56 protein-coding genes, 1 tRNA gene and 1 riboswitch (1 of these 58 running past the window's edge) are annotated in these 55,391 nt (G+C 72.1%); of the genes, 31 read left to right on the top strand and 26 right to left on the bottom strand.

Annotated elements, in window-relative coordinates; all coding sequences use genetic code 11:
* Both purU and EDF21_RS09785 read right to left on the bottom strand, forming a co-directional pair.
* Window positions 1–819, bottom strand: the 5' portion of a protein-coding gene (gene purU, locus EDF21_RS09790; RefSeq protein ID WP_123571467.1) for a formyltetrahydrofolate deformylase. The gene continues 12 nt to the left of window position 1, outside the view; 819 of the gene's 831 nt are visible here — the first part of the coding sequence; its start codon is at window positions 817–819; its stop codon lies beyond the left edge, outside the window.
* A 133-nt stretch (window positions 820–952) separates the two neighbouring features.
* The gene (locus tag EDF21_RS09785; protein WP_123571229.1) at window positions 953–1,369 is read right to left on the bottom strand and encodes a DUF1304 domain-containing protein; all 417 of its coding nucleotides are present in this window, start codon (window positions 1,367–1,369) and stop codon (window positions 953–955) included.
* A 120-nt stretch (window positions 1,370–1,489) separates the two neighbouring features.
* On the opposite strand from EDF21_RS09785, the gene EDF21_RS09780 reads away from it, so the two are divergent.
* The 10 genes from EDF21_RS09780 (at window position 1,490) to EDF21_RS09735 (ending at window position 12,056) form a co-directional block, all read left to right on the top strand.
* Window positions 1,490–2,518, top strand: coding sequence for a LacI family DNA-binding transcriptional regulator (locus EDF21_RS09780; protein WP_056043320.1), 1,029 nt, complete (start codon window positions 1,490–1,492; stop codon window positions 2,516–2,518).
* Window positions 2,519–2,803: 285 nt separating this feature from the next.
* Window positions 2,804–4,117 carry a hypothetical protein gene (locus EDF21_RS09775; RefSeq protein WP_123571466.1) on the top strand — a complete coding sequence of 438 codons (1,314 nt, stop codon included), beginning with the start codon at window positions 2,804–2,806 and terminating at the stop codon, window positions 4,115–4,117.
* Window positions 4,118–4,153: 36 nt separating this feature from the next.
* Window positions 4,154–5,455 carry a sugar ABC transporter substrate-binding protein gene (locus EDF21_RS09770; RefSeq protein ID WP_369794350.1) on the top strand — a complete coding sequence of 434 codons (1,302 nt, stop codon included), beginning with the start codon at window positions 4,154–4,156 and terminating at the stop codon, window positions 5,453–5,455.
* An 11-nt stretch (window positions 5,456–5,466) separates the two neighbouring features.
* Complete coding sequence (locus EDF21_RS09765) at window positions 5,467–6,477, top strand: carbohydrate ABC transporter permease (protein ID WP_056044485.1); 1,011 nt, start codon at window positions 5,467–5,469, stop codon at window positions 6,475–6,477.
* A 136-nt stretch (window positions 6,478–6,613) separates the two neighbouring features.
* Window positions 6,614–7,369 carry a carbohydrate ABC transporter permease gene (locus EDF21_RS09760; protein WP_218141852.1) on the top strand — a complete coding sequence of 252 codons (756 nt, stop codon included), beginning with the start codon at window positions 6,614–6,616 and terminating at the stop codon, window positions 7,367–7,369.
* Between the two features lie 195 nt (window positions 7,370–7,564).
* Window positions 7,565–8,620, top strand: coding sequence for a glycosidase (locus EDF21_RS09755; RefSeq protein ID WP_123571228.1), 1,056 nt, complete (start codon window positions 7,565–7,567; stop codon window positions 8,618–8,620).
* Window positions 8,621–8,711: 91 nt separating this feature from the next.
* Entirely contained in the window at window positions 8,712–10,808 is a 2,097-nt protein-coding gene (locus EDF21_RS09750) for a hypothetical protein (RefSeq protein ID WP_123571227.1), read from the top strand.
* Between the two features lie 111 nt (window positions 10,809–10,919).
* The gene (locus tag EDF21_RS09745; protein ID WP_199736324.1) at window positions 10,920–11,450 is read left to right on the top strand and encodes a helix-turn-helix domain-containing protein; all 531 of its coding nucleotides are present in this window, start codon (window positions 10,920–10,922) and stop codon (window positions 11,448–11,450) included.
* A gap of 20 nt (window positions 11,451–11,470) precedes the next feature.
* Window positions 11,471–11,770, top strand: a complete 300-nt coding sequence (locus EDF21_RS09740; protein WP_233568451.1) for a DUF86 domain-containing protein — start codon at window positions 11,471–11,473, stop codon at window positions 11,768–11,770.
* A 40-nt stretch (window positions 11,771–11,810) separates the two neighbouring features.
* Window positions 11,811–12,056, top strand: coding sequence for a hypothetical protein (locus EDF21_RS09735; protein ID WP_123571225.1), 246 nt, complete (start codon window positions 11,811–11,813; stop codon window positions 12,054–12,056).
* Between the two features lie 74 nt (window positions 12,057–12,130).
* On the opposite strand, the gene EDF21_RS09730 is transcribed toward EDF21_RS09735, so the two are convergent.
* On the bottom strand, window positions 12,131–13,105 hold the full coding sequence (locus tag EDF21_RS09730) for an XdhC family protein (protein ID WP_123571224.1): 975 nt from the start codon (window positions 13,103–13,105) through the stop codon (window positions 12,131–12,133).
* Between the two features lie 147 nt (window positions 13,106–13,252).
* On the opposite strand from EDF21_RS09730, the gene EDF21_RS09725 reads away from it, so the two are divergent.
* Entirely contained in the window at window positions 13,253–13,945 is a 693-nt protein-coding gene (locus EDF21_RS09725; protein ID WP_123571223.1) for an NTP transferase domain-containing protein, read from the top strand.
* A gap of 19 nt (window positions 13,946–13,964) precedes the next feature.
* Here the strand turns inward: EDF21_RS09725 and EDF21_RS09720 are convergent, their stop codons facing one another.
* A complete protein-coding gene (locus EDF21_RS09720) occupies window positions 13,965–14,936 on the bottom strand; it encodes a hypothetical protein (protein ID WP_123571222.1) in 972 nt (323 codons plus the stop codon).
* Window positions 14,937–15,206: 270 nt separating this feature from the next.
* On the opposite strand from EDF21_RS09720, the gene EDF21_RS09715 reads away from it, so the two are divergent.
* The 3 genes from EDF21_RS09715 (at window position 15,207) to EDF21_RS09705 (ending at window position 16,951) form a co-directional block, all read left to right on the top strand.
* The gene (locus tag EDF21_RS09715) at window positions 15,207–15,725 is read left to right on the top strand and encodes a DinB family protein (RefSeq protein ID WP_123571221.1); all 519 of its coding nucleotides are present in this window, start codon (window positions 15,207–15,209) and stop codon (window positions 15,723–15,725) included.
* 69 nt (window positions 15,726–15,794) lie between these two features.
* On the top strand, window positions 15,795–16,298 hold the full coding sequence (locus tag EDF21_RS09710; RefSeq protein WP_123571220.1) for a hypothetical protein: 504 nt from the start codon (window positions 15,795–15,797) through the stop codon (window positions 16,296–16,298).
* Window positions 16,299–16,405: 107 nt separating this feature from the next.
* Window positions 16,406–16,951: an MOSC domain-containing protein gene (locus EDF21_RS09705; RefSeq protein WP_123571219.1), complete on the top strand. Its 546-nt coding sequence runs from the start codon at window positions 16,406–16,408 to the stop codon at window positions 16,949–16,951.
* A 75-nt stretch (window positions 16,952–17,026) separates the two neighbouring features.
* Here EDF21_RS09705 and EDF21_RS09700 read toward each other — a convergent pair whose 3' ends face one another.
* The gene (locus EDF21_RS09700; RefSeq protein WP_054147090.1) at window positions 17,027–17,416 is read right to left on the bottom strand and encodes a DUF2256 and DUF3253 domain-containing protein; all 390 of its coding nucleotides are present in this window, start codon (window positions 17,414–17,416) and stop codon (window positions 17,027–17,029) included.
* 226 nt (window positions 17,417–17,642) lie between these two features.
* Between EDF21_RS09700 and EDF21_RS09695 the strand changes: the two genes are divergently transcribed.
* Together EDF21_RS09695 and EDF21_RS09690 are read left to right on the top strand one after the other, a co-directional pair.
* Window positions 17,643–18,380, top strand: a complete 738-nt coding sequence (locus EDF21_RS09695; RefSeq protein ID WP_123571218.1) for a DUF805 domain-containing protein — start codon at window positions 17,643–17,645, stop codon at window positions 18,378–18,380.
* Window positions 18,381–18,693: 313 nt separating this feature from the next.
* The gene (locus tag EDF21_RS09690) at window positions 18,694–19,989 is read left to right on the top strand and encodes an MFS transporter (protein ID WP_123571217.1); all 1,296 of its coding nucleotides are present in this window, start codon (window positions 18,694–18,696) and stop codon (window positions 19,987–19,989) included.
* Window positions 19,990–20,081: 92 nt separating this feature from the next.
* On the opposite strand, the gene EDF21_RS17150 is transcribed toward EDF21_RS09690, so the two are convergent.
* Window positions 20,082–20,207: a hypothetical protein gene (locus EDF21_RS17150; protein WP_255349713.1), complete on the bottom strand. Its 126-nt coding sequence runs from the start codon at window positions 20,205–20,207 to the stop codon at window positions 20,082–20,084.
* Between the two features lie 129 nt (window positions 20,208–20,336).
* Entirely contained in the window at window positions 20,337–20,822 is a 486-nt protein-coding gene (locus EDF21_RS09685; protein ID WP_123571216.1) for an Asp23/Gls24 family envelope stress response protein, read from the bottom strand.
* A 182-nt stretch (window positions 20,823–21,004) separates the two neighbouring features.
* Between EDF21_RS09685 and EDF21_RS09680 the strand changes: the two genes are divergently transcribed.
* Window positions 21,005–22,573 (top strand): cryptochrome/photolyase family protein, encoded by a 1,569-nt coding sequence (locus EDF21_RS09680; protein ID WP_123571215.1) that lies wholly within the window; start codon window positions 21,005–21,007, stop codon window positions 22,571–22,573.
* Window positions 22,574–22,740: 167 nt separating this feature from the next.
* Window positions 22,741–23,337 carry a hypothetical protein gene (locus tag EDF21_RS09675; protein WP_123571214.1) on the top strand — a complete coding sequence of 199 codons (597 nt, stop codon included), beginning with the start codon at window positions 22,741–22,743 and terminating at the stop codon, window positions 23,335–23,337.
* Window positions 23,338–23,470: 133 nt separating this feature from the next.
* Here EDF21_RS09675 and EDF21_RS09670 read toward each other — a convergent pair whose 3' ends face one another.
* Window positions 23,471–24,640, bottom strand: a complete 1,170-nt coding sequence (locus EDF21_RS09670; RefSeq protein WP_123571213.1) for an SGNH/GDSL hydrolase family protein — start codon at window positions 24,638–24,640, stop codon at window positions 23,471–23,473.
* Window positions 24,641–24,698: 58 nt separating this feature from the next.
* Window positions 24,699–26,390, bottom strand: coding sequence for an ABC-F family ATP-binding cassette domain-containing protein (locus tag EDF21_RS09665; protein ID WP_123571212.1), 1,692 nt, complete (start codon window positions 26,388–26,390; stop codon window positions 24,699–24,701).
* A gap of 79 nt (window positions 26,391–26,469) precedes the next feature.
* Between EDF21_RS09665 and EDF21_RS09660 the strand changes: the two genes are divergently transcribed.
* Window positions 26,470–26,655: a PspC domain-containing protein gene (locus tag EDF21_RS09660; protein ID WP_054147120.1), complete on the top strand. Its 186-nt coding sequence runs from the start codon at window positions 26,470–26,472 to the stop codon at window positions 26,653–26,655.
* Between the two features lie 114 nt (window positions 26,656–26,769).
* On the opposite strand, the gene EDF21_RS09655 is transcribed toward EDF21_RS09660, so the two are convergent.
* Entirely contained in the window at window positions 26,770–27,246 is a 477-nt protein-coding gene (locus EDF21_RS09655; protein ID WP_233568450.1) for a DUF2017 domain-containing protein, read from the bottom strand.
* Window positions 27,243–27,548, bottom strand: a complete 306-nt coding sequence (clpS, locus tag EDF21_RS09650) for an ATP-dependent Clp protease adapter ClpS (protein ID WP_123571211.1) — start codon at window positions 27,546–27,548, stop codon at window positions 27,243–27,245. Before clpS ends, EDF21_RS09655 begins: the two co-directional genes overlap by 4 nt.
* Window positions 27,549–27,608: 60 nt before the next feature.
* Window positions 27,609–27,692: riboswitch (ZMP/ZTP riboswitch) on the top strand.
* 44 nt (window positions 27,693–27,736) lie between these two features.
* On the opposite strand from clpS, the gene glyA reads away from it, so the two are divergent.
* On the top strand, window positions 27,737–29,053 hold the full coding sequence (gene glyA, locus EDF21_RS09645) for a serine hydroxymethyltransferase (RefSeq protein WP_082460133.1): 1,317 nt from the start codon (window positions 27,737–27,739) through the stop codon (window positions 29,051–29,053).
* A gap of 62 nt (window positions 29,054–29,115) precedes the next feature.
* Complete coding sequence (locus EDF21_RS09640) at window positions 29,116–30,033, top strand: bifunctional methylenetetrahydrofolate dehydrogenase/methenyltetrahydrofolate cyclohydrolase (protein WP_056044483.1); 918 nt, start codon at window positions 29,116–29,118, stop codon at window positions 30,031–30,033.
* A 366-nt stretch (window positions 30,034–30,399) separates the two neighbouring features.
* Here EDF21_RS09640 and galK read toward each other — a convergent pair whose 3' ends face one another.
* Together galK and galT are read right to left on the bottom strand one after the other, a co-directional pair.
* Window positions 30,400–31,605, bottom strand: a complete 1,206-nt coding sequence (gene galK, locus EDF21_RS09635) for a galactokinase (protein ID WP_123571210.1) — start codon at window positions 31,603–31,605, stop codon at window positions 30,400–30,402.
* Window positions 31,602–32,705 (bottom strand): galactose-1-phosphate uridylyltransferase, encoded by a 1,104-nt coding sequence (gene galT, locus EDF21_RS09630; protein WP_123571463.1) that lies wholly within the window; start codon window positions 32,703–32,705, stop codon window positions 31,602–31,604. Before galT ends, galK begins: the two co-directional genes overlap by 4 nt.
* Before the next feature lie 79 nt (window positions 32,706–32,784).
* Here galT and EDF21_RS09625 point away from each other — a divergent pair, with 79 nt between their 5' ends.
* Window positions 32,785–33,651: a DeoR/GlpR family DNA-binding transcription regulator gene (locus tag EDF21_RS09625; RefSeq protein ID WP_233568449.1), complete on the top strand. Its 867-nt coding sequence runs from the start codon at window positions 32,785–32,787 to the stop codon at window positions 33,649–33,651.
* Between the two features lie 70 nt (window positions 33,652–33,721).
* Window positions 33,722–34,663 carry an aldose 1-epimerase family protein gene (locus EDF21_RS09620; RefSeq protein ID WP_056043257.1) on the top strand — a complete coding sequence of 314 codons (942 nt, stop codon included), beginning with the start codon at window positions 33,722–33,724 and terminating at the stop codon, window positions 34,661–34,663.
* A 454-nt stretch (window positions 34,664–35,117) separates the two neighbouring features.
* Here EDF21_RS09620 and EDF21_RS09615 read toward each other — a convergent pair.
* Window positions 35,118–35,190: transfer RNA gene (locus tag EDF21_RS09615), tRNA-Lys, on the bottom strand.
* A 148-nt stretch (window positions 35,191–35,338) separates the two neighbouring features.
* Between EDF21_RS09615 and EDF21_RS09610 the strand changes: the two genes are divergently transcribed.
* The 3 genes from EDF21_RS09610 to EDF21_RS09595 all read left to right on the top strand — a co-directional run bounded on the left by EDF21_RS09610 (window position 35,339) and on the right by EDF21_RS09595 (window position 38,285).
* Entirely contained in the window at window positions 35,339–35,968 is a 630-nt protein-coding gene (locus EDF21_RS09610) for a hypothetical protein (RefSeq protein WP_055977451.1), read from the top strand.
* Between the two features lie 779 nt (window positions 35,969–36,747).
* Entirely contained in the window at window positions 36,748–37,344 is a 597-nt protein-coding gene (locus tag EDF21_RS09600) for a sigma-70 family RNA polymerase sigma factor (RefSeq protein ID WP_056043251.1), read from the top strand.
* Window positions 37,341–38,285, top strand: coding sequence for an anti-sigma factor domain-containing protein (locus tag EDF21_RS09595; protein ID WP_056043248.1), 945 nt, complete (start codon window positions 37,341–37,343; stop codon window positions 38,283–38,285). The genes EDF21_RS09600 and EDF21_RS09595 overlap by 4 nt, the downstream gene beginning before the upstream one ends.
* A gap of 115 nt (window positions 38,286–38,400) precedes the next feature.
* Here EDF21_RS09595 and pstB read toward each other — a convergent pair whose 3' ends face one another.
* The 10 genes from pstB to EDF21_RS09545 all read right to left on the bottom strand — a co-directional run bounded on the left by pstB (window position 38,401) and on the right by EDF21_RS09545 (window position 49,363).
* Complete coding sequence (gene pstB, locus EDF21_RS09590; protein WP_043597259.1) at window positions 38,401–39,180, bottom strand: phosphate ABC transporter ATP-binding protein PstB; 780 nt, start codon at window positions 39,178–39,180, stop codon at window positions 38,401–38,403.
* Between the two features lie 64 nt (window positions 39,181–39,244).
* A complete protein-coding gene (gene pstA, locus EDF21_RS09585) occupies window positions 39,245–40,339 on the bottom strand; it encodes a phosphate ABC transporter permease PstA (protein WP_123571209.1) in 1,095 nt (364 codons plus the stop codon).
* A complete protein-coding gene (gene pstC / locus EDF21_RS09580; RefSeq protein ID WP_056043239.1) occupies window positions 40,339–41,301 on the bottom strand; it encodes a phosphate ABC transporter permease subunit PstC in 963 nt (320 codons plus the stop codon). The genes pstA and pstC overlap by 1 nt, the downstream gene beginning before the upstream one ends.
* Window positions 41,302–41,455: 154 nt before the next feature.
* Window positions 41,456–42,556 carry a phosphate ABC transporter substrate-binding protein PstS gene (locus EDF21_RS09575; RefSeq protein WP_369700715.1) on the bottom strand — a complete coding sequence of 367 codons (1,101 nt, stop codon included), beginning with the start codon at window positions 42,554–42,556 and terminating at the stop codon, window positions 41,456–41,458.
* A 226-nt stretch (window positions 42,557–42,782) separates the two neighbouring features.
* The gene (locus EDF21_RS09570; RefSeq protein WP_056043236.1) at window positions 42,783–43,724 is read right to left on the bottom strand and encodes an NUDIX hydrolase; all 942 of its coding nucleotides are present in this window, start codon (window positions 43,722–43,724) and stop codon (window positions 42,783–42,785) included.
* Window positions 43,721–45,892: an RNA degradosome polyphosphate kinase gene (locus EDF21_RS09565; RefSeq protein ID WP_123571208.1), complete on the bottom strand. Its 2,172-nt coding sequence runs from the start codon at window positions 45,890–45,892 to the stop codon at window positions 43,721–43,723. Before EDF21_RS09565 ends, EDF21_RS09570 begins: the two co-directional genes overlap by 4 nt.
* A gap of 154 nt (window positions 45,893–46,046) precedes the next feature.
* Window positions 46,047–46,265 carry a hypothetical protein gene (locus EDF21_RS09560; RefSeq protein WP_054146872.1) on the bottom strand — a complete coding sequence of 73 codons (219 nt, stop codon included), beginning with the start codon at window positions 46,263–46,265 and terminating at the stop codon, window positions 46,047–46,049.
* Window positions 46,266–46,407: 142 nt separating this feature from the next.
* Window positions 46,408–47,745 carry a proline-rich domain-containing protein gene (locus EDF21_RS09555; RefSeq protein ID WP_123571207.1) on the bottom strand — a complete coding sequence of 446 codons (1,338 nt, stop codon included), beginning with the start codon at window positions 47,743–47,745 and terminating at the stop codon, window positions 46,408–46,410.
* 93 nt (window positions 47,746–47,838) lie between these two features.
* The gene (gene mshD / locus EDF21_RS09550; protein WP_123571206.1) at window positions 47,839–48,669 is read right to left on the bottom strand and encodes a mycothiol synthase; all 831 of its coding nucleotides are present in this window, start codon (window positions 48,667–48,669) and stop codon (window positions 47,839–47,841) included.
* Window positions 48,670–48,682: 13 nt separating this feature from the next.
* Window positions 48,683–49,363, bottom strand: a complete 681-nt coding sequence (locus EDF21_RS09545; RefSeq protein WP_056043227.1) for a winged helix-turn-helix domain-containing protein — start codon at window positions 49,361–49,363, stop codon at window positions 48,683–48,685.
* Window positions 49,364–49,476: 113 nt separating this feature from the next.
* Between EDF21_RS09545 and EDF21_RS09540 the strand changes: the two genes are divergently transcribed.
* The 4 genes from EDF21_RS09540 to EDF21_RS09525 all read left to right on the top strand — a co-directional run bounded on the left by EDF21_RS09540 (window position 49,477) and on the right by EDF21_RS09525 (window position 52,988).
* Window positions 49,477–49,767, top strand: coding sequence for a hypothetical protein (locus EDF21_RS09540; RefSeq protein ID WP_056043223.1), 291 nt, complete (start codon window positions 49,477–49,479; stop codon window positions 49,765–49,767).
* A gap of 202 nt (window positions 49,768–49,969) precedes the next feature.
* The gene (locus EDF21_RS09535) at window positions 49,970–50,593 is read left to right on the top strand and encodes an FABP family protein (protein WP_043597230.1); all 624 of its coding nucleotides are present in this window, start codon (window positions 49,970–49,972) and stop codon (window positions 50,591–50,593) included.
* 34 nt (window positions 50,594–50,627) lie between these two features.
* Window positions 50,628–51,839 carry a folate-binding protein YgfZ gene (locus tag EDF21_RS09530; RefSeq protein WP_123571205.1) on the top strand — a complete coding sequence of 404 codons (1,212 nt, stop codon included), beginning with the start codon at window positions 50,628–50,630 and terminating at the stop codon, window positions 51,837–51,839.
* A gap of 33 nt (window positions 51,840–51,872) precedes the next feature.
* Entirely contained in the window at window positions 51,873–52,988 is a 1,116-nt protein-coding gene (locus EDF21_RS09525) for an aromatic acid exporter family protein (RefSeq protein WP_158612901.1), read from the top strand.
* 70 nt (window positions 52,989–53,058) lie between these two features.
* Here the strand turns inward: EDF21_RS09525 and EDF21_RS09520 are convergent, their stop codons facing one another.
* Entirely contained in the window at window positions 53,059–53,835 is a 777-nt protein-coding gene (locus EDF21_RS09520) for a hypothetical protein (RefSeq protein ID WP_056043213.1), read from the bottom strand.
* A 41-nt stretch (window positions 53,836–53,876) separates the two neighbouring features.
* Between EDF21_RS09520 and EDF21_RS09515 the strand changes: the two genes are divergently transcribed.
* Entirely contained in the window at window positions 53,877–54,620 is a 744-nt protein-coding gene (locus EDF21_RS09515; RefSeq protein WP_123571203.1) for a phosphoglyceromutase, read from the top strand.
* Window positions 54,621–54,716: 96 nt separating this feature from the next.
* Here EDF21_RS09515 and EDF21_RS09510 read toward each other — a convergent pair whose 3' ends face one another.
* The gene (locus tag EDF21_RS09510) at window positions 54,717–55,250 is read right to left on the bottom strand and encodes an AAA family ATPase (RefSeq protein WP_123571202.1); all 534 of its coding nucleotides are present in this window, start codon (window positions 55,248–55,250) and stop codon (window positions 54,717–54,719) included.
* Window positions 55,251–55,391: the final 141 nt, after the last annotated feature.

Here is a 55,391-nt window from a genome sequence, read left to right as displayed (position 1 = left end):
GATGGTGCGGGCGCCGTCGAGCAGCACGCGGTCCTCGGCGAACCAGCGGACGGCCTGGGTCAGCGTGCGGCTCTCTTCGTCCTGGCCGATCGCCATCAGCTCGGGGGCGCTGCGGGTGTGGTCGACGCGGACCACGTTCTGCTCGATGATCGGCCCCTCGTCGAGGTCGCTCGTGACGAAGTGCGCCGTCGCGCCGATCAGCTTCACGCCGCGGGCGTGCGCCTGACGGTAGGGGTTCGCCCCCTTGAACCCGGGCAGGAACGAGTGGTGGATGTTGATCGCCCGCCCCTCGAGCGCGGCGCAGAGCTCGGGGCTGAGGATCTGCATGTAGCGGGCGAGCACGACCAGCTCGACGTCGTAGCGGTCGACGACCTGCAGCACGCGGGCCTCGAAGGCGGCCTTCGACTCGGGGTCGGTGACCGGGTGGTGCTCGAACCGCTTGCCGTAGAACTCGGCCAACCCCGACAGGTCGTCGTGGTTCGCCAGGATCAACGGCACCTCGATCGGCAGCTGTCCCGCCCGCTGCCGGAACAGCAGGTCGTTCACGCAGTGCGCCGCCTTGCTCGCGAGGACGAGGGTGCGGGTCGGGCGACCGACGACGTCGAGCTTCGCCCGGGCGTCGTAGTGCGCGAGCACGGGCGCCAGCGCCGCCTCGAACGCGTCGCGCTCGCCGGGGGCCTCGACCTGCAGGCGCATGAAGAACGTGCCGGTGTCGTGGCTCGAGAACTGCGCCGACTCGGTGATGTTGCCGCCCGCCTGCACCACGGCGCCGCTGATCGCGTGGACGATGCCGGGTCGGTCCTGGCAGACGAGCGTCAGCGTCCAGTGCGTCGTCGGGGCGGCCGGGGCAGCGGCCCGAGCGGCGTCGGCAGTCGCGGCGTCGGGGGCGGAGGAGGCGCGGGTGGCGTCGGTCACGTCGGTCACCCGCCCAGGGTAGTGCGGCCGAACCCGGTCACGCGGCGGCGATGAGCAGCGTGACGAGCGCGACGAGCGGGAGGAACCCCTGCGTGACCGCGGCGCGGGTCTTCGAGCGGTCCGAGAGCAGCAGGACGAGCGCGGCGGCGAGCATCGACCCCGTGCCCGCGACGAGCAGGGCGGTGCCCGAGGGGGATGCCTCGAAGGCGCTGCCCGCGCCTCCTGCCCCTCCTGCGGCGATCAGCACGACGCCCACGATCGTGACGATCGCGAGGAACAGGTTGTAGAAGCCCTGGTTGTAGGCGAGCGGCTTCGTGTGCTCGGCCTGGACGTCGTCGGTGATGCCGAAGGTCGCGCGGACGCGGGGGGTGGTCCAGAGGAAGGACTCCATCACGAAGATGTAGAGGTGCAGCAGGGCGGCGAGCGAGGCCGCGACGAGCGAGACGATGAGCATGCCCCGACCCTAGGGCCGGGCGGTCCACGCGAGGGTGGCGGCTGCGGCGGGTCAGTAGCATCGTGGGGGCGCAGCGGGCGCACACGGGCATCGGCACCGGCGAGGACGAGGAGGCGCGGCGTGGCAGAGCGGGTCACCATCGTCGAGGTCGCGGCCCGGGCCGGCGTCGCGATCAGTTCGGTCAGCAGCGCCCTCAACGGTCGCCCCGGCGTCTCGGAGCAGACCCGCGCGCGCATCCGCCAGGCCGCCGACGACCTCGGCTTCGTGCCGAGCGTCCGGGGCCGCAGCCTGAGCGCCAAGCGGGCCTTCACCGTCGGGCTCGTCGTGCACCGCGACCCGTTCGTGCTCGAGTCCGACCCGTTCTTCGGCAGCTTCATCGGCGGGCTCGAGTCGGTGCTCGACCCGCGCGGGTACGCGCTCATCCTGCAGATGGGGTCGGCGGCGGACGAACCGCTCGACCGCTATCGCCGGCTCGCGGCCGGACGTCGGGTCGACGGCGTCGTCCTGAACGAGCTGACGGTGGACGACCCGCGCGTCGAGCTGGTCCGCGAGCTCGACCTGCCCGCCGTCGGGGTCAACCCGGCCGGGGACTTCCCCCTGCCCGCCGTGCGCCAGGACGACTCGGCCGGCATCGGCGAGCTCGTCGAGCACCTCGTGTCGCTCGGTCATCGGCGGTTCGCCCACGTCGCCGGGCCCGGGCGCTTCGTCCACTCGCGGCGTCGCGGGGCCGCCTGGCGGGACGCCGTCGTCGGAGCCGGGCACGAGCCCGGGGCGGTCGTCGAGGCCGACTTCACCTACGACGGGGGCGCCCGGGCCGCCGCTCGCCTCTTCGGCCCGGACGCACCGGTCCACGACCGGCCCACCGCCGTCTTCTGCGCCAACGACCTGGCCGCCATCGGGTTCATGACCGAGCTCGACCGGCTCGGGGTCCGCGTGCCCGACGACGTCAGCGTGGCCGGGTTCGACGGCATCGATCTCGGGTCGTACGTGCGCCCCGGGCTGACCACGCTGACGACGGCTCCGCGGCTGATCGGGGCCGAGGCGGCGCGCCTCCTGCTCTCGGCCGTCGAGGGCGAGGCCGTCACCGACGCCGAGATCGAGCCCGCCCGGCTGCTGGTCCGCGCGTCGACGGGCCCCGCCGCCCGCTGACCCCGCGGCGCCCCGCGCTGCCTCAGAGATCGCTCGGCGCCCGGGCGTCGAGGACGCACCACGCTCGCGTCGTCGAACCACGTTCCGAGGTGGTTCGACGACGCGAGCGTGGTGCGCCCTGCGGCGGGAGCCCGATGGGTGCTCGTCGGGCGTCAGGTCAGGAGGCGCGGGTCGGGAGATCGCGCCGGGAGGGGTTCCGGCGCGGCGGCGGACGTGCTAGCTTCTCGATCTACCGAAACGTTTCGGTAGACGAGTGAGACCGCACACGACGAAGTGGGTGCCCCGATGACGACCGCCAGTGACACGACGAGCACCGAGGCGAGCGCCGACACCGGGCCCGACACGACGCGCGTCGACACCGGGCCCGACACGACGTGCGCCGACACCGGGCCCGACACGACGCGCGCCGACACCGGGCCCGACGCCGACGCGGCCCGCGCCGCCTCGAAGCCGTACCTCGTCCCGCTGACCCGGGAGCGCCTCCGGACGGTCCTCGACGAGGCCCTCGTCCACCGCAACGAGCTCACCGGCGCCCTCTCGCAGCTGACCTTCTCGAGCCCCGCCGCCTACGAGCCGGGCCGCCCCGACTGGGCGGTCGGCCCCTTCACCGCCGACCCGGCGTTCACCTTCACGCTGGACGGCCAGTGGCCCGACCCCGACGGACTCGGCTGGACGAGCGAGTCGCTCTACAACCCCAGCCTCATCGAGCACGACGGCACGCTGCACCTGTTCTACCGGGCCTCGCCCCGCAAGGAGAGCCTCGGCAGCCGCATCGGCCACGCCACCCTCGCCCTCACCCCCGACGGCGAACCAGCACCCGGCGCCGCCTGGGTCGACGACCCGGCCAACCCGGTCGTCCGTCCCACCCTCGACGACGAACTGCTCGGCACCGAGGACCCCAAGGTCTACCGCGCCGAGGGGCGCTTCTGGCTGTTCTACAACGGCGTCTTCCCGATCACCGAGGAGGCGCGGGTCGCGCACCCGAGCCCCGGTTACCCCGTCCAGGCGGTCGGCATCGACCTGCTGGTCGCCGTCAGCGACGACCTCGTCTCCTGGCAGAAGCTCGGCCCGATCGCCGACCACGAGCAGACGCGGCTCTGGGCCAAGGGCGCCGTGATCCCGCGCGACGAGCACGGGAACGCGGTCCGCCTCGGCGGCAACGGCAGCGGCAGCGGCAGCCACGACGACGGGGACTACCTCATGTTCGTCAGCGAGGGCTTCGACGGCGTGCTGCACGTCGGCCGCTCGGACGACCTGCGCCACTGGACCTTCGAGCCCGTGCCGTACCTCGACCTGTCGGGCGTCGGCGGCCACCTGCACGAGGTCGCCGCCGCGATCGTCACGGGCGACGGCCGACTCGTGCTGGACGTCTTCCACGACGTCGACGGGGTCTTCGCGGCGAGCCAGGCGCTCTACGACGTCGGGCGTCCGGTCGACCAGCTCGCCCTCACGTCCGGCGGGTCGCTCAGCTGGGGCGGCCTGCAGCAGATCGGCGGCCGCTGGACCTTCGCCCAGGGCTGGGACGCCCCCGCCGGCCACCGCGACCTGTACTTCTACCGCACCGACCCGCACGCCCCCGTGCCTCAGACCACCCCCTAGCCACACCCGCAGCACCACCCACCCAAGGAGAACACCGTGCAACGACGCACACGCTTCACCCGCCGCGCGACCCTCGGCGCGACCGTCCTGGTCGCCGCCCTCGGCCTGACCGCCTGCTCCGGCGGCGGCGGCGCCTCGAGCGACGCCCTCACCGCCAAGGGCCCCATCACCATCTGGTACTCGAACAACGAGCAGGAGGTGACCTGGGGCAAGGCCATGGTCGAGGCCTGGAACGCCGACCACCCCGACGAGCAGGTCAAGGGGCAGGAGATCCCCGCCGGCAAGTCGAGCGAAGAGGTCATCGGCGCCGCCATCACGGCCGGCAACGCCCCCTGCCTCGTCTACAACACGGCCCCCAGCGCGGTCGGGCAGTTCCAGAAGCAGGGCGGCCTGGTCGACCTGTCGAGCTTCGACGACGGCGCGAGCTACATCGAGGAGCGCAGTGGCGACCTCGCGAAGCAGTACCAGGACGCCGACGGCAAGTACTACCAGCTGCCCTGGAAGTCGAACCCGGTGATGATCTTCTACAACAAGGACCTCTTCACGAAGGCCGGCCTCGACGCCGAGAACCCCGACCTCTCCACCTACGACGACTTCCTCGCGACGTCGAAGACCCTGGTCGACGCCGGCGTCTCGAAGTACGCCATCCACCCGGCGCCGACGAGCGAGTTCTTCCAGTCGCAGTTCGACTTCATGCCGCTCTACGCGGCCGAGACCGGCGGCACCGGCCTCGTCGAGGACGGCAAGGCGACCTTCGCCGACACCGCCGGCGAGGACGTGGCGACCTTCTGGCGCTCGCTCTACGAGCAGGGGCTGGCCGGCCAGGAGCAGTACACGGGCGACTCGTTCGCCGACGGCGAGGCCGCGATGTCGATCGTCGGGCCGTGGGCCGTGTCGGTCTACGAGGACGTCAACTGGGGTGCCGTGCCCGTCCCGACCAAGGACGGCACGAGCGCCGACGAGACCTACACGTTCAGCGACGCGAAGAACGTCGGCATGTACACGGCCTGCGAGAACCAGGGCACGGCGTGGGACTTCCTGAAGTTCTCCACCAGCAGCGACCAGGACCGCGCCCTGCTCGAGACCACGGGCCAGATGCCGATCCGCACCGACCTGGCCTCGACCTACTCCGACTACTTCGACGCGAACCCCTCGTACGCGCTCTTCGGCGACCAGGCGGCCCGCACGGTCGAGGTGCCGGCCGGCCCGAACACCGTCGCCGAGTTGCAGGCCTTCCGCGACGCGTGGTCGAGCAGCGTGATCTTCGGCAAGGGTGACGTCGACTCGTCGCTGAAGGACGCCGCGGACAAGATCGACGAGCTCGCGGCGCAGGGCTGATCGTGTCCACCGTGCACGAGGCGGCGGCAGCGTCGCCGACCGCCGGACGAGCCGAGGAGGCGCACCGCGCCTCCTCGGGGGGTCCCGGCTCCGGGCACCGGGCGGGCCGTCGCCGCGACGGCGACCCGCGCGGGCGTCGGCGGGGCGGCCCCCTCGGCAAGCACCCGCTCGGCCTGCTGTTCAGCGCGCCCTACCTGGTGTTCGTGCTGGCGGTGTTCGCGTACCCGTTGGTCTACGCGGTCTACATCGCGTTCCACGACTACTTCTTCACGGCGCCCGGTGCCGTCGTCGCGCGGCCCTTCGTCGGCCTCGACAACTTCGTCACCGCGTTCACCGACCCGGCGGTCATCCGCTCGTTCGGCAACGTCGGCGTCTTCCTGGTGATCAACGTGCCGCTGACGGTCGTGCTGAGCATGGTGCTCGCCACGGCGCTCGACAAGGTCGCGCACTTCCGGGGGTTCCTGCGGGTGGCGTTCTACGTGCCGTACCTGACGGCGAGCGTCGCCGTCGTCGCGGTCTGGTTGTTCCTCTTCAACGGCGACGGTCTCGTGAACAACGTGCTCGGGCCGCTGGCCCCGACCCCGTCGTGGCTGATCAACTCCGCCTGGGCCATGCCCTCGATCGCGTTGTTCGTCACCTGGAAGCAGCTCGGCTTCTACATCCTGCTGTACCTCGCGGCTCTGCAGAACGTGCCCAAGGAGCTGTACGAGGCGGCCTCGAGCGACGGTGCCGGCCCGATCCGGTCGTTCTTCACCGTCACCGTCCCGGGCGTGCGTCCGGCCACCGTGCTCGTGCTGCTCGTCTCGACCGTCACGGGGGCGAACCTCTTCACCGAGCCGTACCTGCTGACCGGGGGAGGCGGGCCGAACGGCGCGTCGACCTCGCCCGTGCTGCTGATGTACCAGAAGGGCATCGAGCAGGGGAACCCCGACCAGGCCGCCGCGATCGGCGTCGTGCTCGTGATCCTCGTGCTGGTCATCGCCCTGCTGCAGAACCGGTTCGCCGGCGGAAAGGAGGACTGAGATGACCGTCTCCGACGAGACCACCGCCCGCCCCCTGCGGGTCGGCAAGAAGCCGCCGCTGACCCGGGCCCAGACCACGCTGCGCGGCGTCGTGCTGGCGATCGGCGCCCTGGCGTTCCTCTTCCCGTTCTACTACATGGTGATCGGGTCGCTGCAGACCAAGCCCGACCCGACCGTGGCCGGGGCGTTCCCGCACCCGTCGAACCTGACGGTCGAGAACTACGCCGCGATCGACAGCCGCATCGGGCTGCTCAGCGGCCTGCTCAACTCGGGCATCTTCACGGTGGGCGTGCTCGCCTGCACCCTCGTGTTCGGGGTGCTGGTCGGCTACGCGCTGGCCGTGCTGCAGTGGCGCGGTCGCGGGGTCACCTTCGCGCTGGCGCTGCTCGTGCAGGTGGTGCCCTTCCAGCTGCTGATCATCCCGCTGTACGTGCTCATCGCGCGCAACTACGGGCTGAGCGACAACTACCTGGGCATGATCCTGCCGTTCGCCATCAACTCGACGGCGGTGATCATCTTCCGGCAGTACTTCCTGCAGCTGCCGAAGGAGCTCTTCGAGGCCGCGCGCATCGACGGCACCGGCGAGTTCCGGCTGCTGTGGAACATCGCCTTGCCGCTCGTGCGCCCGGCGCTGGTCACGGCCCTGCTGCTGACCTTCATCGGTCCGTGGAACGAGTTCCTCTGGCCGTTCCTCATCACCAAGGAAGCGTCGATGCAGCCGCTCGCCGTGTCGCTGGCGAACTACATCAGCAACGTGGCGGCGACCGCGGCGAACCCGTTCGGTGCGACCCTCGCGGGCGCCGTCGTGCTGGCCGCTCCGGTCGTGCTGCTGTTCATCGTGTTCCAGCGCTACTTCATCTCGACCGACGTCGGCTCGAGCGTGAAGGGCTGACCGACCGCCTCCCGACCCGAGGAGGCGCGCTGCGCGACCGACGCGCCCCGCGCCTCCTCGGCTCCCCACCCCCAGACCGGGTCGTCGTGCCGACGGCCCCCACCGCAGGAGGCGCGGTGCATCCCCCCCTCGCATCGCGCCTCCGTCGCCTCCCGCTTCTCGCTTCTCGCTTCTCGCCTCTCGAAAGGGCCTCCCATGGCTGACTTCCCGTACCGACTGACCCGCCTGGGCGTCGTGATGACCCCCGACCCCGACTCGCCCGACGAGGCCGAGGGGGTGCTCAACCCCGGTTCGGGACGCGGGCCCGACGGCGAGCTCTACCTGCTGCCGCGGCTCGTCGCCACGGGCAACGTGTCGCGCGTCGGGCTGGCCCGGGTCGTCGTCGAGGACGGCGTGCCCGTGGGCGTGACCCGCGAGGGCGTCGTGCTCGCGCCCGACCGCGGGTGGGAACGCGGCGCGACCCACGCCGGCGTCGAGGACCCGCGCGTCACGTGGATCGAGGAGCTCGGGCTGCACGTGATGACCTACGTCGCCTACGGGCCGCTCGGGCCGCGCACCGCCGTCGCCGTGAGCGACGACCTGCGCGACTGGCGCCGACTCGGGCCCGCGACCTTCGAGTACGTCGACGAGCTCGACACCGACCTCGGGCTGTTCCACAACAAGGACACCGTGTTCTTCCCGTCGCCGGTCACCGCGCCGGACGGCGTGCGCAGCTTCGCCGTGCTGCACCGACCGATGTGGCACATCGGTGCGACGGTGCCGGGCGAGGGCAGTCCGCTGCCGGCCGGCGTCACCGACGGGCGGCACTCGATCTGGATCAGCTACGTGCCGGTCGATGCGGTCGCCGCCGACCCGCGGGCGTTGGCGCGGTGGGGGCAGCACCGGTTCGTCGCCGGCCCCGAGTTCCCGTTCGAGGAGCTGAAGATCGGCGGCGGCCCGCCCCCGCTGCGCGTCGACGAGGGCTGGCTGCTGCTGCACCACGGCGTCACCGGCGTGATCGACGACGCGTTCGCCCAGCAGCAGAACGTGAACTACGCGGCGGGCGGGATGATCCTCGACGCCGACGACCCGTCGCGCGTGGTCACCCGGTCGGAGGTGCCGCTGCTCGAGGCCGAGACCGCCGACGAGCGCGACGGCATCGTGCCGAACGTCGTGTTCCCGACCGCGATCGAACACGTCGACGGCGTCCCCTACGTGTTCTACGGCATGGCCGACTCGAAGATCGGCGTCGCCCGCCTCGACCGCGCCTGAGGTCGCGCACGGCCCGACGACACCCACGGACCGACGACACCCACGGCCCGACGACACCCACGGATCACCGACAAGAAGGAGGCGGTCGACGATGATCGCACGCAACTCACGATGGACGGGCGCGGCACTGGCCGCGGCCCTGGCGACCGTGCTGGGGGTGACGGGGGCGCTGCCGGCTGCCGCCGCGCCTCCTGGTCCGGCGGCCGCGCCGCCCGGCTCGGCCGCGCCGACCGCCCCGGCGGCCGCACCGGCCGTGGCACCGTTGACGAACCTCGCGCACCTGGACTTCCTGCTCGACCGGACGACGCCCGTGCCCGAGGCCGGGCACTCGACCTACCGGCAGAGCGCGGAGCCGACGCTCACCCTGCCGTGGACCTACGCCGACGCCCGCGACGGCGGCACCTTCGCCCGGGTGGGCGGCGGTCCGCTCGACCCCGCGACCGGGTACTGGGGGCAGGGCGCGTACAACAGCGACGACGTCTCACGGACGGCCGTCGTGTACCTGCGCGACTGGAAGCAGACCGGCTCGGAGTCGAGCCGGCAGAAGGCCTACGAGCTGCTGCGGGCGACCGCGTACTTCCAGACGACCACCGGTGACGCCGCCGGCAACGTCGTCCTCTGGATGCAGCCCGACGGCACCTTCAACCGCAGCCCGGTGCCGGTCGAACTGCCCGACCCGTCCGACAGCGGCAACAGCTACTGGCTGGCCCGCAGCATCTGGGCGTTCGGCGAGGGGTACGCCGCATTCGCGGACGACGACCCGGAGTTCGCCGCGTTCCTGCAGCAGCGGCTGCAGCTCGGCGTGACGGCGCTGAACCGCGAGACGCTCGCCCGCTACGGTCGGTACGACGTGGCCGACGGGGCGAAGGTGCCCGCCTGGCTGATCGGCTCCGGAGCCGACGCCTCGGCCGAGGCCGTCCTCGGGCTGAGCGCCTACTCGGCCGTCGTGCCGGGTGACGCGGCCTCGCGCACCGCGCTGACGCAGCTCGCCGAGGGCGTCGCCGCGATGTCGTCCGGCGACGGGCAGACCTGGCCGTACGGAGCCGTGCTGCCCTGGGCGAAGTCCCGCTCGATGTGGCACGCCTGGTCGTCGCAGATGCCCGTCGCCCTGGCCCGGGCGTCGACCGTGCTCGCCCGACCCGACCTGCTGAAGCCGGCCGTGCTCGACCAGACCTCGTTCATGACGACCCTGCTCACGGCGAGCGGGCCCGACAACGCCTGGTACCCGACGCCCGTCGACCAGACGCAGATCGCCTACGGAGCCGACTCGCGGCTGCAGTCGGCGCTCGCCGTGGCCGGTGCCGGCGCGGGGGCCCCGGGTCTGAAGCGCGTCGCGGCCGTGGCCGCGAGCTGGTACTTCGGCACGAACCGCTCGGGCACCCCCGTCTACGACCCGGCCACCGGGGTGACCTTCGACGGCGTGCAGGCCGACGGCACGGTGAACCGCAACAGCGGTGCCGAGAGCACGATCCACGGCCTGCTGTCGATGATCGCCCTCGACGGCGCCCCCGACGTCTCGGCCGAGGCTCGAGGGCTGACGAGCGTCACGTCGCGTGACGGCCTCACGGTGGTCGAGGCCGAGACGGCGTCGCCCACGACGGGCACGGTCGTCACCCCCGACTCGGCGTGGACGGGTGAGTCGCAGTACGGCGGTGGGTCGGCGCTGCGGCTCGAGCCCGGGCAGAGCGCGACGATCACGGTGCCCGCGGGCTCCGGGTTGCGGCACGTCGAGCCGGTCCTGCTCGCCGCCGAGGGAGTGCGGTCGACGTCGGTCTGGAAGGCGGGACGCGTGCCCCTGGGGACGCTGACGACGCAGGCCGGGGCGCAGGGCGTGACCGCCGCCTCCGGGGCTCTGCTGCCCCAGACGCTGCCGGTGCCGATCGGTGCCGGAGCGACGGCGATCACCGTGACCGCCGGCCGCGACGCGACCGTGGTCGACGGCCTGATCGTGCGGCCGCTCGTCCAGCGGCTCGTGCTCGCCGGGACGGCGGCCGACGGTCGCCCGACGACGACCGAGCTGCTGTCGTCGACCTCGCGGCTGCCGTTGCCGACCCCGGTCGGCGTGCGGGGCAGTCGGACGTCGGCGTCGTCGTACGACGCGCAGGGCCGCCTCGTGCAGCAGCGCGACGTGCAGGGCCGCAGCGTCGTGCTGGTCAAGCCCGGCGGCTTCGCCGTCCTCACCCGCTAGCCCGGCGCCAAGGCCCAGGAACCCGCTCGGACCCCATCAACCCATGTGAGGGTCTGGGCGGGTTCCCGGGGTCTCGTGCGCGGCGCATGCCCGATCGTATATAGTCCGGTCATGATCACCACGGACGTCGCCTCGCGTCTGCGGGAGGCGAGGGTCGCTGCGCGGCTCACCCAGGGCGAGGTGGGGCGGAGGGCAGGGCTGCCGCAGAGCGCCGTCTCGCGTTACGAGGGCGGCTCGAAGATCCCGTCCCTGCCCGTCCTCGAGCGGCTCTTCGAGGCGACGGGCCTCGACCTGGCGCTCACGCTCACGCCGTCACGATCTCGTGCGACCGCGACCGCGTCTCCGTTCGGCGGGCCGGTGGGGCGCATCGTGCATCCTCGCCGTGCCGAACTGCGGTCGTTCTTCGCGCGCGAAGGGTTCGGTCACCCCCAGGTCTTCGGCAGCGTCAGCCGAGGTGACGACCGCGTCGACAGCGACCTCGACGTCGTCGTCGACCTGCCCGACGGCCTCGGACTCTTCGGGCTGGCGGCGGCTGCCCGACGGGCGGGCGACATCGCCGGCGTCGTCGTCGACGTCGTGCCCCGCGACGGCCTGACCCCCGAGGTCGCCGAAGCGGTCTCGCGGGACGGGGTCGCCCTGTGAGTCGTCACGATCGGGCGCGGTTGGACGACATCGCGGCGGCTCTGAGCGCCATCGACGCCCATCGGCGACGGGGAGAACTGACCGACGGACTGGTCTTCGACGCCGTGCGCGTCCGCCTCATCGAGATCGGCGAAGCGGTGAAGGGGCTCTCGTCCGAGACGACGAGTGCCGCGCCCGAGATCCCATGGGCCGACGTCGCCCGCATGCGCGACTTCCTCGCCCACCGGTACTTCGACACCTCGCATTCCGTCGTGGCGCACACCGTCGACCACGACTTGCCGTTGCTGTCATCGGCAGTCGAGCGGCTGCGTCGTGGCTGACGCGCTTCGCGGACGAGGAGGCGCGGGTACGGTCGACCGCATGAGCGACGACACGCAGACCCCCGGTCCCGACGACGCCGGCCGCGACACCAGCCCGGGGCACGAGGTCGACCACGACCCGACCGGCATGACCGACGACGAGAAGCGGCACGACCAGCTGACCCGTGCCCCGAAGTCGGACGAGTCGGACGCCGCCCCGCGCATCACGACCGAGGACCGCGGCGACGGGGTCACCCGCATCGACGTCGCCGACACCGCCAAGGTCCGCCCGGGCGGGGCGGGCTGACGCCGACGCACCACGGGCTCGCCGAGACCCTCTGCACGCACGGGCGCCTCGGCCGAACCCTGGGGTCTCGCGCCTCAGCTGATCAGGTGGATGCTGCCGTCACGGTCGCGCAGCGGAGCCCGCGAGGCGCCCGACCGCACGGCGAGCACCTCTGCCAGGATCGACACGGCCGTCTCCTCGGGTGTGCTCGCCCCGAGGTCGAGCCCGATGGGGGAGTGCAGTCGACCGAGCGCCTCCGGCCCGACTCCGCGACCGGCCAGGGCGGAGACGCGACGGTCGTGCGTGACCCGTGATCCCATGGCCCCGACGTACGCCGCCGGGGACGCCAGGGCCGCCTCGACCAGGTCGGCGTCGAACCGCTCGTCGTGCGACAGCACCGCGATCACGGTGCGCTCGTCGACCCCGGTGCGCGCCAGGTAGTTCGGCGGCCACTCGACGACGACCTCGTCGGCCGACGGGAAACGCTCGCGGGTCATGAAGACCGGGCGCGGGTCGCACACCGTCACGCGGTAGCCCAGTACCGCCCCGGCGTTGCAGAGGGCGACGGCGAACTCGACCGCCCCGAAGACGAGGAGGCGCGGCGGCGGCACCGAGCGCTCGCTGAAGACCCGCAGACCCTCGCAGTCGTCGACGGTCGGCACGACCTCGCCGGTGCGGACCGGGCCGAGCACGACATGCGCCGACGCCTCACGCCCGGCGGCGGCATCGCGGAGGGCGGCGATCGTCTCGGCGTCGTCAGGGGTGACGAGCCGGGCGAACACCTCGATGCGCCCGCCGCAGCTGAGCCCGACCTCGAACGCCGTCTCGTCGCTGAACCCGAACGTCTCGAGCTGCGGCGTGCCGTCGTCGAGCACCTGCGTGCAGATCTCGTAGACCGCGCCCTCGACGCAGCCGCCCGAGATGCTGCCGATCACGGTGCCGTCGACGGTGACGGCCATCGACGTGCCGACGGTCCGGGGTGCGCTGCCCACGACCGACACGGCCGTCGCGACGGCGAGGCGCTCGCCGGCGTCGAGTCGCGCCAGCAGGCGGTCGGCGATCTCGAACACGGGGCTCCTCGGGTGCGACGGGCGAGCGGGTGGTCTCTGGTGGTGCCAGGTCTCGATGGTGTCACGGCCTCGGCCCCGCGACCTACCGCGACGTCGGACGTCGCCGGCCGGCGCGAGGTGCTCTCCGGGGCTGGCTAGCCTGACACCATGCCCGGTGACGACTCCTCGACGTCCGTCGGCCTGCTGCTCGCGGCCGGCGCCGGGACGCGCATGGGCCGTCCCAAGGCGCTCGTGGTCGACGAGCGCGGGCCGTGGCTGACCCGCGCCGTGACGACGCTGCTCGACGGGGGCTGTGACCGCGTCGTCGTCGTGCTCGGGGCGGGCGCGACCGAGGCGCGAGCGCTGCTGGCGGCCGACCCGCGCCTCCTGACGGTCGAGACACCGGTGCCGGGCGGGGCGACGGACGCGCCGCACGCCGACCCGTGCCTCCCGCCGGTCGACGGTCGCGCGAGGGTGGCGGTCGTCGTCGCGGACGACTGGGCAGACGGCCTCGCCGCGTCGTTGCGCGTCGGGCTGGCGGCGCTCGCCGCCTCCGACCCCGAGGAGGCGCGGCTCGCCCTGATCACGCTGGTCGACTACCCGGGTCTGCCGCCGTCCGCCGTCGCGCGGCTGCTGTCGTCCCCGGCCGCCGACGTGCCCCTGGGCCCGGGTGCGCTGCGGCAGTCCGTCTTCCACGGACGCCCGGGTCACCCCGTCGTGGTCGGTCGGTCCCACTGGTCGGCCCTCGCGGCGTCCCTCACCGGGGATCGCGGGGCGGGCCCCTACCTGAGGGCGTACGCCGCCGAGCCGGTCGACTGCTCCGACCTCTGGGACGGCGCCGACGTCGACGCGCCCGCCTGACCTTCGCCGTCCCCGAGGGTCAGTTACATTTCCCGCTGCCGCTGAAGCACGGGGTGTAGTTCGCGGGCAGGGGTTCCTGACGGGGGGTGGGGGACTCCCACCGGTCCCCGGGGACGGGTGCGCCGACGGCACCGATCACGACCAGCCCGGCGACGACGACGGCCGCCACGACGACACCTCGATGCCCGGCGGTGATCGCGGCGAACAGCGTCACGACGAGGCACGCGAGGCAGGCGACGAGGGTCCGGAGCCAGCTGTCCGCGGCCTCCTGGCTGACGGTCACGGGGGTGCCGAAGAGGCTGAACTCGGCCGAGAACCACTGCCCGGCCAGCGAGAGCGTGAGCAGGACGCCCGCCGCGAGGGCGAGCGCCTCGACGATCACTGCGACGCGGTGCACGAGGTGACGGGGCGGGCGGGGCGGGCGGGGCGCTCGGGCCGCGGGGGCGTCGACGGGGGCGTCGACGGGTGCGTGCTCGGCCGGATGTGATCCGTCGTGGGCCGAGGTGTCGCGGCCGCCCCGACCCGACCGCGCGGCGAGGACGACGAACGACGCCAGGCCGACGGTCGCGACGAACGGCAGGCTGACGAAGACGACGGTGGGCAACGTGTAGAGGGAGAAGCCCGCCCGGAGGCCCGACGTGACGCCCGACCCGACGGTGAGCTCGACGCCGGCCCGTGCCACGGCCGCCGCGGCGACGTAGAGCCAGGCCCGGCGTGACGCCGGCGCCTCGGACCACCGCCACGCGACGAGGACGACGAGGACGGCCCACACCACGAACGGCACGAGCGCGGTCTGCGCGAGCGCGCCCGGCAACTCGAGCAGCGACGCGACCACCCGGCCGGCCGAGGCCGTCAGGCCGACGAGCGCCGCGCCGGCGACGAACAGGGCCGCGGTGGTGCCGACGACCCACGCCACCTCGCGGCGGTCGACCCGCCGTCGCAGGCTCGCCGCCGCCCCCGCGAGCCGGCCCTCGTGCTGAGTGTTCGTCATGGGTCGACGGTAGCGGCGGGTCGCGGGGCCGACGTCATCCCGGAGGCGGATGTCGGTCGGCGGCGCCGGTCGCCCGAGCCCCTGTCCCGCCGCCCCCCGTCCCGCCGCTCCCGCCCCGCCATGAACCCGGTTTCGAACCGTGCACCCGGTAGCAACCGGGTGCACGGTTCGAAACCGGGTTCCTCGCGTGGTCGCGGTTGGCGCCGGGGGCACCGACGTCGGCAGGATCTCGATGGCGGGTGCCGGGTCGCGCGTCCTAGCGTCGGTCCCATGCCGATCACGCCCGACACGAAGAACTGGACCTGGGTGCTCGAACGCCCCTGCGACGACTGCGGCTTCGACCCCGCCGAGGTCACGTTCCGCGACGTGCCGCGCCTCGTCCGCGAGAACGCCGCCGCCTGGCCCGTCGAGCTCGCCCGGCCCGACGCCCGCACCCGGCCCGACGACGCCACGTGGTCGCCGCTCGAGTACGGGGCGCACGTGCGCGACGTGTTCCAGGTCTTCGACACGCGCCTCCGGCTGATGCTCGCCGAGGACGCGCCGACCTTCGCGAACTGGGACCAGGACGCCACCGCGCTCGACGACGACTACGCGTCCCAGCAACCTGCGGTGGTGGCCGACGAACTCGTGGCCGCCGCGGCCGTCGTCGCCGACGCGTTCGAGGCGGTGCCCGACGACCGGCTCGGTCGCACCGGCCTCCGCAGCGACGGCTCGGCCTTCACGGTCGACTCGCTCGCGCGCTACTTCGTGCACGACCCCGTGCACCACCTCCACGACGTCCGCCGCTGACCGGCGCGTAGGCCGACGGGCGGGCCGCCGGGGCTCGACGACCCGAGGAGGTGCGGTTAGGCTCCCGCCATGCCCGTCCGGTCCGAAGAAGGTCGCGTCATGGTGCGGATGTTCGCCGGGTTCACGGGCACCGTCCTGTGGCTCGGTGATGCGGTCGACCACTCGGACGTCCATCTGTCTCCCGGGCTCGTGGCCGACCTGGACGCGTGGGACGCCTTCCACCGGTCACGGCTCGACCCCGACCTCGGGTCGCATGCCGAGGCCGACGACCGCACGTTCGCGCGGACCGGCGCCGCCCTCGCCGACCGGCTGGCGGACGAGCTCGGCGTCGGGTTCGAGGTGCACCTCCTCTTCGACGGCCGCGAGGTCCACCGGTCGTCGGAACCCCCGACGAACCCTCGGGCCGCTCGGGCGCTGAACGCCCGCGCCAAGCAGGTCGAGGCCGAGGCACGAGAGATCGCCGCGAGCCACCCGGGTGGTGGCTGGTACGCCTACGCCCCGCTCTCGGGCAGGCGCTTCACGCCGTCTCGACGTCAGCGGCCCGCATCCGGCACCAACCGCCCGTCGCACTGAGGTCTCCGTCTGCACCCGCCCCCGCGCACCCGGCCCCCGCCGCCCCGCCCGCACCCCCAGCCCGCCCCACCCTCGACCCCGGCGGCCGACGCGGGCAGACTGACGACATGACCCGCGCCTCCGTCCTCTCGGTCAACGTCGACGACGTCCACCGCTTCAGCAAGCCGCCCGTGCAGCGGGTCACCCTGCTCGCCGGGCTCGGCGTCGAGGGTGACGCGCACCTCGGGCGCACGGTGCAGCACCGCTCCCGCGTGGCGCGCGACCCGAGTCAGCCGAACCTGCGGCAGGTGCACCTGATGCACGCCGAGCTCTTCGCCGAGCTGGCCGACCACGGCTACGACGTCGGGCCCGGCGACCTCGGCGAGAACGTCACCACCCACGGGGTCGACCTGCTCGGCCTGCCCGTCGGCACCGTGCTCACCCTCGGTCAGGAGGCGCGGGTCGAGATCACCGGACTCCGCAATCCGTGCCTGCAGATCGACCGATTCGAGTCGGGCCTGCTGAAGGCGGTCGTCGGACGCGACGAGGCCGGCGAACTCGTCCGCAAGGCGGGCGTCATGGGCGTCGTGCTCGCCGGGGGAGAGGTGCGACCCGGCGACGCGGTCGGAGTCGACCTGCCCGTCGAGCCCTGGTCGGCCTTGCAACCCGTCTGATCCCGATCGGTCGCCCCGATCGTCCTCAGCGTCCCTGACAGCCCGCTCGCCCCGCGCGTCGAGTCGGCGCCCGGCTCAGGACCGGTGACGGCGGATGCGGATCGGGCCCTTCGCCGTGGACGGGTCGACCACCGAGCCACCCTGCGTGATGTCGACCTCGCCCGCGGCGACCAGGCGTCGGGCCGCGCGACGGACGGGCTCCATCAATCCGCGCCAGGCGTCCTCGTCGTCGGGGTGCAGCGACCGCGCGACGTCCGAGGGGCAGATCGTCGACGTGGCCGCCCGGGCCGCCAGGAGGTCGCGGATGCGCTGCTCGAGCTCGCGGTCCTGCGCCGTCACCTTGCGCTTGCGGCACGCGTCGCTGCAGTACGCGACCTCGTCCCAGTTCGACGCCCACTTCTTGCGCCACTCGATGGTGCGCCCGCACGATCGGCAGGTCTTCGGGTCGGGGGTCGCGGCGCTCATGCTGACAGTCAACGCGGGAGGCGCGGTGTGCGTTCCCGGGGAGGCAGCCGTCGGTCCCTCCGCCGCGGACCGCACCCGCGCCTCCTGACCTCGGGCGCCGCCTTTCGTGCAGCACGACCCGACGAGTCGAGGTGCCCTGCACGAGCGCGGTGCGACGCTGCGGGAGGGGACATCTCGCTCGCGTGGGGGATGAAGGCGCGGGCACGGTCCCCGTATCGTCGTCCCGATGAGCGAGGGCACGGCGGCAGGCACGACGAGGGGTTCGTGGTTCGAGGTCGACCGTCAGCCCCTGCCCGGCGCGACCCCGGTGCAGGCTCTCCGGCGGTTCGTCGGCAACGCCTACGTGGTGCACGCCCGCGCGGGCCGGGCCGAGTTCTGGTGGATCTGGCTCTTCCAGACCGTCCTCGCCCTCGTGCTCAACGTCGGCGTCGGGTCGCTGGTGCGCGGTGCGAGCGTGGCCTCGTGGTCGATCGGCGCTTACGGCTCGTCGCTCTTCGCGCCCTGGCCGGTCGTCGTCCTCGGCCGCCCGGCCGGTGCGGGCCCGGGCACCAGCCTGGGCCAGGGCGCGTCCCTCCAGATCGGACAGTTCTCGCTCGGCCCGTTCGGCCCCGCGGGTCCGGCCTGGGGCGGCACGACCTGGGTGGCCCTCGTCTGGGGTCTCTGGTGCCTGATGACCTTCGTGCCCATGGCGACGCTCACCATCCGTCGCCTGCACGCCGCCCGGGCCTGGGGGTGGGGCTGGTTCTGGCTCGGGGCGCTCATCCCGTTCCTGCAGATCGTCGTCGTGTTCATGCTGGCTCGCGAGACCCAGCCGCCGAGCGCCCGCTTCCTGGACCACGACCGCGCGCGTGACCGCGACCGCGCGCGTGACAGCGAGCCCGACCCCGCGCGCGACCGCGCGCCCGGCACAGTCGAGGGCACCGGGACCGAGCCTCCGCGGCCCGACCCGCACCGCGCCTCCTGACACCACCACACCGCGTTTCGTGCACCGCACCGCGACTAATCGAGGTGCGGAGCACGAGATGCGGTGCGCCACCGCACACCGGCCCCCTGGCCAGGCCGGGCACGAGCGGGTAAGCTCGACCTCGGTCGGGCGGTACTCCCGGCCCCGGGCGTGCACGACAGCGCGCAGTCGGGATCACCATCCTCCCCGAGTCACCCACGGTCACGAACGGCACCTGCCGCGAAGGCCGTGCCGCCGGCAGATCGTCACGATCGGCCGGCCCGTGGCCACCATCGGGTCGAGAGAACGGCGCCCGCCGACCACCCCAGGTTCCATGACACTCGCACCCCCGCGCCCCACCGCGCCTTCGTCCACCCCGTCCGCCCGCTTCCCGTGGGCCGGCCTGCTCGCCATCGCCGTCGCCACGTTCCTCTCGATCTCGGGCGAGATGCTGCCGACCGGCCTGCTGCCCGAGATGAGCGCCGACCTCGGCGTCACCGAGTCGAGCATCGGCCTGCTCGTCAGCGTCTTCGCCTTCACGGTCGTGCTCACCAGCACCGGCCTCACCCACCTCACCCGTCGCCTGCCCCGCCACCTGATCGTGGTCGGCCTGATCGTCGTCCTCGCGATCAGCGCGGGGCTCACCGCGATCGCACCGACCTACGAGCTCGTGCTCGCCAGCCGCGTGCTCGGCGGTCTCGCCCACGGCATGTTCTGGGCCATCGGCGGCGCCTACGCCGGTCACCTCGTGCCCCGGGCGCAGGTCGGCCGCGCGCTCGCCGTCGCGATGAGCGGTGGCACCCTCGCGTTCGTGCTGGGCGTCCCGCTCGGCACCGCGCTCGGCCAGGCCCTCGGCTGGCGTGAGGCGTTCGGCATCCTCGCCGGGCTCATGGCGCTCGGTGCGGTCTTCGTCTACAAGTTCCTGCCGCCGGTCGGTCGGGGCACGGCGCACGAGTCGGTGCCGGAGCCGGTGACCGACGCGGTCCCGACGCTGGTCGACGGCACCGCGCCTCCTGCGGGGGCCGTCCGTCGCCGTCGCTCGCTGCCGAGGCCGAGCGTGCTCGGCGTCGTCCTGAGCTGCGTGATCACGGCCGTCTTCATGATCGGCCACTACTCGTTCTTCACCTACATCACGCCCTACCTCGTGCGCTCGACCGGGGTGCCCGAGCAGGGCCTGGCCGCGTGGCTCTTCGCGTTCGGCGTCGCCGGGGCCGTGGGGCTCGGCATGGTCGGGTGGTTCCTCGGGGCGCGACCGCGGGTGAGCATCCCGATCGGCGTGGCCGTGGTCGGACTGGCCGTGACCGGCATGCTCGTGTTCGAGGGCATGCTCGTGCCGTCACTGGTGGCCTTCGTGCTGTGGGGCGTCACGTTCGGAGCGCTGCCGCCGCTGTTCCAGACCCGGATGCTGCAGGTCGCCCCCGAGCGGATGCGCGACCTCGCGAGCGCGTTCTACACGACCGGCTTCAACGCCGGCATCGGCGGCGGAGCACTGATCGGTGCCCTCGTGCTCGACGGGTCCGGGCTCGACTCGCTGCCCGTCCTCTACATCGTGGTCGCCGCGGTGGTGCTCGTCGCCGTGCTGGCGAGCGACCGCCTGCTCGCCCGTCGGTCGGCCCGCCCCGCCGCCTGAGCGGCGCTGCCGGGACGACGAAAGACGCAGGAGGCGCGACTCGCGTGAGTCGCGCCTCCTGCGTCAGAGGCGGTGCGGGCGGTGCCGGTGGGTCAGCGACGGCGACCGGGCTGCTGGTAGCCGCCGGCCTGGCCGTTGCCGCCACCGCGCTTGTTCATGATCTTCTTGATGACGAAGCCCACGATGAGCGGGGCGAAGCGTCGGAGCAGTGATGCCATGGGGTGCCTCCTGGGGCGATGGTGCACGGGTCGTGCGGTCGAGCCGGTCGGCTCGGTGGGGTGCGGCCCGCGGTGCTGCGGGGACGATCGTGTCGGGACGACCGCCGCGGGTACCAGTGAACTCGCTGTCTACTGAACCCGCTGCGAGTCGTTCGTGCCGTCCGAGTCGTCGTCCTGTCCGGCGATGAAGATGTCGCTGACCTCGATGTTGATCTCGACGACCTCGAGCCCGACGAGCTGGGTGATGGCGTCGGCGACGGCCTGGCGGACGTCGTCCGCCACCTGCTGCACCGACAGCGGGTAGTCGACGACGATGCTGAGGTCGGCGGCGGCCTGGGTCTCGCCGACCTCGACCTTGACGCCCTGGCCGTGGTCCTGCTGGCCGACGGCGGTGCGCAGCGCGCCCACGGCACGCGACGCGCCGCCACCGATCGAGTGGACGCCGGGCACCTGACGGGCGGCGATGCCCGCGACCTTGGCGACGACGCCGTCGGCGATCCGCGTGGTGCCCGCGGCGTCGGACGACACGGTCGAGGCACCGTCCACGCGCGCGGCGCCGTCGACGCGCGAGCTGCTGGTCAGGGTGGCGGGGGTGGGAGCGGCGGTGTTCGACATCTCGGGTCCTCTTTCGGCTGGGGGAGTCGTGCGGATGGTCGTGCGGTGGTCGTCGTGCGAGCGGGCGTGTCCGGGCGAACCGGGGCGAGCCGGGTTGCACGTCAATGAGACGCCGCGCCCGCCCCGTTCGTCACGGTGAACATGCTGGCAACCCGCTGAGTGCCCACGTCTACTGTCGGGGCATGCAGCGCACCCGGTGGATCTTCCTCGACCAGCTCGGCCCGCACTTCGACGACGGCGACCCGATGCTGCTGGTCGAGAGCCGGTCGTCGTGGCAGGGTCGCACCCTGCACCGCGCCAAGCTGCAGCTGATCCTGTCGGCGATCCGGCACCGGGCGGTCGAGCTCGGCGACCGTGTCGACTTCCGGCAGGTCGAGCACTACTCCGAGGCCCTCGAGGGGCGGGACGACCTGCAGGTGGTCGACCCCACCTCGTACCGGGCGCGCCGTCTCGTGCGGTCGGTGGGAGCCGAGGTGCTGCCGAGCCGTGGCTTCGTCTCGAGCGAGGCCGAATTCGCCGAGTGGGCCGCGGGTCGCCAGGGCGGACGCGGTCCGGGCCGGTCCGCAGGCGCGACGGCGGACGCCGACGACGCCCGTCGAGGAGGCGCGGGTCGACCGACCGGCGCGTCCGGCGGTCGACCGGCACCGCGCCTCCTGATGGAGGACTGGTACCGGGCGGTGCGCCAGCGCACCGGACTGCTGATGGAGGGCCCGCAGCCCGTCGGAGGCCAGTGGAACTACGACCACGACAACCGCGAGAAGCCGCCGAAGGGCGCGGCCACTCTCGGCCTGCCGCCGCAGGAGTGGCCCGAGGAGGACGACATCGACGCCGAGGTGCGGGCCGACCTCGAGCGCTGGGAGCGTGACGGGGTCGTCCGGCTCCTCGGCGACGACGCGCCCCGACGGTTCGCGGCGACCCGGGCCGAGGCGACGGCCGCGCTGGCGGACTTCGTCGAGGTGCGGCTGCCCGACTTCGGCCCGTTCGAGGACGCCACGCTGTCGGGCGACTGGACGATGGCGCACTCCCTGCTCAGCGCCCCCATGAACCTCGGGCTGCTCGACCCGCGCGAGGTCGTCGAGGCCGCCGTCGCGTCGTACCAGGCCGGAGACGCCCCCCTGCGGAGCGTCGAGGGGTTCACGCGGCAGATCGTCGGCTGGCGTGACTGGGTCTGGCACCTCTACTGGCACCTCGGCGAGGACTTCGCGACGACGAGCAACGCCCTCGGGGCGACGCAGCCCCTGCCCGAGGTGTTCGCCGGGCTCGACGTCGAGGCCGTCGAGGCCGAGTGCCTCAGCGAGACGCTCGACGGCCTGCGGCGGCACGGCTGGAACCACCACATCCAGCGGCTGATGATCCTCGGCAACTGGGCCCTGCAGCGCGGGGTCGACCCGGCGGCACTCAACCAGTGGTTCGTCGACATGTACGTCGACGGCACGCCCTGGGTGATGCCGGCCAACGTCGTGGGCATGTCGCAGCACGCCGACGGCGGCGTCGTGGCGACGAAGCCGTACGCGTCGGGTGGTGCCTACATAAACCGCATGACCGACCACTGCGGCTCGTGCCGGTTCGACCCGAAGAAGCGGCTCGGCGAGGACGCCTGCCCGGTGACCGCCGGCTACTGGGCGTTCCTCGACCGCGTCGAGCCGGTGCTCTCGGGCAATCCGCGCATGGGGCAGCAGTTCGCCGGGCTCCGCGGGCTCGCCGACCGCGAGGCCGTCGTCGAGCAGGAGCGCACCCGCACGACCTGGTGAGCCGCGGAGCCCGACGCCGCCGGGGGTCGCACCACCGTCGCGTTGTCGAACCAGCCTCCGGGGTGGTTTGACGACGCGACGACGGTGCGTCCTCGGAGGTGCCCCTCGTTAGGGTGACGGGAGCACCGGGCACAGCGAGTCCGAGGCAGATCACGAGGGAGCCCCCGATGACCACGACCATGCGCAGAACGGCCGTGACGGCCACCACCACGGGCGTGCTCGCCCTCGGCCTGCTGCTCGCCGGCTGCACCCCAGGAGGCGCGGGTGACGGTGACGAGGCCGGTTCCGGTGGGTCATCGGCCGGCTCGACGGAGGGCACCTTCGACGACCTCGCCAGCTGCGACGACGTCGGCTCGGCACTCGGCGGCGTCGTCGACGGCCTCGAGCTGCGCGACGACAGCACGTTCTCGGGTGACCAGGCGAACTGCCAGTGGGCCAACCCGACCACCGAGGCGACCGACGCCGCCGACGTGACGGCGATCGTCGTCCTCGCCCAGCGCCAGGAGTTCAGCGCCGACGACATCAGCGCCCAGACCTCGCAGATCGAGGGCACCGAGGGCGTCGAGACCGTCGACGACTCGCGCGTCCAGGCGTTCGGCGGCCAGGCCTTCTCGCAGTCGGTGACGCAGCAGGGCATCACGGCCTCGGCCAGCACGGTCCTCTCGCCTCACGGCCTGATCGCCGTCACGGCGACCGGTGCGGGCGACGCCGCCCCGCTCAGCACCGACGAGACGCTCGACGCCGCCTACGGCCTCTTCGACTGAGCCCCGCCGGGGCGGGCGTCCGTCCTCGTGACGTGCCCGCGCCTCCTCGTCCTGCTCGACACGTCGGTCGAGTGGTCCCGAAACGTCCTCGCGTGCGGGCCGAAACACGATTCGGGACCACTCGACGGGTCGCTCAGTCGACGCTGAGCTTCTCGAGCACGAAGTCGGCGATGACGCGTTGGCCGGCGTCGTTCGGGTGCACGCCGTCGGCCGAGAGCAGCGAGGCGACCCCGTCGGCGGGCAGGGCGTCGGCGAGGTCGACGTAGGCGCTGCCGGTCTCGGCCGCGAGGCGCTGCACGACGGCGTCGTACTCGGCGGCATCGCCGGCCAGCCCCTCGGTGAGGTTCGTGCCCGGCACGAACTCGCCCATGAGCAGGACCGACGGCGGGTCGTCGAGGCTCTGCAGGCCGTCGATCAGGGTGCGGTAGTCGTCCTCGAACTGGTCGGGCGTGCGGCTGAACGCGTCGTTGGCGCCGAGCGTGATCGTGACCAGGTCGGGCTTGGTCGCGGCGATCGAGTCGAGGAACCCGGGCAGGTCGGCCGTGAACGTCCGGGCCGTGGCGCCGGAGCGGGACGAGTCGAAGAGGGTGATGCCGCGGTCGCGATCGCCGTCGAAGGCGGTGAGGCCCTCGAGGTCGACCGGCGTCTGCGCGTGGATCGTCACGGTGTGCGCGCCCGCGTCGAGCCCGGTCACCGACGTGATCCCGCTGGTGGCCATGGAGTCGCGGGTGTCGACCTCGATCGCCTCGCCGCCGTCGACGGCGTAGTCGAAGGTGCCGCGTCCGCTCGACCACCAGAGGTCGAGGTCGGTGCCCGTGAAGGGGTACGTGGTGGTCGCGCCGGCACCGAGGGTGACCGCGCGGTAGCCGAGGTCGGCGGTGCGGGACGACGCCGACACCGACCCCTCGCTGCTCGAGGCCCAGCGGGCCCAGGTCGAGGCCGGGGGAGCGACGGCGAACGCGGCCGGCCGGTAGCCGACCCCGCCCGGCACGTCGTCGGTCGGGTAGCGCTCGCGCAGGCCGTCGAGTGTCAGGTCGATCCACCGGGAGTCCACGGTCGAGGCGCCCATGCCCTCGGAGATCGAGTCGCCGACGGCGACCCAGCGGGCGGAGTAGTCGTCGCGGGCGTCGAGGGCGGTCGCCCAGTCGGCGAGCTCCGAGGAGGCGCGGGTCGGCTGGGGAGAGGAGGTCCCGTCCGCGGAGGCGCCGCCCGTGGGCTCGCTCGGGGCGGTCGGGCCCGCCGTGCAGCCCGTGAGCAGGGCGAGGGCAGCGGCGACCGCGACCAGTCGGGTGGTTCGGGTCATGACGACGACGGTAGTCGAGGGGCGCGGGGGTCGTTCACCGGCGACGGCGTCGGCTCCCTCACGACTCGGTGACGGTGCCGCCCTCGACCCTCCAGTGGCGATCGAGCCGGACCGTCTCGAGCATGCGCCGGTCGTGCGTGACGAGCAGCAGCGTGCCGTCGTACGACTCGAGGGCCTGCTCGAGCTGCTCGATGGCGGCGAGGTCGAGGTGGTTCGTGGGTTCGTCGAGCACGAGCACGTTGACGCCTCGGGCCTGCAGCAGGGCGAGGCCGGCACGGGTGCGCTCGCCGGGCGAGAGCTCGTCGACCGGACGCGAGACGTGGTCGGCCTTGAGCCCGAACTTGGCGAGCAGCGTCCGCACCTCGGCCTGGGGCCAGTCCGGCACGAGCGCCTCGAACGCGTCGGCCAACGGCACGTCGCCGGCCAGGAGTGCCCTGGCCTGGTCGATCTCGCCGACGGCGATGCTGGCTCCGCGACTCGCGCCTCCTTCGCTGGGGGCCTGGCGGCCGAGCAGGCCACGCAGCAGGGTCGACTTGCCGGCGCCGTTCGGGCCGGTGATGCCGATGCGGTCGCCGCCGTCCACCTGCAGCGACACCGGACCGAGCACGAACTCGCCCGTCGCGGGGTCGCCCTGGCGGAACACCGCACCGCTGAGGGTCGAGACGACCGAGCTCGACCGGGGTGCGGCCCCGATCGTGAACTCGAGCTGCCACTCTTTGCGGGGCTCGTCGACCTCGTCGAGGCGGGCGATGCGGCTCTCCATCTGGCGGACCTTCTGGGCCTGCTTCTCGCTCGACTCGGCCGAGGCCTTGCGACGGATCTTGTCGTTGTCGGGGGCCTTCTTCATCGCGTTGCGGACGCCCTGGCTCGACCACTCGCGCTGGGTGCGGGCGCGGCCGACGAGGTCGGCCTTCTTCTCGGCGAACTCGTCGTAGGCCTCGCGGGCGTGACGGCGGGCCGTCTCGCGCTCGTCGAGGTAGGCGTCGTAGCCGCCGCCGAAGACGCGGTTCGACGACTGCGCGAGGTCGAGCTCGAGCACCTTCGTCACGCATCGGGCGAGGAACTCGCGGTCGTGGCTGACGAGGACGATGCCGCCCCGCTGCCCCTGCACGAAGCGCTCGAGTCGTTCGAGGCCGTCGAGGTCGAGGTCGTTCGTGGGCTCGTCGAGCAGCGCGACGTCGAAGCGGCTGAGCAGCAGGGCGGCGAGGCCGACGCGGGCGGCCTGGCCTCCGCTGAGGCCGGTCATCGGGCTGTCGGGGCCGACGGCTCCGTCGCCGTCACGGTCGAGGCCGAGGTCGGCGAGCACCTGCGGCAGGCGGTCGTCGAGGTCGGCGGCGCCGCTGGCGAGCCACCGGTCGAGGGCGGTCGAGTAGACGTCGGCGGGTTCGAGGCCGTCGGCTCGGGGCGCCGGGTCGGGGTCGCCGAGGGCGGCGGCGGCGGCGTCCATCTCGGCGGTGGCCTGCGTGCTGCCCGTGCGGCGGCCGATGTAGTCGGCGACGGTCTCTCCGGGCACGCGCTCGTGCTCCTGCGGCAGCCAGCCGACGAAGGCGTCGCCGGGGTTGAGGGTGACCGTGCCGGCCTGCGGCTCGTCGACCCCCGCCAGGAGGCGCAGCAACGTCGACTTGCCGGCCCCGTTCACGCCCACCACCCCCACGACGTCACCCGGGGCGACGGTCAGGTCGAGGTCGTCGAAGAGGGTGCGGTGCCCGTGGCCGCCGGCCAGGCCCTTGGCCACGAGTGAAGCGCTCATCCGGCCATTCTCGCGTACCGGGCGCCGGCCCGCGAGGCGGCCCTGGCGCCCTCCAGGCGGGGCTGGCATGCTCGGGGGCATGGCCTCCCTCACTCGTCCCCGCCGCGGCAAGATCATCGCCGGAGTCTGCGCCGCCCTCGCGAACCGCTTCGGCATCAGCGCCTTCCTGGTGCGCCTGATCTTCGTGCTGTCGATCATCCTCCCCGGGCCCCAGGTGCTCGTGTACCTCGTGCTCTGGGTCGTGTTCCCGAAGGAGAACCGCTAGTCCTCGCCACACGGGTCTGCCGATCGCCGGGTCGCGGCCCTCGCCCTGCGGGGCGCCGGGCGCGTGGCGCCGGACTGGGGCGCCGGGCGCGTGGTGCCGGGTTCGGGCGCTGGGTCAGCCCTTGGGCAGGGACCGCAGCAGCGCCTCCTGCAGGTAGCCCAGCCAGTCGAAGACGTGGCCCATCGCCTGCAGCTGTCGGTCACCACCCTCGGGGAGGCCGTCACCCGTGACCCCCAGGCGCTCGCCGAGGGTCAGGCGAAGGTCGTTGAGGGTGCGCAGCCACGACTGCTGGGCGGCACGGTCGAGCGTCGACCCCGCTTCGCCGAGCGTCGCCAGCACCGCCCGGCCGTTCTCGACCTTGCGCCGGGTCAGGTCGTCGGCCGTGAACCGCCGGAACTCGGCGGCCGCCTCGGCGTCGTCGCGGTACGCCGCCGGCAGGAGGCGCGCCAGGGCCGGATCGCCCTCGTCACCGTTCTCGAGCAGCGACAGCAGTTGACCCACCAGGTCGGTGAGCAGGCCCCGCTCGTCGGCGTCGAGCCGCACGCGGATCTCGTCGCCGCCCCGGGGGCGGACGAACGGCACCAGCGTCACGCCTCGTCCTCCTTCGAGAGGGTCGCCCACAGGCCGTAGTCGTGCATCGCCTCGACGTGCCGCTCCATCTCTTCGCGGTTGCCCGTGGCGACGACCGCACGACCCTCGGTGTGGACCCGCATCATCAGGCGCTTCGCCTCGGCCCGGCCGAAGCCGAAGTAGGTCTCGAAGACGTGCGTGACGTAGGTCATCAGGTTGACCGGGTCGTCCCAGACGAGCGTCACCCAGGGGGTGTCGGGCGAGGTCAGGAGGCGCTGGTCGGCCTCCGTTCCCGTGCGGGTGTCGTCGAGGGTGGGGCTCACCCGTCCAGGGTGTCACACGGTCGCCGAGCGGGTTCCCCGTCAGGGGTCGTCTTGTTATGCTGTGCGGGTCGCGACTGGCGTTCAGATGGTCACCATCGGGGAGCGACTGACACACGTGCGTGGCCGTACGCCTGGGCCACGACATCCGACCTCCGTCCGTCCCGTGTGCCAAGGAGTCCTCCGTGACCATCTCCGACCAGACCAGCGCCCAGACCGCCGCCTCGTCCGCCGAGTCGACCGATCGCCAGCCGTCGACCTTCAACCAGCCGCTCTCGGTCGTCGACCCCGAGATCGCCGCCGTCCTCGAGCAAGAGCTGGGGCGCCAGCGCGACTACCTCGAGATGATCGCCTCCGAGAACTTCGTGCCGCGTGCCGTGCTCGAGTCGCAGGGTTCGGTGCTGACGAACAAGTACGCCGAGGGCTACCCGGGTCGTCGCTACTACGGCGGTTGCGAGTTCGTCGACGTCGCCGAGAACCTCGCCATCGAGCGCGCCAAGTCGCTGTTCGGCGCCGAGTTCGCCAACGTCCAGCCGCACTCGGGTGCCCAGGCGAACGCCGCCGTGCTCGCCGCGATCGCCGACATCGGCGACACGATCCTCGGTCTCGAGCTGTCGCACGGCGGCCACCTGACCCACGGCATGAAGCTCAACTTCTCGGGCAAGATGTACAAGGCCGTGGCCTACGAGGTCGACCCCGAGACCTACCTGATCGACATGGACGTCGTCCGTCGCCAGGCGATCGAGCACCAGCCCAAGGTCATCATCGCCGGCTGGTCGGCCTACCCCCGTCAGCTCGACTTCGCGGCCTTCCGCGCCATCGCCGACGAGGTGGGCGCCTACCTCTGGGTCGACATGGCGCACTTCGCCGGCCTCGTCGCCGCGGGCCTGCACCCGTCGCCCCTGCCGCACGCGCACGTGGTCTCGTCGACGGTGCACAAGACCCTCGCGGGTCCCCGCTCGGGCGTGATCCTCTCGAACCACGAGCCGCTGTTCAAGAAGCTCAACTCGGCCGTGTTCCCGGGCCAGCAGGGCGGGCCCCTGATGCACGTCATCGCCGCCAAGGCGACGGCGTTCAAGCTCGCCGCCGAGCCCGAGTTCAAGGACCGTCAAGAGCGCACCATCCGCGGTGCCCAGGCCCTCGCGGCCCGTCTGACGGCCGACGACGCCAAGGCCGCCGGGGTCGACGTGCTGACCGGTGGCACCGACGTTCACCTGGTGCTCGTCGACCTCCGCGCCAGCGAGGTCGACGGCAAGCAGGCCGAGAACCTGCTGCACGACGTCGGCATCACGGTGAACCGCAACTCGGTGCCGTGGGACCCCCGCCCGCCGATGGTCACCTCGGGCGTGCGCATCGGCACGTCGGCCCTCGCCACCCGTGGCTTCTCGGATGACGAGTTCGCCGAGGTCGCCGACATCATCGCGCTCACGCTGATGCCCTCGCCCGACGTCGAGGCCCTCGCGGCCCGCGTCAAGGCGCTGACCGACGCGTTCCCGCTCTACGCGTGAGCGCTGACGTCGCGGCCGGGACTCCGGCGGGCGTCGGGGTCGAGGCCTCGTCACGGGGTGCGGTGGGCGTCGAGCGTGCCCGTTTCGTCCCCGGCGACGACTCGTCCGCCGTGAAGATCGACGGCACGGCTCTGGCCGCCGCCGTCAAGGACGACCTGCGCCTCCGGGTGGACGCCCTCAAGGCCCGGGGCATCGCACCGGGACTCGGGACGATCCTGGTCGGGGCGAACCCCGGTTCGCTGTCCTACGTCGCGGGCAAGCACCGTGACTGCGCCGAGGTCGGCATCGAGTCGATCCGCATCGACCTGCCCGACACGGCGACCGAGGACGAGATCCGTCGGGCGATCGAGACGATGAACGCCGACCCCGCGGTCACGGCGTTCATCATCCAGTTGCCGTTGCCCGCCGGCATCGACCCGACGGCGATGCTCGAGCTCATGGACCCGGCCAAGGACGCCGACGGCCTGCACCCGGTCAACCTCGGCGAGCTCGTGCTGGCCGTGCCCGGCGGCAAGGGGTCGATCGACACGCCCCTGCCCTGCACGCCGCGCGGCATCGTCGAGATGCTGCACGCCTACGACATCCCGATCGCGGGGACGCACGTCACGATCATCGGCCAGGGGCTGACGGTCGGGCGGCCGCTCGGGCTGCTGTTGACCCGCCTCGAGGCGACGGCGACGCTGACGCACTCCCGGACGGTCGACGTCGCCGCCGAGGTGCGCCGGGCCGACATCGTCGTGGCCGCCGCGGGCGTCGCGGGGCTGGTCAAGCCGGACTGGGTGAAGCCCGGGGCCGCCGTGATCGACGTGGGCATCACCCGCGTGCAGAACGAGGAGACGGGCAAGTACAAGCTGCGCGGAGACGTCGACCCGGCCGTCGCCGCGGTCGCGGGCTTCCAGTCGCCCGTGCCGGGTGGGGTCGGGCCGATGACCCGGGCCATGCTGCTGAAGAACGTGGTCGAGGCCGCCGAGCGTCCCTGACGCCAGGGCCCGCGGGGCGTGCTGCCGCTGCCCGCACCACGCCAGGAGATGAGCACAGCGCCAGGTTTTCCCCTGGCGCTGTGCTCATCTCGTGGTGCGGTGCCCATCTCGTGGCGCTGCGTCGGGGTCGTGCCCTCATCCCGCCACGGACTCGACACGCCGCCACGCAATGACGTGGCGGCGTATTGACCTCGTGGCGGGGAGCACTGCCGCCGCCCCCACCACGCCAGAAGATGGTCACAGCACCAGGTTTTCCCCTGGCGCTGTGCTCATCTCGTGGTGCGATGCCCAACTCGTGGCGCGATGCCCATCTCGTGGCGCAGCACCCACGCCGTGGCGCTGCGCCCGTGGCAGGGCAGCCCGGCGTCAGGCGTCGCGGCGGGCGCCCTCGGCGGCGTGCACCGTGAAGACGGTCGGAGCCGTGTAGCCGGCCTCGGCGAAGGCGGCGACGATCGCGGCCTCGACGTCGGAGCGGGCCTCCGTGGGGACGAGCGCGATGGCCGACCCGCCGAAACCGCCACCCGTCATGCGGGCACCCACGGCACCGGTCGCCTGGGCGGTGGCGACGGCGAGGTCCAACTCGGGGACCGAGATCTCGAAGTCGTCGCGCATCGACACGTGCGAGGCGTCGAGCAGATGGCCGATCGCCTGCGGGCCGTCGGTGCGCAGCGTGCGGACGGTGTCGAGTACGCGCTGGTTCTCGGTGACGACGTGACGGACGCGACGGAAGGTCTCGTCGTCGAGCAGCTCTTCGGCCCGACCGAGGTCGTCGGCGTCGAGGTCGCGCAGGGAGTCGACGCCGAGGGCGGCGGCACCCTTCTCGCACGACGCGCGGCGCTCGACGTAGCCGCCGGTGGCGTGGGCGTGCTCGACGTGCGTGTCGACGACGAGCACCTCGAGGCCGGCGGCGGCGAAGCCGAGGTCGACGACGTCGGCGTCGAGGCTGCGGCAGTCGAGGAACACGCCCGAGTCGGCTTCGCCCAGCAGCGACGCGGACTGGTCCATGATGCCCGTCGGTGCGCCGACGACCTCGTTCTCGGCGAGTTGCCCGACCGCGGCCAGGGCCGAGCGGTTGACGTCCAGCGACCAGAGCTCGGCGAAGGCCACGGCCACCGAGCACTCGAGTGCCGCGGACGACGAGAGCCCCGCGCCGACCGGCACCTCGGATTCGACGAACAGGTCGAGGCCGGGGACGCCCGACAGGTCGATGGTCGACAGGTCGCCCCCGGCGGCCGCGAACGAGGGTGAGTCGGCGCGGTCGTGTGCGACCGACAACGCCCAGGCGATGCCGAGGGCGTACGCCGACCACCCCGACATCGATGCCGGGTCGAGGTCGTCGAGCGACACCTCGTGCACGCCGCCCTCGAACGACGACGCCACGCGCAGCAGGCGGTCGTCGCGCCGACCGACGGTGACGGTGGTGCGTCGGTCGATGGCGAAGGGCAGCACGAAGCCGTCGTTGTAGTCGGTGTGCTCGCCGATGAGGTTCACGCGGCCCGGGGCGGACCAGCGTCCGGCGACCTCGGTGTCGAAGACCTCGCGGAAGCCCTGGGGAGTGGTGGTGTCGGTCATGATCGCTCGATCGCCTCTCGGATTCGGTCGGCCTGCACCTCGGGGACGAGGTCGCCCACCCAGGCTCCCATCGCCGCCTCGGAGCCTGCCAGGAACTTCAACTTGCTCTCGGCCCGGCGAGGCGAGGTGATCTGCAGCATCAGGCGCACGGTGTCGCGTCCGACGCCGACGGGGGCCTGGTGCCAGGCGGCGATGTAGGGCGTCGGGTCGTCGTACAGGGCGTCGACACCCCGCAGGAGGCGCCGGTACATGACCGCGAGCTCGTCGCGTTCGTCGTCGGTCAGCGCCGCGAAGTCGGGGGCGTGACGGTGTGGCAGCAGGTGGATCTCGATGGGCCATCGCGCGGCGAACGGGACGAAGGCCGTGAAGTGCTCGCCCGCGAGGACGACGCGGGGGCCGGAGCGTTCGCGGTCGAGCAGATCGGCGAAGAGGGTCGGCCCGTAGGTCTCGATGCTGTCGAGCAGCCGCATGGTGCGCGGCGTGACGTAGGGGTAGGCGTAGATCTGACCGTGCGGGTGGTGCAGGGTGACGCCGATGGCCTGGCCGCGGTTCTCGAAGGGGAACACCTGCTGGATGCCGGGCAGCGCCGACAGGGCGGCCGTGCGGTCGGCCCAGGCCTCGACCACGGTGCGGGCGCGTGACTCGCTCAGGTCGGCGAACGACCCGTGGGTCTCGGGGCTGAAGCAGACGACCTCGCACCGGCCGACGCTGCGCAGGGTGCGTTCGAGGCCGATGCGGGTCAGGTCGTCGAGGCCCTCGGGAGCGTCGTCGCTCTCGAGCAGCGGCCCGAACGACGGCGAGCGGTTCTCGAACACGGCGACGTCGTAGACGTCGGGGATCTCGGACGGGTTGGTCTCGCTGGCCGGCGCCAACGGGTCGAGCTCGGCCGGGGGCAGGAACACGCGGTTCTGCCGCGACGCGGCGATCGAGACCCACTCGCCGGTGAGGACGTCCTGACGCATGGTCGCCGTGTCGGGCCGCGGATCGAGCGTGCGCGCGTCGACGCGTCGCTCGGCCGTGAGCGTGGTGTCGGCGTCGTCGAAGTAGATGAGTTCGCGACCGTCGGACAGGACCGTCGCGCGTTTCGTGATGGACGACATCGCGCCTCCTTCAGTTCGGGGCACTCGCGACCACGATTTGCAGTTGCGAAAGTACGTGAAAGCATACGAAACTAGCCGGGTGAACGGCAACTCGACCCCGCCCCCGGTGCCGCAGCCCGCGGCGCTGCCGGGCGAGCGGCGCCGCGACCGCATCGCCGACCTCGTCGGGCGTCGCGGCTTCGTCCGCACGGCCGAGCTTGCACGCGAGTTCCGGCTGTCCGAGGTGACGATCCGCACCGACCTCGAGAGCCTGGCGGCCGACGGCCTGCTCTCGCGCGTGCACGGCGGGGCGCTGTCCGTCGACCGCCCGGCCGAGCGACCGTTCGAAGAAGAGAGCTCGGTCTCGACCGAGGCCAAGCGGGCCATCGGGGTCGAGGCCGCGTCGCTCGTGCGGTCGGGCGACTGCGTCGTGCTCGACGTCGGCACGACCACCACCCAGATCGCCCTGGCCCTGCTCGAACGGCACGACCTCGAGGGCGTCGTGGTCGTGACGAACGGCCTCACCATCGCGCTGGCGCTCGAGCAGGCCGTGCCCCGGTTCACGGTGATCGTGTCCGGCGGCACCCTGCGGCCGTTGCAGCACTCTCTGGTCAACCCGCTGGCGACGAGCGTGTTCGCGAGCGTCACGGCCGACCTGGCGTTCATCGGCTGCACCGGCGTCCACGCCCTCCACGGGGTGACGAACGTCAACCTGCCCGAGACCGACCTCAAGCGCCTCATGACCCAGACCGCCCGCCGGTCGTACATCGTCGCCGACGGCAGCAAGCTCGGCGAGGCCCACCTCGGCGTCATCGGTCCGCTCGACACCTTCGAGGCCCTCATCACGGCGGGGGCCGACGAGGCGCCCGTCGCCGAGCTGCGTCGAGCCGGCCTCGCCGTCGTCACCGCAGGAGGCGCGGGCGAGGTCGACGCGCCTCCTCGCGATCCTGCCCCCTCGCGTCCCTGAGCCCGGGCCCCCGTCGCGGGGCCTCGAGCGATCCCGGACGCCACCGACACCCGAGAGCGAGACTGGAACGATGACGACGAGCAGCCCGACCGGAGAACAGTACGACCTCGCCCTCGAGCACGACGGGCACCGCGTCACGGGTGTGGTCACGCAGGTGGCGGCGGGCATCCGCGCGCTGGCCGTCGACGGCATCGCCCTGACCGAGACGTTCGGTGCCGACGAGGTGCCGCCGTCCGCCTGCGGCATCACCCTCGTGCCCTGGCCGAACCGGGTCGCGCGCGGCCGATGGACGCTCGACGGCCGCGAGCAGCAGCTCGACCTGACCGAGCCGTCCAAGGGCAACGCCAGCCACGGGCTGCTGCGGTACACGGCCTACCAGGTGGTCGGCCGCGAGCCCCACGCCGTGACGCTCGGAGCGACGGTGTTCCCCCAGCACGGCTATCCGTTCGAGCTCGACACGAGCGTGCGGCACGAGCTCGTCCCGGACGGCATGGTGGTGACGCACACGATCACGAACGTCGGCCCGGACCGGGCCCCGTTCGCCGTCGGGTCGCACCCGTTCTTCCGTGTGGGCGACCACGATCCGGCGACGCTGACCGTCACGCTGGCGGCCTCGACGCGCTACGAGACCGACGAGGCGAGCATCCCGGTCGGGACGGTGCCGGTGGCCGGCACCGAGTTCGACCTGTCGCAGGGCCCTCGCCTGGGCGACCTCGACCTCGACACGGGTTACCGCGACGTCGAGCCCGACGCCGACGGCATCCGCACGACGACCTTCACGGCCCCCGACGGCTCGGCGACCGAGCTCTGGCAAGACCCGTCGTTCGAGTACGTGCAGGTGTTCACGCCCCGCAACTTCCCCCGGGACGGGGTCGAGGGGCTGGCCGTCGCCGCCGAACCGATGACGGCACCGGCCAACGCGCTGGCCTCGGGCGAGGGCCTGCGCTGGCTCGAGCCGGGCGAGACGTGGACGGGCACGTGGGGCGTGCGGTACCGGGCGTCCGGCTCATGACGGTGACGTGGCGGTTCGTGGCGGTTCGTCGCGGCTCGCTCGAGGGTCGATGTCCAGAAAACGCGAACCTGAGACCGTCACGATGCCGGGCGCGTAACGTCGAATGCTGTCTCCCCAGGGTCCCGTAACCCTGGCGTACCCCGTAACGACCGCGTCGGCTTGCCCGACACGTGTCGCGAGGAGGCCGAGCGCCCCTCCCGGCCCGAACCGGAGGGGCGCTTTCTCTCGCCCTCAACAGACTCGTCGAGACGCGGAGGCGGACAAGGCGTATGTTCTGCGCATGCCAGGTGGGTGGGACCCACCTGAAATCGGGGGACAGGATTCGGGTTCGGTCTCTCGTGGTGGGGCCGCCGCATTCGGGTGCGACGTCGGCCCCACCTTCCTGGTCGGAAGGCGGTCGTCCGTGACGGGCGACGACGACGACGGAGCGACGTGGCGACGCGACGCGTACAGGTGGGCCCCGTGGGGCTCGAACCCACGACCCGCGGATTAAAAGTCCGATGCTCTACCAACTGAGCTAGAGGCCCGTGCGCGTCCACTTTACGGGATGCCGCGCCTCCTGGCCGCCAGGCCCACCCGCGCCTCCTCGGTGTCGACGGGTGCGCCCGGTGCAGGCGGTGATGCCGTGGGCGAACGCCCGGCTCGGTGTCGGTGGTCGCGCCTATCGTGGGTCCGGTGCCGAGACCATTCCACCGCCCGACCCAGTTCTCGGGGTCCGAGTTCGAAGCCTTCCAGGGCGGAGACGACCCCGCGACGATGAACCGCGTCGCCCACGAGTCGGCCTCGGCCCTCGTCGCGCGCGTCAAGCACGACCCGAGCCCCGAGATCCTCGACCGGCTCGTCACCTTCACCGACCAGCACGGCATCGACGCGGTCGCCGAACTCTGGGCCCGGGCCAGTCCCCACAGCCTTCCCGGCGCCCTCTGGCGCATCTACCTCGTGCGGGCCGTCATCCGGCAGAACCCGGTCGAGGTCACCCAGCTCTTCGAGCGCGGGGTCGAGGTCGCCACCACGATCGACCCGGTCGTCGCGGGTGCGCCCGCTCCGGCCAGCCCGGAAGAGATCCTCGAACTCGCCGACCTGATCCTCCGCGGGGTCTTCGTCGGGGACTTCGCCATCGCCCTCGAGCGGGGTGCCGCGTTCTGCCGCCTCGCCGCCGCCGGCGCCACCTCGGTCGCCGACGACCAGGACGCCGTCGGGTCCGACCGCGCGGGCGAACTCACCCGTCGCGCTCTGCGCTTCAGCGAGCTCGGGGTCGACCTCGTCGCCTGCGCCCACCTGTGGCGCGACGACAGCCTCGACTGAGCGCCGGGGCCAGCGCCGCGCGGGCGGGCCTGCGCCGCGCTGAGGAGGGCGGCACGGCCGAGCGCCGACCGCCGACCGGCGACCGCCCCCCGCTCGACACGCGCGGACCCGCCTCGCGTTCGCACGACGCGAACTCGGCGGACCGCTCGGCCCGAGGCGGGTAAAGTCTTCCCTGTCGGGCCGCAGTAACCCCGGGCTCCAAATTTAGCCGCTTCGAGCGGCCTCGCGCCGAGAGGCGTTTCTGCGGTCCGGCGCCTCTTCCTCCCGAGGTGGGTCCTCGGTCGAGAGCCGACGTGACGACCGACCGTCGGCCTCCTTTCCGCCGGCACCGCGCCTCCTCGGCTCGTCGGCTCGGGTACGTCGGGAGCAGGCGACGGCGTCTGGCGATCGCTGAGTGACGGTGAGCGACGCGTCGGGGCGAACCCGTCGGCCCCTGGACGGCTGTCGGTCCGCCCCTGTCGGGTTCGACACCCGGGGTCCGGCCGGGCACCACGAGCGCGCCGGGATGTTCACCCAATCCGGCGGGCCCCCCGTGCCGAATCATTGACGTGAGGGATCCACGATCCCCCGCCGACACCCGTCCTCCCTTGGTTTCGGGCGTCGGCGGGCTGGTCTCCCTGCGATGCACCGGGCCTGAACGCCATCCCAGACGGACGCATCGCAGGGAGTCCCGTCCGCACCACGAACACACCGCACCACGAACACCGCACCACATCACGATCCGCCCCGGATCGTGACCCACGACCCGACGAACAGTGCGACCGGAGGTGAACCCTGACATGCTCGAACTCGTGACCCGAGAGACAGAGACACCCGAGAGCGGGCCTGCTCCGTCGACCCCCGACATGTTGTTGCCGCGGGTCGCGCAGGGTGATCAGGCCGCTTTCGCCGAGCTGTACGACCAGACGGCGCCCCGCGTGCTGGGTCTGATCAAGCGCCTCCTGAAAGACCACGCCCAGTCCGAAGAGGTGGCCCAAGAGGTCTTCCTCGAGATCTGGCAGAACGCCACGCGCTTCGACTCCACCCGGGGTAGCGCCGCCAGCTGGATGCTCACGATGGCGCACCGACGAGCCGTCGACCGCATCCGCGCCTCCCAGGCCGGCCGCGATCGCGACCTCAAGATCGGCGTGCGCGACCTCGAGACCGACTTCGACTCGGTCACCGAGTCCGTCGAGATCCGCATCGAGCACGAGCGGGTCGAGCGGGCCCTCGGACGCCTCACCGAACTGCAACGGCAGGCGGTGAAGCTCGCCTACTACGGCGGCCTCAGCCACAGCGAGGTCGCGAAACTGTTGGACGTGCCGATCGGCACGGTCAAGACCAGACTGCGCGACGGCATGATCCGTCTGCGCGACGAGATGGGGGTGGCTTCGTGACCGACCACGACGAGCCCACGCACGGCCGCCACGCGGACGACGCGGGCACCACGAGAACCGACACCGACAACCTGTCCGGCGCCTACGTGCTCAACGCACTGAGCGACGACGAACGACACGCGTTCGAGGCACTCCTCGACGACACATCAGACCAGCACGACGACACCAGGACGGAGGTGGCCGAATTGAGAGAGACCGCATTGTTGCTCGCTCACGCGGCCCGGCCCGTCACCCCGTCGGCCGGGCTCCGCGCAAGCGTGCTCGACCTCATCGCGTCGACGCCGCAGCTCGCGCCGCTCACGGCGACGGCGGCCCCGACGAGCCCCACGGCAGACCACGACATCGCGACGACCGCAGGAGGCGCGGGTGACGACGACCACGCACGTCGCGTCGAGCGCACCCCCGCCCCCGAGATGGAGCCGAGCGAATCCGAGGGTGCTCGCGTCCTCACGCCGACCGGAGCCGCGCACCGTCGTTGGTTCACGCGCCCCGTCGCCGTCCTCGGGGCGGCCGCCGCGGCCGCCGCGCTCTTCTTCGGCGGTGGAGCCCTCGTCGAGGGTCTCGGTCAGTCCGGCCAGCAGCAAGAACAGCAGGCCTCGGGCATCGACGAGATCTACGCCGCGAGCGACTTCCAGCGCTCGGTGGCCGACGTCAGCACCGGTGGCAAGGCGACGCTCATCTGGTCGGACGAGCTCGGTCGCTCTGCCGTCGTCGTCGACGGGATGACCTCGCTGCCCGGTGACCAGACCTACGAGCTCTGGTACATCAACGATGACGGCGCCGTCCCCGCGGGCACCTTCGACGCCTCGTCGAGCGCCCCGGCCACGCACCTGCTCAAGGGTGAGATGAACGCGGGCGACACGATCGGCATCACGGTCGAGCCGGCGGGAGGCTCGTCCTCGCCGACCAGCGACCCGGTCGTCGCCATCCCCAGCGCCTGACCCGTCGCCACGCCAGAAGAGGCGGTCCACCACGTGGTGGACCGCCTCTTCTGGTGTGCCCCTCACGGACACGCGGCGAGTGGGTGCGCCTCACCCCGAGGAGGCGCGGCGCCGATCAGCCGAAGCGTCCCGACACGTAGTCTTCCGTGGCCTGCACGCTCGGGTTCGAGAACATCTTCGCGGTGTCGTCGTACTCGATGAGCTTGCCTGGCTTGCCGGTGCCGGCGATGTTGAAGAACGCGGTCTTGTCGCTGACGCGGCTGGCCTGCTGCATGTTGTGGGTCACGATGACGATCGTGTACTGCTGCTTGAGCTCCTCGATGAGGTCCTCGATGGCGAGCGTCGAGATCGGGTCGAGGGCCGAGCAGGGCTCGTCCATCAGCACGACGTCGGGGGAGACCGCGATGGCCCGCGCGATGCAGAGGCGCTGCTGCTGACCACCCGAGAGGCCCGAGCCGGGCTTGTCGAGGCGGTCCTTGACCTCGTTCCAGAGGTTCGCGCCCTGCAGCGACGACTCGACGAGGCCGTCCTGGTCGCTCTTCGACATGCGGCGGTTGTTGAGCTTGACGCCCGCGAGCACGTTGTCGCGGATGCTCATCGTCGGGAACGGGTTGGGGCGCTGGAACACCATGCCGACCTGTCGACGGACCAGGACGGGGTCGACGCCGGGGCTGTAGAGGTCGTTGCCGTCGATCAGCACCTCGCCCTCGACGTAGGCACCGGGGATGACCTCGTGCATGCGGTTCAGCGTGCGCAGGAAGGTCGACTTGCCACAGCCGGACGGGCCGATGAACGCGGTGACCGTGCGGGGCTCGATGGTGATGTTGACGTCTTCGACAGCCTTGAACTTGCTGTAGTAGACGTTGAGGTCGTTGACCTCGATGCGCTTGGACACGGTGATTCCTTCGGGGTGGGAGCCGGGCGGGAGCCGGGACGGGGTGTGGGTCGGGGCGGCCGAATCAGCGGCCGAGCTTGGGGGCGAACACGCGGGCGATCAGGCGGGCCAGCAGGTTCAGCGCCATGACCATCAGGATCAGGGTGAGGGCGGAGGTCCAGGCCCGGTCGATGAAGGCCGCCGCGTCGGTGCCCTGGCTGACGTACGAGCTGTAGGCGAACACCGGCAGCGACTGCATGCGACCGTCGAAGAGGTTGTAGTTCATGCTCGCGGTGAAGCCGGCCGTGATCAAGAGCGGAGCGGTCTCGCCGATGATGCGCGCGATGGCCAGCATGACGCCGGTCGTGATGCCCGCGACCGAGGTGGGGATGACCACCTTGACGATGGTCAGCCACTTCGGGACGCCGAGGGCGTAGGCCGCTTCTCGCAACTCGTTCGGCACGAGCTTCAGCATCTCTTCCGTGCTGCGCACCACCACGGGGATCATCAGGACGGCGAGGGCCACGGAGCCGGCCGCGCCCATGCGGACCCCTTCGCCGAAGAAGATCACGAACAGGGCGTAGGCGAACAGGCCGGCGACGATCGAGGGGATGCCCGTCATGACGTCGACGAAGAACGTGATGGCGCGGGCCAGGCGGCCCTGACCGTACTCGACGAGGTAGATGGCGGTCAGCAGGCCGATCGGCACCGAGATGACGGCGGCCAGCGCCGTGATCAGCAGGGTGCCGGTGATGGCGTGCAGACCACCGCCGCCGGCTCCGACGACGTTGCGCATCGACATCGCGAAGAAGTCGGCGTCGAACCGGTTGGAGCCCGACGTGACGACGGTGAAGAGCAAGGAGACCAGCGGAACCAGCGCGATGATGAACGCCGCACTGACGGCGGTCGTGACGACGCGGTCCTTCGCACGGCGGATGCCCTCGATCTGCATCGCGACGACGAAGACGAGCACGGCGTAGAGCACGGTGCCGAGGATGATCGCCCCGACCCAGTTGAAGGAATCGGTGACGCCCGCCGCGTTCAGGAGGGCGAAGACGACGCCCATTATGACCCAGCTGCCGAGCAGGATGACGAGGGGCGCGGCCTTGGGCAGGCGCCCCGTCGTGAGGGCGTTGACCGTGCGGGTGGACCGGCGCACGCCGGCGGTGGTGGTGGCCATCAGTTCGCTCCCGAGAAGGCCTTGCGGCGGTTGATGACGTAGCGGGCGATCGAGTTGACGATCAGGGTGATGACGAACAGCACGAGGCCGGTCGCGATGAGGGTGTTGATGCCGATGTCGTGCGCCTCGGGGAACCGGAGGGCGATGTTCGCCGCGATGGTCGAGGAGTTCGTCGACGTCAGGATCGCGGGGTTGACGACGAGGGCCGGCGAGAGCACGAGCGCCACCGCCATGGTCTCGCCCAGGGCACGACCGAGGCCGAGCATCGCGGACGAGATGACTCCGGGGCGACCGAACGGCAGCACGGCGATCTGGATCATCTCCCAGCGGGTGGCGCCGAGGGCCAGGGCGGCCTCTTCGTGCAGTACCGGCGTCTGGAGGAAGACCTCACGACTCAGGGCGGTGATGATCGGCAGGATCATCACGGCGAGCACGATCGAGGCGGTCAAGAGGGTGCGACCGGTGCCCGAGACCGGGCCGGCGAAGAGCGGGAACCAGCCGAACGTGCTGACCAGCCAGTCGTAGAAGGGCTGGATCGCGGGGGCGAGCACGATGCTGCCCCACAGGCCGAAGACGACCGACGGCACGGCGGCCAGGAGGTCGATCACGTAGCCGAGCCCCTGGGCGAGCTTGCGGGGGGCGTAGTGCGAGATGAAGAGGGCGATGCCGATGGCGACGGGGAGGGCCATCAGCAGGGCGAGCGCGGCGGCGTAGACCGTGCCGAACGCCAGCGGTCCGACGTACTCCCAGAACGAACCGGGGTAACCCGAGAGCGAGACGTCCTCGGGAGCGGCCGTGAGGGCCGGGATGCTCTGCACGATGAGGAAGAGCGCGACGGCCGCGAGGATCGCGAGGATGAGACCACCGGCGACGACCGTGCTGCCCGAGAAGATCCGGTCGGCAGGACGTCGCTTGGGCTTCGGGACGACGGCGGGGGCCGAGGTCGTGGCGGGGGCGGTCATCGGACGGGGTCCTCCGGAGGCTCGGGTGGGGTTCGGGGACGAACACGGGTGCTGGTGCTGGTGCTTGTGCTGGTGCTTGTGCTGGTGGTGCCTGTCAGGCCGACGGCCCGGGAACGCACGCGGTGCGTTCCCGGGCCCCCGGGGTGGTGCCGTGTTACTTGATGAGCGCGATGGCGTCGGCGACCTGACCCGAGAGGGTGCTCGAGATCGGGGCCGAACCGGCGGCGTCGGCCGCGACCTTCTGGCCGTCCTCGCTGGTGACGTACGAGAGGTACGCCTTCACGAGCTCGCCCTTGGCGGCGTCCTCGTAGGACTCGCAGGCGATCAGGTAGCTGACCAGGACGATCGGGTAGACGCCTGCGGCGCTCGAGGTGCGGTCGAGCTTGATGGCGATGTCGCCGTCGGTGCGACCCTCTTCTTCGGGCGACTCGTCGACGATGGCGGCTGCGGCCTCGGCCGAGTAGCCGACGAAGTCGTCGCCGACCTTGACCTTGGCGACGCCGAGGTCACCGGCGCGCGAGGCGTCGGCGTAGCCGATGGTGCCGGTGCCGTTGGTGACGGCGTCGATCACGCCGGTGGTGCCCGAGGCGCCCTCGCCGCCGAACGCGGTCGGCCAGGTGCCGTCGGCCTCTTCGGTCCAGGTGTCGCCCGCCGTGGCGTGCAGGTAGTCGGTGAAGTTCTCGGTGGTGCCCGAGTCGTCCGAGCGGTGGACGGCCGTGATGCCAGTGCTGGGCAGGTCGGCGTCGGGGTTGTCGGCCTTGATCTCGGAGGCGTCCCAGGTGGTGATCTTGCCGCTGAAGATGCCGGCGAGGGTGGCGGGCGTGAGGTTGAGCTCCTTCACGCCGTCGAGGTTGAAGACGACCGCGATGGGCGAGACGTAGGCGGGCAGTTCGACGATGCCGGTGTCGGGCGTGCAGCCGGCGAAGGTGCTCGACGAGATCTCGTCGGTCTTGAACGCACGGTCGGAGCCGGCGAAGTCCGCGGCGCCCGAGATGAAGCTCTCACGGCCGCCACCCGAACCCTGAGGGTCGTAGTTGATCGTGACGTCGGGGTTGGCGGTCTGGAAGCCCGCGACCCAGGCCTCCTGCGCAGCCTGCTGCGACGAGGCGCCGATGCCCGAGATGGAGCCGGAGAGGTCGCTGGCCGATGCGTCGCCCGAGGGCGAAGCGCCGCCTTCGTTGCTGGCGCAGGACGCGAGGAGCATGGTTCCGACCGCGGCGATCGCGACGATGCTGCCGGTGCGCTTGAAGTTCACAGGGGGGTCCTTTTCGGGATGTGATGGCTGGGTGCTGTGGGCCAGGTGCCGACCCGTGCGAGACGCTACGGCGACGGGTTAACCACGGTCGCCTGCCCCGGTGAACGGAAGGTGAACGAGGGGGGAACATCGGCCCGGACAGGCGCGTCCGGACGGCGGTCGACCCCGGCCCGGTGCGGGCGGGGGTCGACCGTCTCGGCGTCGCGACGAGCCGAGGAGGCGCGGGTCAGGCGGCCGGGCCGTGCGTCTCGATCGCGACGAGCGCCGTGTCGTCGACCGAGACGTGCAGCACCGTGAACTCGGCCGTGCCGAGCGACGAGGCACGGCGCAGGTCGATGCGGTCGCCGCCCTTGGTGCCCAACGAGATCTGTCGGATGACCTCGGGCAGCACCGGGCCGTGGCTGCAGATGACGGCCGCGGCCTTCTTCTTGAGGCGTTTCTTGACGACGCCGGCGACGTCGTCCGTGCCCTGCTCGAAGGCGTCCTGGCTGATCGCGTCGGTCTGCTTGACGCCGACCCGGGTCAGCTCGGAGAGGGGCTCGAGGGTGGCCAGGCACCGCGCCGCCGTGCTGCTGACGATGCGGGTGGGGGCCCAGGCGGCGATGACGGGGGCGACCGACCTCGCTTGGCGGCGGCCCTGGGGCAGCAGGGGGCGCGTGGCGTCCGAGCCGTGCCAGTCGGACGGCGAGGTCGTCTTGGCGTGGCGCAGGGCCACGATCGGGAAGGTGCGGGCCGTGCCCGTCGCCACCCGGTCGGCGAAGCGCTGCAGCACGTCGGCGTCGCGGGCGTAGGTCAGCATGGCCTTCGCCTTCTCGATGCCGACCCACTCGATGGCCGCGACCTCGTGGTTGGGCGTGAACGTCCCGGCCGCGGCGAAGGACTCGTCGGTCACCTCGGCGGACCAGTAGTGCACCACCTTGTCGCGACCGCCGGGCAGCAGGTACTCGGCCGTGCCGAGCGGGGCGCCCAGCGTCACCCGGTAGCCCGTCTCTTCGTGGATCTCGCGCACGGCCGTCTGCGGCGTCGCCTCGCCCGGGTCGACCTTGCCCTTCGGCAGCGAGACGTCGCCGTGGTGGTCGCGGTGGATCAGCAGCACCCGGACCTTGCCGTCGACGAGGCGCCAGCAGACGGCACCCGCGGCGACGACCGTCGTCGAGGTGATGGTCATCGCTTGGAGCGCTTCCGCTGCGTGATGGCCTTCATCTGGGCGTTCTGCAGATCGGTCAGCGAGCGGCCGTCGGCGTCACGTGCGTGGCGGGTCCAGGTGCCGTCGGCCTCGAGCCACCACGAGGCGGTCTCGTCCGACATCGCCTGCTCGAACAGGTCGGCGACCTCGGCGAGGTGGTCGGCCTGCGTCAGACGCACCAGGGCCTCGACGCGACGGTCGAGGTTGCGGTGCATCATGTCGGCGCTCCCGATGAAGACCTGCGGGTCTCCGTCGTTGGCGAACCAGAACAGACGGCTGTGCTCGAGGTACCGCCCGAGGATCGACCGCACCCGGATGTTCTCGCTCAGGCCCGGCTCGCCCGGCTTGATGGTGCAGATGCCGCGCACCCAGACGTCGACGGGCACCCCCGCCTGGCTCGCCTTGTAGAGGGCGTCGATGATCTGCTCGTCGACGATGGAGTTGATCTTGATGCGGATGCCGGCGGGTCGGCCGGCCTGGGCGTTCTCGATCTCGTTCTGGATCTGCTTGAGCAGACCTCGGCGGAGGTAGCGGGGGGCCACGAGCAGCCGCTTGAACTTCTTCTCGATCGCGTAGCCCGAGAGTTCGTTGAACAGGCGCGTCAGGTCTTTCCCGACCTGGTCGTCGGCGGTGAAGAGCCCCATGTCTTCGTAGATGCGGCTGGTCTTCGGGTTGTAGTTGCCCGTTCCGATGTGCGTGTAGTGCTTGAGCGTGCCCTTCTCCTGGCGGATGACCAGGGCGAGCTTGCAATGGGTCTTGAGCCCGACGAGGCCGTAGACGACGTGCACGCCGGCCTTCTCGAGCTTGCGGGCCCAGGTGATGTTGTTCTGTTCGTCGAACCGAGCCTTGACCTCGACGAGCGCGAGGACCTGCTTGCCGGCCTCGGCGGCGTCGATGAGCGCCTCGATGATCGGGCTGTCACCGCTGGTGCGGTAGAGCGTCTGCTTGATGGCCAGCACGTTGGGGTCGGCCGCGGCCTGTTCGAGGAACGCCTGCACGCTGGTCGCGAACGACTCGTACGGGTGGTGCACGAGGATGTCCTGCCGGGCGATGCTCGCGAACATGTCGGGCTTCATGTTCGGCTCGGTCTGCTGCAGCTGCACGGCCGTGGTCGGCAGGTGCTTGGGGTACTTGAGGTCGGCCCGCGGCATCTTGGTGATCTCGAACAGGCCGGCCAGGTCGAGAGGGGCCGGCAGCTTGTAGACCTCTTGATCGGTCACGTCGAGTTCGCGCACGAGCAGCTCGAGGGTGACCGGGTCCATGTCGTCGGTGATCTCGAGCCGGATCGGCGGACCGAACCGGCGGCGCAGCAACTCGCGCTCGAGGGCCTGGATGAGGTTCTCCGACTCGTCCTCGTCGACCTCGACGTCCTCGTTGCGGGTGACGCGGAACACGTGGTGCTCGACGACCTCCATGCCGGGGAAGAGGTCTTGCAGGTGGTTGGCGATCAGGTCCTCGAGGGGGATGAACCGCACGCGCCCGCTGTCGTTGTCAGGCAGCTGCACGAAGCGCGGCAGCATCTGCGGCACCTTGAGGCGCGCGAACTCCTGTCGCATCGTCTTGGGGTTGCGGACGCGGATGGACAGGTTCAGGGACAGCCCCGAGATGTAGGGGAAGGGGTGGGCCGGGTCGACCGCCAGGGGCATGAGGACGGGGAAGATCTGCTCGGCGAAGATCTCGCGCATGCGGACCCGGTCGGCCTCTTCGAGGTCGGACCAGTTCTCGATGTGGATGCCCGCGTCGTCGAGGTCGGGCTTGACCAGGTCGAGGAACGCCCGGGCGTGGCGCTCTTGCAGCTCGTGGGCCTTCCGGTTGATGTCGGCCAGCACCTCGTTCGGCCCGCGCCCCACGTTGGTCGGCACGGCGAGGCCCGTCGCGATGCGGCGCTTGAGGCCGGCGACCCGCACCATGAAGAACTCGTCGAGGTTGCTCGCGAAGATCGCGAGGAAGTTGGCCCGTTCGAGCAGCGGCGTGGTCGGGTCTTCTGCGAGCTCGAGCACGCGCTGGTTGAACGCGAGCCAGCTCAGCTCGCGGTCGAGGTAGCGCTCGGCCGGCAGGGTGCCGTCCTCGAAGCTGACGATCTCGTCGAAGTCGTCGAGGAAGTCGGGGGTGACGCCGGCGCCGTCGACGCGGGGTTCGCTGCTGTCCATCGCACCATCGTGCCACCCCCGACCGCCCCGCAGCGTCGTCCCGGGTAAACGCGAGATGACGTGTGGACACCCCGGCGCGGGGGAGGAGCGGTCGAGGGGACGACGACGCCCCCGCCGGGTGGGCGGGGGCGTCGTCGTACTGGTGGTGTCGTGCCTACTTCTCTTCGTTCTTCAGGGCGAGGCCCAGGGCGAAGAAGGTCGGCGCCCAGTGGCCGATGAAGATGCCCCAACGGTCGGACTGGGCCTTGTCGGACGAGTCCTTGCCCTGCGAGGCGATCCAGGCCACGAGGGCGATCACGATCGAGGCGAAACCGCCCCAGTAGGCGTGCTTGCTCTGGAGGCCGAGATCGGAAAGGAACTTGACGGGGTTCATGTTGTTCTCCTGACGATGGGATGCGTGCCTTGCGCGGTGCCTCAATCCACTCCCCGGTGCTGGGAGTGCGGTGGCAGGTCGGCTCGGACCACAGGAGTAGGTGCCGTCGCCCCGCTTCTGTACCCCGGTTGTACCCCTCGGGTCAGGTGAGTGGCGTGGCGACGCTCGAGGTGAACGTGGCGCCGTCGGCGGTCACGTCGCTGATGAGACCGCCCACCCGCACCGGCACGGGGGCGAGCGAGCCGTAGACGCCGCTGTTGCCCGCAGCGTCGACGCCCTGGGCGGTGAAGGAGGCCGAGCCCGGAGTCGTGGTGCTCACCGTCCACCCGCCGTCCTGCCAGTCGCCGACGGTGAACTGCGGCGCGGACTCGAGGGTCCACTTCTGGCCGGACAGCGTGTACCGACCGGACTCCGTGTCGTACAGGCCGAAGCTGCAGCCCTCGGGACGCAGGTCGGTCGAGGCGATGCAGCCCGCCACCCAGGCGTCGACGGCCGCGGTCGCCGCCTCGGTGCCGGCGGGCGTGAGTGCGGTCGTGAGCAGGGTCGGTTGGGCGATGGCGTCGGCGCCTTCGACCACGGCCGTGGCGGCGGTCGCCGAGTACGACTCGTTCTCGGCGGCGAGGGCGACCTCGTAGCTGCCGGGGAAGGCCTTGAGGCTCACCGATCCGTCGGACCCCCGGGTCACGGGAGTGCCGTCGACGGCGATCTCCGCCGATGCCGGTCCGGCGACCTGCACCGAGACCGTGCCGAGGTCGACCGGCTGGAGCGCCCATCGGTCGAAGAAGAGCAGATCGCGCCCGTCGCGCACGAGCCTGAACTCCTGGGCGTGGGTCGACCCGTCGCCGCGGCGCACGACGGCCTCGACCTGCGCGTCGTCCCCGTCGGTCGAGACGGCACCCACCTGGAACCCGTCGACCCGGTCGCCGGCCGCGGCGTAGGCGTCGTCGGTCAGCAGCACGTCGCCCTTGGCGACCTCGGTGCCGTCGAGCGCGAGGGCGCGTTCGACCTCGCCGGCCTGGACGGCGCCGAGGTAGTCGCGGACGGTCGCCTCGGGCCGGTGGGAGGCGCTCATCGTGGCGAACGTCACGGCACCCGCCACGACCAGCACGAGCAGCAGGGCTGCTCCACCGATCAGGCCGATCAGCAGTCGTCGACGTCGTGCGGCCTCTTCGGGCGTCCTCGGTGCCGGGGGAGTCGGAGCCTGCGCGTACGCGAACTGCGAGGTCGGCTGGCCCGAGGCGTCGTACGGCTGCTGGTACGCCCCCTGCGGCTGTCCCTGGTCGCCCGGCTGCGGCGAGGAGCCGTAGAGCTGGTCCCCGTAGCCGGTCGCCTGGTGCGGGTTCCCCTCGGGCTGCTGCCCGTACGGCAGTCCCTGGTACGGGAACGCGGCGGGCTGCTCGTGGCCCCCGGCCGGTGCCCCGTCGTGCTGCGGCTCGTCGTGCCCCTGGTCGTCGCCGTCCGGTCTGGTCTGATCGGTCATGATGCCCCCTCGATCGCTGTCATCCGATCCGCAGCATATCGGTGGACCGGAGGGGCCCGCACCCCCCGAGGACGGGCCGTGCCCGGGCGGGGTTCAGCGGGTGAGGGTGTACTGCACGTCGACGGCGTGGTCCGTGAACCCGCGGGCCGCGTAGAGCCGGAGGGCGGCGGTGTTGTCCCCTTCGACGTACAGCGCCGCGGTGCCGGCACCGCGCTCGGCGAGGCGCGCGAACCCGGCGTCGACCACCGCGCCTCCGAGTCGTTCGCCCTGGTGGTCCGGCGAGACGCCGACCGCGTAGAACTCCCCCGGCTGACCCTCGTCGAGCTTCAGCCAGCAGAAGGCCAGCAGGTCGTCGCCGCGCCAGAGCAGGAGGAAGTCGTCGGCGTCGAACCACGACTCGGCCTGCCGGGCGTCGAGGTCCGCCTGGACGAGCGAGCCCTGCTCGGGGTGGTCGGCGAACGCGCGGGCGTTGAGGTCGAGCCAGGCCTCGTCGTCGACTCCCGGCCGGAACGAGGCGACCCGGTCGGCGTCGCGGAGGCGGGGCGCACGGGGTCCGGCGGGGACGTCGGCACGCTGTTGCAGCAGGCGACGGGTCTCGGCGAGGCCGAAGCGCGCGGCGAGCACGCGGGAGCCGGGCTGGTCACCGTGTGCCCAGAAGAGCAGCGGGCCCTCGGTCTCGTCGACGAGTCGTTGCAGCAACTCGGCACCGCGACCCTGTCGGCGGTCGTCGGGATGCACGACGAGCTCGGCCTCGCCCTCGCGCAGCACCGCCGCGGCGTGCGCGTCGCCGACGACGGTCGCGACGCCCGACCGGACGTCGACCAGGGTCTGGTCGGAGAACGGCGGGCTGCCGTCGGCCGTGGTGGCCGCTCGGGCGAGCGTGGGCACGAAGGAGGCGCCGGTCGCGTCGGCGGCGTCGGTCACCGCGACACCGTGTTCACGAGACGACCGCCTGGGCGTCGTCGTCGTAGACGTTGAACCGGTAGCCCACGTTGCGCACCGTGCCGATCAACGACTCGAGGTCGCCGAGCTTGGCCCGGAGTCGTCGGACGTGCACGTCGACCGTGCGCGTGCCGCCGAAGTAGTCGTAGCCCCAGACCTCGCTGAGCAGCTGTTCACGGGTGAAGACGCGGGAGGGATGCGTGGCGAAGAAGCGCAGCAGCTCGAACTCTTTGAAGGTGAGGTCGAGGGGGCGACCGTGCACCTTCGCCGAGTAGCTGGCCTCGTCGATGACGACACCGGAGGCGTGGATCTTCGAGCCGTTCTGCGACTGGGCGAGGCGACCGGTGACCAGTCGGATGCGGGCGTCGATCTCGGCGGGGCCGGCCGTCTCGAGGATGACGTCGTCGACGCCCCACTCGCTGTTGACGGCGGTCAGTCCGCCCTCGGTGAGCACCAGGACGAGCGGCACCGTGACGCCCGTGGTCCGCAGGATCTTGCAGAGCGACTTGGCGCTGGCGAGGTCGACGCGGGCGTCGACGAAGATCAGGTCGCTCGAGGGGGCGTTCACCAGTTGCGCGGGTTCGGCCGGGATCTGCCGGGTACGGTGGCTGAGCAGGGCGAGAGACGGCAGGACCTCGGGGCCGCCCGCAGACGTCAGTACCAAGAGCTGCGCCACACGACCTCCAGTGAATGTACTGTCGAGCAGTCTAAAACATGAGACCCCGCCACTCCGACCATCCGATGCTAGGGCAGGTCGGCAGAACGGCGGACACGAACGAGGGACGAACGGTGCAGACAGGCGAACGAGACGTCGACGCGACGACGGCACGGCTCAAGCCGATCACGGTCGTCCCGGTCTGGGCCGCCACGCTCGTCGTGGCCGTGCTGATCGGCCTGCGGTCGCCCGCCTCCGAGTACTGGGACCACGTCGTCCTGGCCCTCGGCGGGGCCATCGTCCTCACCTTCGTGCTGCAGCTCGCCACGAGCCAGAAGGACGGCCTGGTCTCGCGAACGATGCTCAGCACTTGCGGCAGCCTGGTGATCCTGGCCGTCGTGACGGGCGTCTTCGCACTCGTCTGAACGCCCGACCCCCGGCTCGTCTGAACGGTCGCCCCGAAGGGCTGGGCACGTCCGCGGTCGCCGGGTAGGCTCGACGGCATGGATTCCCTGCTCGCACTCGAGGTGTTCTACATCGGGCTCCTCGGCCTCGCCACCATCGCCATCGGCTTCGTCTCGGTCGTCGTCCTGCTCAAGTTGTTCAAGGGTCAGCGCTGACCGCTCCATGATCGACATCCCCACCGACCTGCCGTCCGAGCTCGTCCCCCTTTCCTGGTTGATCGGCGTCTGGCAGGGCACCGGCGTCGTCGACTACAAGATCGGCGAGGGCGACCCCGACTCCGAACCGGGCACCGAGCGTCGCACCCACGAGTTCGGGCAGCGCATCAGCTTCAGCCACGACGGCCTGCCCTTCCTCAACTACAGCTCGTTCACCTGGCTGCTCGACGACGAGCACACGCCACTGACGAGCGAGACGGGCTACTGGCGGCTCGAACGTCCGGCCGAGCCGGGTGACCGCGGCCCGGGCATGCTGCCCGGCGTCGGAGTCCAGCCCTTCACGTCGGCCCGGGCGGTCGAGATCCTCCGCACGCCCGACGACGGCTTCGGCCTCGAGGTGCAGATCGCCCACCCGACCGGCGTGAACGAGCTCTACCTCGGTCGGGTCAAGGGGCCGCGGATCGACCTCGCGACCGACGCCGTCGTCCGGTCGAGCAACGCGAAGGAGTACTCGGCGGCCACCCGCATGTACGGCCTCGTCGAGGGCAAGCTCTTCTGGGCGTGGGACATCGCGGCCCTCGGGCAAGAACTGCGCTCGCACGCATCCGGGCAGCTGGCGCGCGTTGACTGACGTCGCCGACGCGTCCCCCGACACCACGGGGCCCGTGGTCTCGCCCTTCTCGTCGCGCGACGGCTTCGTCGACGACGGCTCGGGCGTGGCGTCCCACTACGGCAATCCGCTCGGCGAACAGCGACTGCTCGCCCGGGGGGCGGCGATCGTCGACCTCTCCGACCGTGGCGTGCTGACCGTCACGGGGCCGGACCGGCTCAGCTGGCTCAACTCGCTGACGAGCCAGGCCCTGGTCGGTCTCGCGCCGGGCGTCTCGACCGAGACCCTGCTGCTCGACGCCAACGGCCGCCTCGAGCACGCCGCCCGCGTCCTCGACGACGGCGAGACCACCTGGCTGCTCGTCGACCGCTCCGAGGTCGAACCGCTCGGCACCTGGCTGGACCGGATGCGCTTCATGCTGCGCGTCGAGGTCGCCGACCGCACGGCCGACGTCGCGACGATCGGCTCGATGCACGACCTGCTCGACGGCCCCGACGGCTCCGACGGCCCCGACGGCTCCGCTCCGCTCGTCCCGGTCCTGACGTCACACGACACGGCGCTCGTGTGGGTCGACCCCTGGCACGAGGTCGCGGCCGGCGGTCACAGCTACGCCGACTCCGACCGTCACCCGGGTCACGACTGGACCTACCGCGAGAGCCTCGTCCGGCGCTCCGACCTCGACGCCCTCGCCGCGTCGCCGGCCGACCGGCTCGCCGTCGCGGGCACCCTCGCCCTCGAGGCCCTCCGCATCGAGGCCTGGCGTCCCCGGCTCTCGACCGAGGTCGACGAGCGGACCATCCCGCACGAGCTCGACTGGATGCGCAGCGCCGTCCACCTCACCAAGGGTTGCTACCGCGGGCAAGAGACCGTCGCCAAGGTGCACAACATCGGTCACCCGCCGCGTCGGCTCGTCATGCTCCACCTCGACGGCAGCGACGGCGTGCTGCCCCCGCGCGGTGCCGAGGTCGTGCTGGCCCCGGCCGCCGGCGGTGCCCCCGACGCGGCCGTCACCGCCGGAGGCGCGGTGTCCGATCCCGAGGCGACCGCACCCAAGTCGGTCGGGCACGTCACGAGCGTCGCCCTGCACCACGAGCTGGGCCCGGTGGCCCTCGCACTCGTCAAGCGCGGCACCGACGAGGCCGCACCGCTCGTCGTCGTCGTCGACGACCTGATGATCGCGGCCGCGCAAGAGATCGTCGTGCCCGCCTCGGCCGGTGCCGCCGCAGGCGTCCCCCGGTTGCCGCGCCTCGGCGCCGTCCGCCGCTGACGGCCTGGTGACGCGGTGCACCCGGGCCCGGTCGTGACCGGGCCGACGCGCGGCGGCGGGCTGCGACGCGGCTGGCACCGCGCCTCCTCGTCCTTCGACGTGCGCGACGCGACGGCGCGGACGATCGCGTCCGGTCCGGCGATCGTCCAGATCGTGCTCGCCGTGGCGGGGGCCTACGCCATCACGCACTACGGACTCGGGCACGCGATCCCCCTGCTGGCCGTGACCGTCACGATCTCGTCACTCGGCCTGGCCCGTGACGCCCGTCCGCGTCGGGTGCTCGAGAACGCGGTCGGCGTGCTCATCGGCATCGCGCTCAGCGAGGTGCTGCTCATGGTGGTGGGCAAGGGGCTGTGGCAGATCGCCCTGGTGCTGTTCGTGACGCTCCTCGTCGCCCGGTTCTTCTCGTCGAGCAGCGCCTTCGCCGCGGCCGCCGCGACCCAGTCGATGCTCGTCATGCTGCTGCCCGACCCCGCCGGCGGGGCGTTCGTCCGCAGCATCGACGGCGCGGTCGGGGGAGCGGTGGCGTTGCTCGTCACGGCGATCGTGCCGCGCGACCCGGTAGGCCTGGCCCGCCACGACGCCCGGCGCCTGTTCGACGAGCTCGACCGGGCCTTCGCGGCGCTCGTCGGCGCCCTCCGCACCGACGACGCCCCGCGGGCCGACGACGCCCTGGAGCGGCTGCGGTCGACCCAGCCGGTGCTCGACGACTGGTCGTCCACCCTCGAGTCCGCCGAGTCGATCGCGCGGCTGTCACCGTTCCTCCGCTCCCGGTTGCCCGACCTGAGGCAGCAGGCCACGGTCCGGCGCTACGTCGACCTCGCCGTGCGCAACCTGCGCGTGGTGGCGCGACGGCTCGACACGCAGCTCGGCGACGGCGTCGACCGGTCGGCCCTGGCCGACCTCCTCGAGTCGACCTCGCGCGCGGTCGCCGTGCTGGGCCGGTCGGTGCACGACGTCGAGCAGCGGCCCGTCGCCCGTGAGGCCCTGTCGGCCGTCGCCCGTCGACTCGATCCGACGGTCGTGCTGCCCGGGTCGCCCGTGACCGAGGCGATGGTCGTGCTGATGCTGCGCCCGCTGCTCGTCGACCTGCTCATGGCCACCGGCCTGGACCACGACGAGGCCCGAGGCCGACTCGCCCACGTCTGAGGACACCCGCCCCGCCCCGCCCCGACCCGACCCGGCTCGCCCCGACCCACCCGACCGGGCTCGACCCGGCTCAGTCGCGCGGCGTCACGGCGGCCCAGGGCAGCGAGAGCTCGCCGAGCCGCCAGCGGGACCGCCCGCCGAGCACCGGCCAACCCATGTCGCGGAGCCCCTGCACCGTCGCGAGCCACCGTTGGACCGGCCCGTAGACCGAGAGCGGGGCCGCCACCGCCCACTGCCGGTCGAGGTCGACGAGCAGGTCGTGCACGCGCTCACCCGGCACGTTGCGGTGGATCAGGGCCTTGGGCAGCCGTTCGGCCACGATCGAGGGCAGCTCGAGCCCGGCCAGGCGCAGCGAGATCGTGAACGTCGTGGGCCCCTCGGGGGTCACGTCGATCCAGCTCGCGACTCGCCCCACCTCGTTGCAGGTGCCCTCGACGAGGACGCCTCCGGGCTGCAGCCGGCCGGTCATCAACGCCCAGGCGTCGGCGACCTGGGACTCGTCGTACTGCCTGAGCACGTTGAACGCCCGGATCACCGCGGGTCGCCGGTCGCCGTCGAGCGGCACCTCGAAGCCGCCCCGCCGGAAGCTCACGCCCGGCCGCGCCGAGAGGCTCGCCAGCCGGACGCGCTCGGGCTCGATCTCGATGCCCACGACCTCGACGTCGTCTCGCACCTTCAGGAGGCGCTGGTGCAGTTCGAGAGGAGTCGTCGCGCTCGCCCCGTACCCCAGGTCGACGACGAGCGGGTCGTCCGCCCGCCGGAACGACGGGTGCGCGGCGATCCAGCGATCGACGCGGCGCAGGCGGTTGGTGCCGGTCGTCCCTCGCGTGACGGAACCGATGGGCATGAGCCAAGTCTGCCATCGGGCCGTCGCGATACGCTGGCGGCATGACTTCGACCCTCATCCTCCTGCGTCACGGCAACAGCGAATGGAACGCGAAGAACCTCTTCACCGGATGGGTCGACGTGCGGCTCACCGAGCAGGGGCGCCGAGAGGCCAAGCGTGCCGGCGAGCTGCTGCGCGAGGCCGACCTGCTGCCCGACATCCTCTACACGTCGCGCCTGACCCGGGCGATCCAGACCGCCGACATCGCCCTCGACGAGGCCGACCGCCTCTGGATCGACGTCAAGCGCTCGTGGCGTCTCAACGAGCGCCACTACGGGGCGCTCCAGGGCAAGGACAAGGCGCAGACGCTCGAGCAGTACGGCCCCGAGCAGTTCCAGACCTGGCGTCGCTCGTTCGACGTGCCGCCGCCCCCGCTCGACGACGAGAGCGAGTTCTCGCAGGCGCACGACAAGCGCTACGCCGAACTCGGCATCGACGCCCCGCGCACCGAGTCGCTCGCCCTCGTCATCGAGCGCATGCTGCCCTACTGGCACAGCGACATCACCGAGAGCCTGGCCGCCGGTGACGTCACCCTCGTCGTCGCACACGGCAACTCGCTGCGTGCGCTGGTGAAGCACCTCGACGGCATCAGCGACGACGAGATCGCCGAGCTGAACATCCCCACGGGCATCCCGCTCGTCTACGCGCTCGACGACGACTTCGTGCCCACCGGCCCGGCCCGCTACCTCGACCCCGAGGCCGCCGCCGCCGGTGCCGCCGCGGTCGCGAACCAGGGCAAGAAATAGCGCCTCCCGACGTTCCCGCGCCCCGCGCCCCGTTCTCGGGGGCGTGGGGCGCTTCGGCGTCCGGCACCCCCGGCGCCACAGGGTTCGGGGCGGTCGTCAGACGAACCGCTCGCTGATCTGCACGACCAGGTCGTCCATGTCGACGGGTGCGCTCGTGTCGACGCGGATCACGGGCCAGTCGCCGAGTGGCCCGGCCGCGGCGGCCCACGTCGGCCACGAGGCCCGGGCCGATTCGACCGTGCCGTGCGCCGGGTGACGACCGCCGGCCGCGAGCCGGTCGACCACGCGCTGCAGCGCCGTGTCGGGGTCGACGTCGCACCACACCTCGACCGTGCGGGGCGACCCGGCACGCTCGACGCCGGCCCGGGCGAACTCGAGGTCGCGCTCCCGGTGCCAGAAGGCGTCGACGACGACACCCGCCTCGACCTCGCCCGCCATCGCCCAGACGGTGTCCATCGCGATGCCGCCGAGGGCCTCGGGGACGATCATCGGCCCGGCCAGGTCGACCAGCGCCTCCTTGACGGGGTCCTTCGCGAGCAGCGGGCACCCGAGCACCCCGGCGAGCGTGGCCGAGAGGGTGGTCTTGCCCGATCCGGGCAGACCGTTGACGAGGATCGCGACTGAAGCCATGTCCCCATCCTCGCGGACGGCGAAGGCCCGACCGGACGCAGGAGGCGGGGGGGGCGGGGGGCCCGGGCCCCCCCCCCCCCGGGGGGCGGGTGGGTAAAGACGACGGGGGCGCCCACGAGGCCGGGGCGGGGGGGAGGGGCC

Origin of the sequence: Frigoribacterium sp. PhB118, assembly GCF_003751725.1 — a bacterium.
Lineage (GTDB): Bacteria > Actinomycetota > Actinomycetes > Actinomycetales > Microbacteriaceae > Frigoribacterium.
The sequence above is the reverse complement of the archived record's forward strand: the minus strand, read 5'-3'. Positions and strand labels throughout refer to the sequence as shown.

Excerpts from the sequence above, each read along its gene's own strand:
- EDF21_RS09510 (WP_123571202.1), bottom strand. The coding sequence starts at position 55,250 with ATGGCTTCAGTCGCGATCCTCGTCAACGGTCTGCCCGGATCGGGCAAG.
- EDF21_RS09565 (WP_123571208.1), bottom strand. The coding sequence starts at position 45,892 with ATGGACAGCAGCGAACCCCGCGTCGACGGCGCCGGCGTCACCCCCGAC.
- EDF21_RS09775 (WP_123571466.1), top strand. The coding sequence starts at position 2,804 with ATGACGACCGCCAGTGACACGACGAGCACCGAGGCGAGCGCCGACACC.
- EDF21_RS09690 (WP_123571217.1), top strand. The coding sequence starts at position 18,694 with ATGACACTCGCACCCCCGCGCCCCACCGCGCCTTCGTCCACCCCGTCC.
- EDF21_RS09535 (WP_043597230.1), top strand. The coding sequence starts at position 49,970 with ATGATCGACATCCCCACCGACCTGCCGTCCGAGCTCGTCCCCCTTTCC.
- EDF21_RS09515 (WP_123571203.1), top strand. The coding sequence starts at position 53,877 with ATGACTTCGACCCTCATCCTCCTGCGTCACGGCAACAGCGAATGGAAC.
- EDF21_RS09745 (WP_199736324.1), top strand. The coding sequence starts at position 10,920 with ATGATCACCACGGACGTCGCCTCGCGTCTGCGGGAGGCGAGGGTCGCT.
- pstC (WP_056043239.1), bottom strand. The coding sequence starts at position 41,301 with ATGACCGCCCCCGCCACGACCTCGGCCCCCGCCGTCGTCCCGAAGCCC.
- EDF21_RS09570 (WP_056043236.1), bottom strand. The coding sequence starts at position 43,724 with ATGACCATCACCTCGACGACGGTCGTCGCCGCGGGTGCCGTCTGCTGG.
- EDF21_RS09760 (WP_218141852.1), top strand. The coding sequence starts at position 6,614 with ATGGTGATCGGGTCGCTGCAGACCAAGCCCGACCCGACCGTGGCCGGG.
- galK (WP_123571210.1), bottom strand. The coding sequence starts at position 31,605 with ATGACCGACACCACCACTCCCCAGGGCTTCCGCGAGGTCTTCGACACC.
- EDF21_RS09705 (WP_123571219.1), top strand. The coding sequence starts at position 16,406 with ATGACCCGCGCCTCCGTCCTCTCGGTCAACGTCGACGACGTCCACCGC.
- EDF21_RS09700 (WP_054147090.1), bottom strand. The coding sequence starts at position 17,416 with ATGAGCGCCGCGACCCCCGACCCGAAGACCTGCCGATCGTGCGGGCGC.
- pstA (WP_123571209.1), bottom strand. The coding sequence starts at position 40,339 with ATGGCCACCACCACCGCCGGCGTGCGCCGGTCCACCCGCACGGTCAAC.
- EDF21_RS09660 (WP_054147120.1), top strand. The coding sequence starts at position 26,470 with ATGGCCTCCCTCACTCGTCCCCGCCGCGGCAAGATCATCGCCGGAGTC.
- EDF21_RS09560 (WP_054146872.1), bottom strand. The coding sequence starts at position 46,265 with ATGAACCCCGTCAAGTTCCTTTCCGATCTCGGCCTCCAGAGCAAGCAC.
- EDF21_RS09720 (WP_123571222.1), bottom strand. The coding sequence starts at position 14,936 with ATGACGAACACTCAGCACGAGGGCCGGCTCGCGGGGGCGGCGGCGAGC.
- EDF21_RS09680 (WP_123571215.1), top strand. The coding sequence starts at position 21,005 with ATGCAGCGCACCCGGTGGATCTTCCTCGACCAGCTCGGCCCGCACTTC.
- EDF21_RS09785 (WP_123571229.1), bottom strand. The coding sequence starts at position 1,369 with ATGCTCATCGTCTCGCTCGTCGCGGCCTCGCTCGCCGCCCTGCTGCAC.
- EDF21_RS09695 (WP_123571218.1), top strand. The coding sequence starts at position 17,643 with ATGAGCGAGGGCACGGCGGCAGGCACGACGAGGGGTTCGTGGTTCGAG.
- EDF21_RS09755 (WP_123571228.1), top strand. The coding sequence starts at position 7,565 with ATGGCTGACTTCCCGTACCGACTGACCCGCCTGGGCGTCGTGATGACC.
- EDF21_RS09735 (WP_123571225.1), top strand. The coding sequence starts at position 11,811 with ATGAGCGACGACACGCAGACCCCCGGTCCCGACGACGCCGGCCGCGAC.
- EDF21_RS09665 (WP_123571212.1), bottom strand. The coding sequence starts at position 26,390 with ATGAGCGCTTCACTCGTGGCCAAGGGCCTGGCCGGCGGCCACGGGCAC.
- EDF21_RS09620 (WP_056043257.1), top strand. The coding sequence starts at position 33,722 with ATGACGACGAGCAGCCCGACCGGAGAACAGTACGACCTCGCCCTCGAG.
- EDF21_RS09725 (WP_123571223.1), top strand. The coding sequence starts at position 13,253 with ATGCCCGGTGACGACTCCTCGACGTCCGTCGGCCTGCTGCTCGCGGCC.
- EDF21_RS09750 (WP_123571227.1), top strand. The coding sequence starts at position 8,712 with ATGATCGCACGCAACTCACGATGGACGGGCGCGGCACTGGCCGCGGCC.
- EDF21_RS09675 (WP_123571214.1), top strand. The coding sequence starts at position 22,741 with ATGACCACGACCATGCGCAGAACGGCCGTGACGGCCACCACCACGGGC.
- EDF21_RS09555 (WP_123571207.1), bottom strand. The coding sequence starts at position 47,745 with ATGACCGATCAGACCAGACCGGACGGCGACGACCAGGGGCACGACGAG.
- EDF21_RS09520 (WP_056043213.1), bottom strand. The coding sequence starts at position 53,835 with ATGCCCATCGGTTCCGTCACGCGAGGGACGACCGGCACCAACCGCCTG.
- EDF21_RS09685 (WP_123571216.1), bottom strand. The coding sequence starts at position 20,822 with ATGTCGAACACCGCCGCTCCCACCCCCGCCACCCTGACCAGCAGCTCG.
- EDF21_RS09600 (WP_056043251.1), top strand. The coding sequence starts at position 36,748 with ATGCTCGAACTCGTGACCCGAGAGACAGAGACACCCGAGAGCGGGCCT.
- EDF21_RS17150 (WP_255349713.1), bottom strand. The coding sequence starts at position 20,207 with ATGGCATCACTGCTCCGACGCTTCGCCCCGCTCATCGTGGGCTTCGTC.
- EDF21_RS09670 (WP_123571213.1), bottom strand. The coding sequence starts at position 24,640 with ATGACCCGAACCACCCGACTGGTCGCGGTCGCCGCTGCCCTCGCCCTG.
- EDF21_RS09710 (WP_123571220.1), top strand. The coding sequence starts at position 15,795 with ATGCCCGTCCGGTCCGAAGAAGGTCGCGTCATGGTGCGGATGTTCGCC.
- galT (WP_123571463.1), bottom strand. The coding sequence starts at position 32,705 with ATGTCGTCCATCACGAAACGCGCGACGGTCCTGTCCGACGGTCGCGAA.
- EDF21_RS09715 (WP_123571221.1), top strand. The coding sequence starts at position 15,207 with ATGCCGATCACGCCCGACACGAAGAACTGGACCTGGGTGCTCGAACGC.